Origin of the sequence: Leptospira andrefontaineae, from assembly GCF_004770105.1 — a bacterium.
Taxonomy (GTDB): domain Bacteria; phylum Spirochaetota; class Leptospiria; order Leptospirales; family Leptospiraceae; genus Leptospira_B; species Leptospira_B andrefontaineae.
The window spans coordinates 1-57,671 of record NZ_RQEY01000005.1 but is presented as its reverse complement, the minus strand read 5'-3'; the positions used below and the strand labels follow the sequence as shown (position 1 = coordinate 57,671).

General features: G+C 40.8%; 46 protein-coding genes and 1 pseudogene (1 of these 47 running past the window's edge). 25 read left to right on the top strand and 22 right to left on the bottom strand.

The window, feature by feature from the left end; all coding sequences use genetic code 11:
* Positions 1-1,125, bottom strand: partial view of a C45 family autoproteolytic acyltransferase/hydrolase gene (locus EHO65_RS02090; RefSeq protein WP_135772562.1) — the 5' portion only. Its footprint begins 627 nt before the window's first position; 1,125 of the gene's 1,752 nt are visible here — the first part of the coding sequence; its start codon is at positions 1,123-1,125; the stop codon falls past the left edge of the window.
* A 648-nt stretch (positions 1,126-1,773) separates the two neighbouring features.
* Here EHO65_RS02090 and EHO65_RS02085 point away from each other — a divergent pair.
* The 3 genes from EHO65_RS02085 to EHO65_RS02075 all read left to right on the top strand — a co-directional run bounded on the left by EHO65_RS02085 (position 1,774) and on the right by EHO65_RS02075 (position 4,675).
* The gene (locus EHO65_RS02085; protein ID WP_135772968.1) at positions 1,774-2,871 is read left to right on the top strand and encodes an AraC family transcriptional regulator; all 1,098 of its coding nucleotides are present in this window, start codon (positions 1,774-1,776) and stop codon (positions 2,869-2,871) included.
* 153 nt (positions 2,872-3,024) lie between these two features.
* Positions 3,025-4,026, top strand: a complete 1,002-nt coding sequence (locus EHO65_RS02080) for an NAD-dependent epimerase/dehydratase family protein (RefSeq protein ID WP_135772561.1) — start codon at positions 3,025-3,027, stop codon at positions 4,024-4,026.
* Positions 4,027-4,036: 10 nt separating this feature from the next.
* Entirely contained in the window at positions 4,037-4,675 is a 639-nt protein-coding gene (locus EHO65_RS02075) for a TetR/AcrR family transcriptional regulator (protein WP_135772560.1), read from the top strand.
* A 321-nt stretch (positions 4,676-4,996) separates the two neighbouring features.
* Here EHO65_RS02075 and EHO65_RS02070 read toward each other — a convergent pair whose 3' ends face one another.
* The 12 genes from EHO65_RS02070 to pyrB form a co-directional block, all read right to left on the bottom strand.
* Positions 4,997-6,937 carry an esterase/lipase family protein gene (locus EHO65_RS02070; protein WP_425269316.1) on the bottom strand — a complete coding sequence of 647 codons (1,941 nt, stop codon included), beginning with the start codon at positions 6,935-6,937 and terminating at the stop codon, positions 4,997-4,999.
* Positions 6,938-6,986: 49 nt separating this feature from the next.
* Entirely contained in the window at positions 6,987-7,307 is a 321-nt protein-coding gene (locus tag EHO65_RS02065) for a hypothetical protein (RefSeq protein WP_135772559.1), read from the bottom strand.
* 90 nt (positions 7,308-7,397) lie between these two features.
* Positions 7,398-7,589, bottom strand: coding sequence for a hypothetical protein (locus EHO65_RS02060; protein ID WP_135772558.1), 192 nt, complete (start codon positions 7,587-7,589; stop codon positions 7,398-7,400).
* On the bottom strand, positions 7,576-8,370 hold the full coding sequence (locus EHO65_RS02055; protein ID WP_135772557.1) for a pentapeptide repeat-containing protein: 795 nt from the start codon (positions 8,368-8,370) through the stop codon (positions 7,576-7,578). The genes EHO65_RS02060 and EHO65_RS02055 overlap by 14 nt, the downstream gene beginning before the upstream one ends.
* A 194-nt stretch (positions 8,371-8,564) precedes the next feature.
* Positions 8,565-8,765 (bottom strand): 50S ribosomal protein L31, encoded by a 201-nt coding sequence (rpmE, locus tag EHO65_RS02050; protein WP_008592280.1) that lies wholly within the window; start codon positions 8,763-8,765, stop codon positions 8,565-8,567.
* A gap of 24 nt (positions 8,766-8,789) precedes the next feature.
* Complete coding sequence (rho, locus tag EHO65_RS02045; RefSeq protein WP_100709345.1) at positions 8,790-10,214, bottom strand: transcription termination factor Rho; 1,425 nt, start codon at positions 10,212-10,214, stop codon at positions 8,790-8,792.
* Between the two features lie 209 nt (positions 10,215-10,423).
* Positions 10,424-11,545, bottom strand: a complete 1,122-nt coding sequence (locus EHO65_RS02040) for a helix-turn-helix domain-containing protein (protein ID WP_135772556.1) — start codon at positions 11,543-11,545, stop codon at positions 10,424-10,426.
* 84 nt (positions 11,546-11,629) lie between these two features.
* Entirely contained in the window at positions 11,630-12,289 is a 660-nt protein-coding gene (locus tag EHO65_RS02035; protein ID WP_135772555.1) for a PROCN domain protein, read from the bottom strand.
* Entirely contained in the window at positions 12,289-13,308 is a 1,020-nt protein-coding gene (locus EHO65_RS02030; RefSeq protein ID WP_135772554.1) for an adhesin OmpL37 family surface protein, read from the bottom strand. Before EHO65_RS02030 ends, EHO65_RS02035 begins: the two co-directional genes overlap by 1 nt.
* Before the next feature lie 76 nt (positions 13,309-13,384).
* A complete protein-coding gene (locus tag EHO65_RS02025) occupies positions 13,385-14,611 on the bottom strand; it encodes an LL-diaminopimelate aminotransferase (protein ID WP_135772553.1) in 1,227 nt (408 codons plus the stop codon).
* Between the two features lie 4 nt (positions 14,612-14,615).
* On the bottom strand, positions 14,616-14,975 hold the full coding sequence (locus EHO65_RS02020) for a DUF2203 domain-containing protein (RefSeq protein WP_020770201.1): 360 nt from the start codon (positions 14,973-14,975) through the stop codon (positions 14,616-14,618).
* A 10-nt stretch (positions 14,976-14,985) separates the two neighbouring features.
* The gene (gene pyrB, locus EHO65_RS02015; RefSeq protein WP_135615599.1) at positions 14,986-15,912 is read right to left on the bottom strand and encodes an aspartate carbamoyltransferase; all 927 of its coding nucleotides are present in this window, start codon (positions 15,910-15,912) and stop codon (positions 14,986-14,988) included.
* Positions 15,913-16,009: 97 nt separating this feature from the next.
* On the opposite strand from pyrB, the gene EHO65_RS02010 reads away from it, so the two are divergent.
* Positions 16,010-16,192 carry a hypothetical protein gene (locus EHO65_RS02010; protein ID WP_135772552.1) on the top strand — a complete coding sequence of 61 codons (183 nt, stop codon included), beginning with the start codon at positions 16,010-16,012 and terminating at the stop codon, positions 16,190-16,192.
* Positions 16,189-16,341 carry a hypothetical protein gene (locus tag EHO65_RS19860; RefSeq protein WP_167481996.1) on the top strand — a complete coding sequence of 51 codons (153 nt, stop codon included), beginning with the start codon at positions 16,189-16,191 and terminating at the stop codon, positions 16,339-16,341. The genes EHO65_RS02010 and EHO65_RS19860 overlap by 4 nt, the downstream gene beginning before the upstream one ends.
* Positions 16,342-16,479: 138 nt before the next feature.
* On the opposite strand, the gene EHO65_RS02005 is transcribed toward EHO65_RS19860, so the two are convergent.
* Together EHO65_RS02005 and EHO65_RS02000 are read right to left on the bottom strand one after the other, a co-directional pair.
* Positions 16,480-19,605 (bottom strand): efflux RND transporter permease subunit, encoded by a 3,126-nt coding sequence (locus EHO65_RS02005; RefSeq protein ID WP_135772551.1) that lies wholly within the window; start codon positions 19,603-19,605, stop codon positions 16,480-16,482.
* An 11-nt stretch (positions 19,606-19,616) separates the two neighbouring features.
* Positions 19,617-20,558, bottom strand: coding sequence for a fatty acid desaturase family protein (locus EHO65_RS02000; protein WP_135772550.1), 942 nt, complete (start codon positions 20,556-20,558; stop codon positions 19,617-19,619).
* A 166-nt stretch (positions 20,559-20,724) separates the two neighbouring features.
* Here EHO65_RS02000 and EHO65_RS01995 point away from each other — a divergent pair, with 166 nt between their 5' ends.
* The 3 genes from EHO65_RS01995 (at position 20,725) to ruvA (ending at position 23,578) form a co-directional block, all read left to right on the top strand.
* Positions 20,725-21,858 carry an MBL fold metallo-hydrolase gene (locus tag EHO65_RS01995; RefSeq protein WP_135772549.1) on the top strand — a complete coding sequence of 378 codons (1,134 nt, stop codon included), beginning with the start codon at positions 20,725-20,727 and terminating at the stop codon, positions 21,856-21,858.
* A 92-nt stretch (positions 21,859-21,950) separates the two neighbouring features.
* Positions 21,951-22,931, top strand: a complete 981-nt coding sequence (locus tag EHO65_RS01990) for a hypothetical protein (RefSeq protein ID WP_135772548.1) — start codon at positions 21,951-21,953, stop codon at positions 22,929-22,931.
* 11 nt (positions 22,932-22,942) lie between these two features.
* Positions 22,943-23,578: a Holliday junction branch migration protein RuvA gene (gene ruvA, locus EHO65_RS01985; protein WP_135772547.1), complete on the top strand. Its 636-nt coding sequence runs from the start codon at positions 22,943-22,945 to the stop codon at positions 23,576-23,578.
* A 46-nt stretch (positions 23,579-23,624) separates the two neighbouring features.
* Here ruvA and EHO65_RS01980 read toward each other — a convergent pair whose 3' ends face one another.
* The gene (locus tag EHO65_RS01980; RefSeq protein WP_135772546.1) at positions 23,625-24,992 is read right to left on the bottom strand and encodes an adenylate/guanylate cyclase domain-containing protein; all 1,368 of its coding nucleotides are present in this window, start codon (positions 24,990-24,992) and stop codon (positions 23,625-23,627) included.
* 46 nt (positions 24,993-25,038) lie between these two features.
* Positions 25,039-26,178 (bottom strand): DUF819 family protein, encoded by a 1,140-nt coding sequence (locus tag EHO65_RS01975; protein ID WP_135772545.1) that lies wholly within the window; start codon positions 26,176-26,178, stop codon positions 25,039-25,041.
* Between the two features lie 358 nt (positions 26,179-26,536).
* On the opposite strand from EHO65_RS01975, the gene EHO65_RS01970 reads away from it, so the two are divergent.
* The gene (locus EHO65_RS01970; protein ID WP_135772544.1) at positions 26,537-26,983 is read left to right on the top strand and encodes a DoxX family protein; all 447 of its coding nucleotides are present in this window, start codon (positions 26,537-26,539) and stop codon (positions 26,981-26,983) included.
* 95 nt (positions 26,984-27,078) lie between these two features.
* Here EHO65_RS01970 and EHO65_RS01965 read toward each other — a convergent pair whose 3' ends face one another.
* Positions 27,079-28,563, bottom strand: a complete 1,485-nt coding sequence (locus EHO65_RS01965; protein ID WP_135772543.1) for a sulfurtransferase — start codon at positions 28,561-28,563, stop codon at positions 27,079-27,081.
* A gap of 528 nt (positions 28,564-29,091) precedes the next feature.
* Here EHO65_RS01965 and sucC point away from each other — a divergent pair.
* Genes sucC through lpxB form a run of 7 tightly spaced genes read left to right on the top strand, consistent with a single transcriptional unit; the run spans position 29,092 to position 36,605 of the window.
* Positions 29,092-30,264 (top strand): ADP-forming succinate--CoA ligase subunit beta, encoded by a 1,173-nt coding sequence (gene sucC / locus EHO65_RS01955; protein WP_135758173.1) that lies wholly within the window; start codon positions 29,092-29,094, stop codon positions 30,262-30,264.
* Positions 30,265-30,290: 26 nt separating this feature from the next.
* A complete protein-coding gene (gene sucD, locus EHO65_RS01950) occupies positions 30,291-31,175 on the top strand; it encodes a succinate--CoA ligase subunit alpha (protein WP_100724292.1) in 885 nt (294 codons plus the stop codon).
* A 29-nt stretch (positions 31,176-31,204) separates the two neighbouring features.
* Positions 31,205-32,806 (top strand): TolC family protein, encoded by a 1,602-nt coding sequence (locus EHO65_RS01945; RefSeq protein ID WP_135772542.1) that lies wholly within the window; start codon positions 31,205-31,207, stop codon positions 32,804-32,806.
* 18 nt (positions 32,807-32,824) lie between these two features.
* Positions 32,825-34,255, top strand: coding sequence for an SH3 domain-containing protein (locus tag EHO65_RS01940; protein WP_135772541.1), 1,431 nt, complete (start codon positions 32,825-32,827; stop codon positions 34,253-34,255).
* A gap of 25 nt (positions 34,256-34,280) precedes the next feature.
* Complete coding sequence (locus tag EHO65_RS01935; protein WP_135772966.1) at positions 34,281-34,520, top strand: FmdB family zinc ribbon protein; 240 nt, start codon at positions 34,281-34,283, stop codon at positions 34,518-34,520.
* A 2-nt stretch (positions 34,521-34,522) separates the two neighbouring features.
* A complete protein-coding gene (locus EHO65_RS01930) occupies positions 34,523-35,377 on the top strand; it encodes an LpxI family protein (protein WP_135772540.1) in 855 nt (284 codons plus the stop codon).
* Positions 35,325-36,605, top strand: a complete 1,281-nt coding sequence (gene lpxB / locus EHO65_RS01925; protein ID WP_135772539.1) for a lipid-A-disaccharide synthase — start codon at positions 35,325-35,327, stop codon at positions 36,603-36,605. The genes EHO65_RS01930 and lpxB overlap by 53 nt, the downstream gene beginning before the upstream one ends.
* On the opposite strand, the gene EHO65_RS01920 is transcribed toward lpxB, so the two are convergent.
* The 3 genes from EHO65_RS01920 to EHO65_RS01910 are packed head-to-tail and all read right to left on the bottom strand — an operon-like array spanning position 36,595 to position 41,997.
* Positions 36,595-38,955, bottom strand: a complete 2,361-nt coding sequence (locus tag EHO65_RS01920) for an LIC_12586 family protein (protein WP_244243403.1) — start codon at positions 38,953-38,955, stop codon at positions 36,595-36,597. The genes lpxB and EHO65_RS01920 overlap by 11 nt on opposite strands.
* On the bottom strand, positions 38,859-39,503 hold the full coding sequence (locus tag EHO65_RS01915) for a tetratricopeptide repeat protein (RefSeq protein WP_100707928.1): 645 nt from the start codon (positions 39,501-39,503) through the stop codon (positions 38,859-38,861). Before EHO65_RS01915 ends, EHO65_RS01920 begins: the two co-directional genes overlap by 97 nt.
* A gap of 4 nt (positions 39,504-39,507) precedes the next feature.
* Complete coding sequence (locus EHO65_RS01910) at positions 39,508-41,997, bottom strand: ATP-dependent helicase (protein WP_135772538.1); 2,490 nt, start codon at positions 41,995-41,997, stop codon at positions 39,508-39,510.
* Positions 41,998-42,160: 163 nt separating this feature from the next.
* Here EHO65_RS01910 and EHO65_RS01905 point away from each other — a divergent pair, with 163 nt between their 5' ends.
* Genes EHO65_RS01905 through pepN form a run of 3 tightly spaced genes read left to right on the top strand, consistent with a single transcriptional unit; the run spans position 42,161 to position 46,538 of the window.
* The gene (locus EHO65_RS01905; protein ID WP_135772537.1) at positions 42,161-42,745 is read left to right on the top strand and encodes an NUDIX hydrolase; all 585 of its coding nucleotides are present in this window, start codon (positions 42,161-42,163) and stop codon (positions 42,743-42,745) included.
* 9 nt (positions 42,746-42,754) lie between these two features.
* Positions 42,755-44,014 (top strand): MFS transporter, encoded by a 1,260-nt coding sequence (locus EHO65_RS01900; RefSeq protein ID WP_135772536.1) that lies wholly within the window; start codon positions 42,755-42,757, stop codon positions 44,012-44,014.
* A gap of 1 nt (position 44,015) precedes the next feature.
* Positions 44,016-46,538, top strand: coding sequence for an aminopeptidase N (gene pepN / locus EHO65_RS01895; protein ID WP_135772535.1), 2,523 nt, complete (start codon positions 44,016-44,018; stop codon positions 46,536-46,538).
* A gap of 88 nt (positions 46,539-46,626) precedes the next feature.
* Here pepN and EHO65_RS01890 read toward each other — a convergent pair whose 3' ends face one another.
* Positions 46,627-47,748, bottom strand: a complete 1,122-nt coding sequence (locus tag EHO65_RS01890) for an alkane 1-monooxygenase (RefSeq protein WP_135772534.1) — start codon at positions 47,746-47,748, stop codon at positions 46,627-46,629.
* Between the two features lie 551 nt (positions 47,749-48,299).
* Here EHO65_RS01890 and EHO65_RS01885 point away from each other — a divergent pair.
* From EHO65_RS01885 to EHO65_RS01860, 6 genes and pseudogenes are all read left to right on the top strand, one after another.
* Complete coding sequence (locus tag EHO65_RS01885) at positions 48,300-49,988, top strand: putative bifunctional diguanylate cyclase/phosphodiesterase (RefSeq protein WP_135772533.1); 1,689 nt, start codon at positions 48,300-48,302, stop codon at positions 49,986-49,988.
* A 169-nt stretch (positions 49,989-50,157) separates the two neighbouring features.
* Complete coding sequence (locus tag EHO65_RS01880; RefSeq protein WP_135772532.1) at positions 50,158-50,466, top strand: LIMLP_04285 family protein; 309 nt, start codon at positions 50,158-50,160, stop codon at positions 50,464-50,466.
* Between the two features lie 114 nt (positions 50,467-50,580).
* On the top strand, positions 50,581-52,590 hold the full coding sequence (locus EHO65_RS01875; RefSeq protein ID WP_135772531.1) for a hypothetical protein: 2,010 nt from the start codon (positions 50,581-50,583) through the stop codon (positions 52,588-52,590).
* 88 nt (positions 52,591-52,678) lie between these two features.
* The gene (locus EHO65_RS01870; protein WP_135772530.1) at positions 52,679-53,269 is read left to right on the top strand and encodes a hypothetical protein; all 591 of its coding nucleotides are present in this window, start codon (positions 52,679-52,681) and stop codon (positions 53,267-53,269) included.
* A 39-nt stretch (positions 53,270-53,308) separates the two neighbouring features.
* Positions 53,309-56,254 carry a TonB-dependent receptor domain-containing protein gene (locus tag EHO65_RS01865; RefSeq protein ID WP_135772529.1) on the top strand — a complete coding sequence of 982 codons (2,946 nt, stop codon included), beginning with the start codon at positions 53,309-53,311 and terminating at the stop codon, positions 56,252-56,254.
* A 463-nt stretch (positions 56,255-56,717) separates the two neighbouring features.
* A pseudogene (locus EHO65_RS01860) lies at positions 56,718-57,671 on the top strand (LIC12048 family lipoprotein); the annotation flags it as partial.

Here is a 57,671-nt window from a genome sequence, read left to right as displayed (position 1 = left end):
TTTAACGGAAGTGATCTGACGTATCGTAGAGCCCATTGTGCGAACTTCTCCGCTGGAACAATCGATCGTATCATCCAAAAGATTCTGAAGATCTACAACACTTGTCCCCTTCTTCTTCTTTTGGGAAGAAAGAAGCTGCTCTGCTCGGTCGAAACGGCTGATACAATGATGATAGAAAACAGGGGCTGCCATGATCTCCCCTTCCTGCAATTTTTCACTTTGGTAATGATTTGTATTAACAATATGATCTTTTCCTAAATTAGGATAGACCACATCCACATTACCGTAGTTGGTCTCTATAATCGCTGCCTTCGGTCCCTTCTCCTTATGATTTGTAACGATCAAACCCCAGGTAGAATTAATCTTATGTTTTTTAGCGATACTCACCGCTTCTTCAATCGATCTTGCTTCTGAAATAATCTTATGACCGAAATCGATTACACCTAAACCATTAAATCCTATTTTTTTATGAAAGCGAGTATGGAAAGCAATTGTGAGGCCTGCCTCATTGAACGCAGTGATCCCAGGAACATCGGCGCCTCTACATGCAATATAACCGTAACGTAAACCTTTTTCAGGAGTACAGAAAACAACGATCGGACGTTTATCCCAAACTTCTACACCGGGAAAATCAAAATTGCGTGCATGATATAATTTACCGTCTTGACTTTGGTCTCCCCAAACAGCAACACTTGTGCAAGCAGGGATCATCTGTGGACTTCTACCTGGACTCATATGTGCGAGCTCCGGAAGAAGTTGGATCATTCCCAAAAACCCAACAGAGTTCTGAAAAGAATCCATAGTAAAAAGTTCCTTTTCCAGTTTCGCAGAACGACCTGCGGAAGTTAGAGCTGCAATCGTCCTCGCCGAAAATTCTTCCGGCCGATGTTTCATCATCCTCTTGGACATCCAATTCACCAGAAGAGAAGTCACACCCTTCGCCAAAAAATTCCGATTGCTACGAGGTAAACTCCCCAACAGAAGATTACGGGCCATCACAGGATAAAAATCGAAGATCGGCTCAAACTGCCCGATCTCATTCATGATCTCGCCAAATTGTCTTCCCATCTCTTCTTGGGAACCCTTGAGTTGTATTACTGCTAGAGGATATGTTTCCGAATTCATGGACCAATCTTACCAGATATTCGTTCAGGTATCGACCGCCTCCATAGGTTCGGATAGCCGAACTTATCGGATCGGACATTTGTAGAAGGAATTTTACCGATGTTGGAACTCCTACAGGCGATTTGCTCCCCACCCTCTTTGGGTGGGGGCCGGTTCGGTGGTACCCGGTAACGACACTTTCTGACCTAGCGGTCACCGACTTCCTTCGGAGTCGTTTCCTCGCTCCTATTGTCACTGCGGAAGGGGCCGGTTCGGTGGTATCCATTTCGGCTCTTGTTAAATTGCCTTATCAGAAAATTTCCTTTTTTACAAGAACCTTTTTGACCTAAAAATTTGTAGGAGTTCCTACAAACCGTTCCGAAAAGGATTTTGGGCGGCTTCCTCACTATCGTTCGGAACCGAGCTACTTCGGGTTCGCGCATTCGCGCTCATCCGGGCTTCACCCGGACTAACGCCCTTCGTATCCCTTCCGCAACTCCCCATAGGGAGAGAGGAAACGACCAAGCCTGCTTGAGTCGGTGATTGAAGTATAGCAAAGTCAAATCTACAACGGACATATTGCAATAGAACAGACAAGACCCCGCAGAGACCCAAATCTGTTTGGCAGAAAACGGGATACGAAATCAAATAGCTTTCAGCCCAACACCTATGGAATACCTACATATATTTTTTCTGAAATTCCTACAGTTCGGCGCCGGAGCTGCTTTTATATACGCCTATCTGGAAATCATTCGCCCAGGCTCCGGAAATCGGATTTTGGTTCTTATTATGACCCTAACCGGAACCATCCTGCTCAGGTATTCCTGGTATCTGCAGGATGATTTATTAGAATTTCCTTATCTATTTATATTTTTACATACCAGCGTGATATCAGTCGGGCCATTGATTTACACCTACATCCGTTCCTTCTTAGAAACAGAAGAAGAAAGCCCGAGAGAAAAACTCATTCGCTACGGACTCCATTTTTCACCAGTGTTATTATTCACCGTTTTCGAATGTGTCTTCTTCTCCCAAGACAGCTCAGAACTAAAGGCCCAAGTAATACAAGGAGCCAAAGAATTCAGATTGGATTGGGCTCATTTAGGAAGTTTTGTCGCAAGCATCCAGGTTTCCGTATATTCCCTGTTCTGCCTGTATCTCTATCACAAAGTCAGCAGAAGATACGAAATGTATGAATTAAAATTAGTATGGTTAGTGTTACTTCTACCGGTATTTGCTAACGGACTTATAGGAACCGCTTACTTCCTAAAGAACAAATATTTATTCGATCTAGGAGCTTCTCTAATCTGCATTATGGTGCTTCTGCTATTCTTAGTTCGAGAAAGGCATCCAAGTTTTTTCAGCGAGATCACCCAAGTCATCCAAAATGAGAAATACCAAAACACTCCACTTCTCTCCAAAGAAGTCGAAGCAGCGAATTTCAAACTTAAAGAATTGTTGGAGGTCAAGTTTTTATACAGAGATAGTGAATTAAGATTGGTAGATTTGGCCGCAGAACTTGGATTGAATCTGCACCAAACTTCCAGATACTTAAACGAAGTTCATAAAATGAATTTTTACGAACTCATTAATCGCTATAGAGTGGAAGAAGCATGCAAACGTTTAAAGGAAGAACCAGACAGTTCGGTATTAGATATCGCATTCGCTGTTGGTTTTAATTCGAAGTCTACTTTTCATTCCCAGTTCGTGAAGTTTATGGGGATGTCGCCTGCATTGTACAGGAAGCAAAAGGGAAATTCTAAATAGCAAACCTTCCTCACCACCCCACGCAATCATGCTAAAATGGCACCATTTAACCCTTCTCAAAACTTTCCCTAAGCCTGCTTTTTACAAAAAATAATTGACTAATAGTATATTATTTATAGTCCAATGGTATATTAATTAGTGAGGTAGGAACTCATGCAAAAAGTATTGGTAACTGGTGCGAGCGGGCACTTGGGTTTTTCTTTAGTAAAACTTCTTCAAGAAAGAGGTTATGAGGTAACGGCTGCAGTCCGGGATGCAAATGATGATAAGAAAACTTCTAACCTAAAAAAGTTAGGAGTTAAATTGGTTTCTGCGGATTTAGGCGACAGAGAATCCCTTCGTAAAGCTCTTCAAGGTCAGGATGGGCTCTTCCAAGTGGCGGCAGCATTCAATCTGACTGCGAAAGATCCTCAGAAGGAAGTGGTGGAACCGAATATCAACGGAACCAGGAACATTTTGGAAGAAGCGTATAAGGCAGGGATCAAAAAAGTAGTATATACTTCGAGCATTGCCGCTGTAGGAACAATTGCAGAAGGGGAATCTCCTTTGAATGAATCCACTTGGAACGATTCCGCGAAAGAACCTTATGCAATTTCCAAAACTCAGTCTGAAAAATTGGCTTGGGAGATTTCGAAAAAATTAGGTTTGAATCTGGTAACTGTTCTTCCCGGAACCATTTTAGGTCCTCAGTTCACTCAACCTACTTCTTCCCTAAAATTGATCCAAGATATTCTAAAAGGCCAACTTCCATTCGCACCCAAGATGACTTTTTCTTATGTGGATGTGAGAGATGTTGCGATGGCGCATATCCTGGCTTACGAAAACCCGAAAGCTCAAGGAAGATATATCGCAACCGGAGAAACTCTTTCAGTTTCCCAAGTGTGTAAGTTAGTGAAAGAGATACATCCTAAGGCAAAAACAACCGGCAAGGAACTTCCTTCCTTTATAGTTAGGGTCATGCCGTATTTGGATGCTTTCAAACATGCAGTCACAGGTCTGGATAGACAGATCAACTCTGAGATAGTGCAAGATTATCTACAAAGAAAACAAGAGTACAACTCGGATCGATTGGCGAAAGAATTCCAATGGAAACCTATGTCTGTGAAAAAATCTCTTCAAGAGACGGTTGACTGGATGTTGTCCGCTGCCGTATAGTTTCCTAAGAGTGGATAAAAAAAGAGCCAGAAGACCGGAAGAAAAGGAAATCCGCAAGCAGTCAATCGTGGCTGCTTTGCGGGAGCTTCTGGTAAAACAAAAACACCCTCTGCCAAGCACTCAAGAGATTGCGGAAGCAGCAGGTGTTACCAAGGGAGTGATCTACTTCTATTTCAAAACCAGGGAAGAAATTTTTCTCACACTTCATTTGCAAGAAACTGAATCTTTTTTTAAGGAAATGGCCGAACTACTGCAAGGTCCTGAATATTCTTTAGCCAAACTAAAAGAAAAGATCATTCGTCAATTTTCCCAAAATGAAATTTTCATGTTCGTAGGATTAATCATTCCGGGAATTCTAGAAAGTAATGTGGACCAGGACTTTTTATACGAATTCAAAAAGAATACTTCGGATGGAATGGACGAACTGGCAAGGATCTGGCTCTCCAGAGAGACCGGACTTACGATCGCAAATGCCAGAAAATTTATATTACGTTTTTATTTTTTAGGACTAATGCTTTGGCAGCATCATAATCCTCCCAAAGAAGTAAAAGAAGCATTCTTGAATAAAAATCTTTGGCTTTTAGAAGGGGAATTGGACCAAACACTTTCAGAATCCTTTGATTGGCTTTGGAAAGGGATGAATTCTTAAAAGAAAAGACCGACAACGTGCTGACCAAGGAATTTACATCACGCCGTCGATCCGAGTAGATTTGCTTTCTATTTTGCGCAAGCTCCGCTTGGAACTTCACTCTTCTGACAACACTAACGTTCGGCGTTGGCAATACAGACATAAAAATTTTAAATATAGAAAAATGTTCTTATCCCAAATTATATACAAAAGGCCCCTCATATTCCATATTGGATATCCTTTTTCAGAATAGAGAAATAATGATATTATGAAAAATTAATATACTATTTAGAAATAAAATATTGATTTAACGGAGAAATGAGAGGTGCCCTCATGTAATAATTACTTTTTAGAAATCCCGGAATGTTCCCAGAGAATCCTTTTTATTTCAAGGATTGTGGGCATATGATCTTGGACAGAATGATCCGAATCTATCAGAAGTTCAGATTCTGCCCCATCTATATGAGAACTATCATATGAGACCACTGAATCATTGATCCATTCCAGATCTCTAAACTTAGAATTTCCTATTATCGAATGAAATGGAACTTCGGGTTTCAATTCTCCCGTAACCTTCATGAATAGACTATTGGGAGAAAGCCCGTCCACTCCATACGTTTCCGGAAGAATGGATTCCTCTTCTGAGTCGGATATTAAAAACTTATAGGCCTTTCCTATATTATGAAGAGCGCCCTTAGGAAGTACAAATAAGATCCTTGCGATAGATGCCAAAAATCCTTCTGCAAGATTGGAACCTCTATGTGGTGTCGCTATAAACACTACCCTTTTCACGAACGGCAAAGGTTTAAAATCGAATACTCGTTTAACTTCTTCTTTGGAGTCGGAGTTAAGAAGATCGAATTTTTCGGGGGAAACATTTGCAACTTTCATCCAATCTTCTTTTTTACTTTTGGTTACCATCAGTTTTGAAAGAAGCCCACCCATACTATGACCTACGAGCATCATCTTATCGAAGGAAGAATCTTCTCCTTTTGGATCATAGGTTTTTCGAAGATCTCGGAGTGTATCCCTAAAGTCTGCTGCGGAAATAGTGATCGGATTTCCTGTTGGATACCAGTATACCCAAAACTGATAATTATCTTTAATCTTAGGATCAGCCAAGAGTTCGTTAATCATCGGAAACCAAATAAAAGGAGAAGAAGCAAGACCATGCACGAATACTACCGGGATCTTTCCTTTTTTGTATGGATAAATTAGGTATAACCCTTTTCTTTCTAGCCCGACCTCTCCGTCGAACTTAGCAAAAAATCCGTCTCTCTTTTCCGCCCCCGATAACATATAAGCTAGCGGAGTGGTTGTATCACTTTCCATAGGCAGATCCAATCCGGAAAACTGTATTCGGTCCCTATGAACTGGATCGTATAAATGGATAACTGCCTTTAAAGTTAGATTACGATTTTCTAAATAAGATTCTTCCAATGTTACGAGTGCCGTTCCGGGATATGCCTGACCTACTCCGGCTACAAATTCATATTTTCTTCTTTCTATCGGTTCTTTTTCAGGATGTTTTCTGATCAAAATCAGCGGAGTCCCTATCCCGAACTTACTGATTTGATTCGAGAATCCTGCATTTTTATAATCGTAGGCGACTTCTACTTCTAAAAAGTTTTTCGGGGTCCAGGCTGTTTCTACCTCTGCCCTGGTCATGGAGAGCGCGCCTCTTATGAGAGGAAGATTTAGATCCGTTAGATTGGCGAGTTTTCTATTCCTTTTGGCAAATCGAACTAATTGTGCGAGTGATCTATTGTAAGTTTCGAGTGCAAATCTAAACTCCATAGAGAACGGATCCGCAGCCGGCGTTGCTTTTTTATCAAATAAATACGTATACGAGTATACTAAGGAAGAAGCAAACATCCTTGCGAACATTGGATCTTCAAGATCCAGCTCAGATCCTACTTGATAGCATAACTCTGCTAAATAGTAGGCAAGTTCTCTTGTTTTTAATGCTACTAACCTATTGTCCAGATCATAGATGACTACTCTGGGTGCTTCTTGGTATCTTTTGTATAGATCGTTACTTTTTAGAAATCTGGTGGTGATCAGACTTAAATTTTCAGAAGATATCGCGTTTTCACGAACTGTTCGAATTTGTTCGTATTTTGAATAGGAAATTGTGGAATAAGTGGCTGCACTGCATTCGAACAAGAATACGGTCGATAAAATCGTATAAATTATCTTTCGGTTGCAGAAGGGAAAATTCACAGAAGATCTTTGTGTATTGAAGAATCTTCTCAACTTAGCCGCTTCGCGTGAAAATTGCATCTCTATTTTTTTCTCACGCGAAGACGCCCAAGATCACAAAATAGATCCGTTAAGGATTTAAACAATACTCCTTAAACTGGGAAGGATCCTGAGTTTGCAATAAAGAGCAGAATATCGCCCGGTTGGGATTTGACAAAGAAGAAATCTTTGTTTTTACTTCCAGACTTTGCACGGTTAGATTTCCGTTATGACCGTTATTTGATAAGATCGCGATCAATACTAGTAGATCGTGAAATTCTTTTCTTTCCTCTTCGTCATCGTCTTCTACGAACCAAGTCAGGATCGGAACATCGTCCATCCAAGAACAGGATATCCCTGGCATAATTGTAACCACAGCCAATAACAAAATAATGAGTGTTCTATATATCATCTCTCTAATTTCTCCGCGAAGAAGTTAAAACCTTCCTGGAGAATTTGTAAAGCAGATTTAGAACTCGGTTAGTGCGAGGCCTAGAGTTAATTAATCGATAGGAGCAAGATCTGCAAGGGTGAGATCTTCGATTGTATGCGGGTATCCTTCTCTATCATTATACAAAACGGAAACCTTATCCCCATTTATCTCTTGGATCTCCACTTGAGCGCCGGTGAGTACGATCACTCCCTTTAAAAGAAAACTTCTTTTGGTCAGTTTGGCTTTATCACCCGGCTTCATGTTTCTCCATATAGATATCTTTTCCTTCCTTCTTCATGGAAGAGAAAATATGTATTTGTCTTTGATCAACTCTAGTGCCTATATCGTAGACTGCGTCGGTAAAGTCCGCACCTTCTATCTTGGCTCCCGCGAGTTTTGCCCAACGTAAGTCCGCACCTTTTAGGTTGGCTCCAGTTAAGTCTGCTCCGTTTAAGAAGGCACCGCGCAAGCGTGCGCCTTCGAAATTGGCTCCTGCAAAATTACAGTTGGTTAAGAATGCGTTGTTTAGATTTGCTCCGGAGAAATCCACTCCATGTAGATCTTCTTTTTCTAATATGATAGAAGATAAGTCCTGACCTTTTAGGCTTCCGGTTTCCGCAAGAATCTCTTTTGCTTTTGCAGCTGTGATCCTTCTTTCTTTTGGAACCCCTGCTCCGGTTTCGTAATCATGGATTGCTTGTTGTAGCGCTGCTACTGCTGATTCAGGATAATTTTTTCTGCGTTCAGGGAACTCGAATTGTTTTTCAACGTCGTCAGTGGTGACGTTTTTGAGCTCATCAATGGTCTTTCCCTTAGCGATCTCTGTGGCCATTGCAAGTGCAACGATCCCGAATCCACAACCAGTGGTAGTAAAACTTGCGTCTGTGACTTTTCTATTCTCGTCTATCTTAAGATAAATACGATATCCGTCTCCACAACCTACGTTTCTATAGTTGGAAACAACGGTTGCGTCTTCCATTTCTCTATAGTTTAGTCTTTGGTCATTGATCTCTTTATATCGATTAAAATCCATTACTGACATGATGATTGCCTTTCTTAGATTAGACTTTGTTGATGAAGGAGGAAAGCACTTTTAACTGGGGAGATTTCTTTTTTGGATGCGTTAGGGATCCGGAGAGTGCGGAGCAGTCGCGAAGCGACCGGAGCGCAGGCGCAGCTCGGAGGAGCCCGACCTTTGCGAAAGCAAAGGGGACGCCCCCAAACCTAAAACCTCGATTAGGAGATTTTGTATTTTTTCTTGAACTTGTCTACTCGACCAGTTGTATCCAGAATTTTGGATTTTCCGGTGAAGTATGGGTGGCAGTTGGAGCAAATTTCTACGTGGATGTCTCCGACCGTAGTGCGAGTCTCGTAAACCGCCCCGCAAGCGCAGCGAATTTTGGCGTCAGCGTATTTAGGATGGATGTCTGTTTTCATGTTGTCCCCTTTTCCAAAATCTTATTAGGCGTTCATACTGCCCAAGAAGCTCTCGTTAGTCTTAGACTGTCTCATCTTCTCGAGTAATAATTCCATGCTTTCTGTGATGCTCATGGGAGAAAGCACTTTTCGGAGCACAAAGACCTTCTGGAGGGTTTCCTTAGGTAGTAGGAGCTCCTCTTTTCTGGTTCCGGACTTATTGATATCGATCGCTGGGAAAATCCTCTTATCGGAAAGTTTTCTGTCCAAATGGATCTCCATATTACCGGTACCTTTGAACTCTTCGAAGATCACCTCGTCCATTTTGGATCCGGTATCCACAAGTGCGGTCGCGATGATAGTAAGTGATCCGCCCTCTTCGATATTTCGAGCGGCACCGAAAAATCTTTTCGGTTTGTGAAGTGCGTTTGAATCCACACCACCGGAGAGTATTTTTCCGGAAGTCGGGATGACCTGGTTATAAGCGCGGGCAAGACGGGTGATTGAGTCGAGCAGAATGACCACATCTCTTCCGTGTTCTACCAGTCTTTTTGCCTTTTCGATGACCATCTCGGCAACTTGTACGTGGCGGGTAGCAGGTTCGTCGAAAGTAGAAGATACTACTTCTCCCCTTACGTTACGGGCCATGTCTGTTACTTCTTCCGGACGCTCATCGATGAGCAGTACGATTAAAGTAACTTCCGGGTGATTGCTGGTAATCGCGTTTGCCACATTCTGCATCAGGATTGTTTTACCTGTTCTAGGCGGCGCAACGATAAGTGCTCTTTGTCCTTTTCCGATCGGACACATTAGATCTACGATCCTTGTATCTAACTGAGAAGGATCATGTTCCATTCTTAATCTTTCGTTCGGATAAAGTGGGGTTAAGTTGTCGAATAACGCACGTTTGCTTGCTACATCTGGTGTGTATCCGTTTACGGTTTCCACACGAAGCATTGCGAAGAATCTTTCGGATTCCTTTGGCGGACGGATCTGTCCTTCGACCGTATCTCCAGTTCTTAGTCCAAATAATTTGATCTGGGAAGGAGATACATAAATATCGTCCGGACCTGGAACATAGTTATAATCCGGAGATCGGAGGAAACCGTATCCATCAGGCAATCTTTCCATTACGCCTGCAGCATGGACCTGACCTTCTCTTTCAGCTTGGGCTTGTAGGATGGCGAATATTAAGTTTTGCTTTTTTAGTCCGCCTGTATTCTCTACGCCAAGATTTTTAGCGACTTCGATCAGTTCTGCGATGGATGTCTTTTTAAGTGCTACTAGATCTATAGGAGCAGGTGTAGGTCCCTCGTAGGAACCACGACGTCTTTTTCTGGAACGAATCTCTGCCGTTTCCGGATCATCTTCCGGTAAATTCGGTTCTTCTTCGTTATTATCGTTTTGTGCGTCGTTATTGTTGTTTTGATAGTTGTTTCGGGGCTTGGAGTCTCGTCTTGGGTTAGCCATGGAATACCGTGTATTGGATTTGGAAGGAGGACCTTCCTGTATTCATTTTTTATTCGATTAAGAGCGGGTTTTGAAGGATCCGGGTAGTCGGTTCTTTATTAAGCGACCGGGGAATCCCTTATTTTTTCAAACGAGCGTATGCTCGGAAGAGAGGAAAGGGTCGGCTCTTAATGTGGACTATTTCCAGATTACAAACTCTGTCAAGGCTTTTATTTTTGCTTTGTCCTTTTTTTAGACGTGGATTTTTTCTTAGAACTTACCTGCTTTTTTTTAGAACTTGGTTTTGGTTTGGTTTCCGCAATCGCAGGTTTGTTTGTTTGAGGAACAGTCTTTTTAATAGGACTTTGTTTGCCTGTTTTCTTTCTAGGGATCGGCTGGTCCTTATTCAATTTGAACTTACTGGTTAAATCCAAAAACTTAATTCTATTTTGTAGAGTCGTTCTTGGCACTCCTAAGTCCAAGGCGGCATGGGAAACATTCTCTTGGTTTCTTTTGAGTGTGTGATAAATATAACTTCCTTCCACTTCTTTTAACATCGTTTCGAGTGGAAGTTTTTGGTTGAAAGCTTCTGTTACTGAAGGGAACGCAAATCCTTCTCCATCTTGGCTATTTAGTTTTGCGGAAGCTGGGGAGAAGTGATACAGATAACCTAGAGGCTTTCCTTTTTGTTTCAGGATAGATACTCTTACGATACAATCCAGATCCGGAATAAATGTCTGAACAGAAAGTCTTCCTTCTTCTAATCTTAATTCATGCGTTTTAAGATAATTTCCAAGTAGGTCCTTGGACATTTCTTTCAGTAGTTTTTCTGCCTGAAGAATGCTGTCTCTAAACCATTTTTTGATAAGTATTTCCTTCTCGAATGTCTCGTTATAAAATACCGTATGTCCATCCAAGTCAGTGGCAAGCAATCCATCCGGAAAGTTCTGGAGAAGTACTTCCATAAACCATTGGCTTTGTTTTGCCTTTTCTTCTTCCGTCTTTTGTGGAGAAACTTTCGGTTTTTCTGTCTCCTTAGCCATCCAGGAGGATCTACTAAGCTCTGCGAGAAACCTAGGTTTGTCCCAGTCTTCTAATTTTTCTCCTAAGGGACCGAGAACGGGAATAGCTCTTTGTTTTTGGAAAAATGCTAGAACGGTTTCTGGAATTTCTCGGATTAAAAATTCTTCCGGGATCCTTTCAAATTCTCTTTCGGAGGCACTTAAGTCTGCGAGTTCCATTAGAACTCTTTCTTTGGGGAGTAATCCGAGTAAGCCTGTTCCTTCTTCCCATACTGGTAAATGACTGGCAGGACTATAGAGAAAAAATTTATATAAAACTTCGATTCTCATTGGGAGAAGGAGGATAATTTCCTCCGGAATGACTTCTTTTGAAGCCTAAGCGAGAAAATTCCTCTACTTTTTTATGTGCTGAGACTAGTTTTTTATGAGGCGGTTTGCAGCGTTTCTGTATTCTTCCGGATAAGGAAGTTTCGATACTTTTAAGCTAGATAGAGAGTATTTTAAGGATCTTTTATATAATACTAATGCGTAAAGATGATTTCCGTCTCTCCGGAATTTATTTCCGGAAAGCCATTCTTCCCTTGCCATTCTGAAATAATCATTGGCCCTTTCTTCTTCTTTTACAGTAAGAGGATGATGATCTTCCGATTCCATTTTTAAAAAACGGGATTCTTTTGCTACATGTTGCAAAAGTTTATCCGAAGAAGTTTCTGCAAATTCGGACCAACGTTTCATAGATTCAGGAAGTGCCCTTTCGAGTAACGCTAAGCTATCCGTTTTTTCCTGTACACTTCCTACTTTGGAAGCAGAGTTCAAGTCTGCGGAATAATTTTCTATTTTTTGAAGATCTTTTTTGAGTTCTGAGGATTCGAATGAATTTCCGATCTCTCTTAGTATCCTAACTTTAGAATCTACCGATTTTTTTCTTTCTCTGAATCCTTGAGTGGACTGAGAAGAATAGATCCTTCCGGCCAGTATTGTCACTGCGATCAGTGAAAATACTACCAGCCATTTCCAAAATCGTCCCCCTTTTACTCTAAGAGAAATGATTTCGGCTGGAGTAGGAAGATCCATTACTTGTTTCCTCCCTGAGCAGGGACAGGAGGTAACGCTTCTATTTTATTGATATCGTCTACGCGGATCTCTTCATTACTTTTTTCTAAAAAAGAAACCCTTCCGTTGGTGATAAAGCTGTAATTGTCATCATGGACTTCTAATAGATCTACCGGATTATCTTTTCCTTCTCCAGGAGGAGCGATCTTAGGAGAAAGTAATTCGTTGTCTATATAATCAATAAGTGTGTTTCGGATACGGTCATAGTCGGAAATATTTTCCTTCTCTGCAATATTTCTGACTTCGTCCAAATTCACGAATTGGAATTCGCGCTTGTCGTCGTTCGGAGTTTTCGCTGCGATCATTGCGAGAAGTGCAAATCTTCTGGCCCTTCTTGCGATCTTGATACCTTCTCCAAAAAGTACAAGTTTCACTCTGAATTGGTAAGGAGAAGAATTATATGCAGTGGTAAAATTATCTTCGGAGGATTTTAGATCTCTAAATCCAAGCTTCAATAAATGTTGCGCGATCTTATCATTAGAACGAATGATCATTGGAGAAGCGGCTTCTAAAAGTATACGAGCAGTTTTGATATAATTTTCGTGAACTACTTGGAAGATGTCCTTCATCTCTCCTTGCGCGGACTTTAGGTTTTTATAAGATAAACTGTAGTTACTTTGGAAATACCACATATTCCCATTGAAGTCAGCTTGGTTTGCCTTCTTGAACGATCTATAATTGTCTATAGTATTCAGTTTTTTGAAAAGTTCAGTTTGTCCACTTGCGGTTGCAGTTTGACCAGATTGCGCATTCTCCGCTGCAGTTGCCACTCCGGCCTGGGATTTAGGCCCTGCACCTTCTTCCAAAGGTGGCGCAAGATTACTCACGCAGATATTGATGAACTTTATGTTTATCTTATTCTCATCAATCAGGATCGCGAGATTCGTTTGATCGGGAGAAACTGCATAAGTCCTATCCGTGAAAAAAATCGGCGCCGCAGCGAATATAAAAAGAAGAATGCGTGTATATTTCGAACCCATAGCTTTCCCTACTAGTAGTCTATCGGCAGGGTCTCGAAATGTATATTCTCTTTTTTTTGAGGAAAAAGCGCCCTGATTACAGAGCGCTAATTCGACGGATTGCTTCGATCACGTCGTCTTTTTTCCCGAAGGCGGAAAGTCTGAAATAACCTTCTCCCGCAGGTCCGAAACCGGAGCCTGGAGTTCCTACCACCTGAGCCTTGTCTAATAATTGGTCGAAGAAGTCCCAAGAGCTAAGATTATTAGGAGTTTTGAGCCAGATATAAGGAGCATTCACCCCACCGAATACTTCGTATCCTGCTTTGATGAGTCCCTCTCGGATCAATTTGGCATTAGCCATATAAGTATCGATGCTTGCTCGGATCTCTTTTTTTCCCTGAGGAGAATAGATCGCCTCGGCCGCTTTTTGGGTCACGTAAGAAACGCCGTTGAATTTAGTGGTATGTCTTCTGCTCCAAAGTTGACCTATAGAAACTTCCTGGCCGTCCTTTGTTTTTCCTTTTAATTCTTTAGGAATTACTATATAAGCACAACGAAGTCCTGTAAATCCTGCGGTTTTGGAGAAGGAGCGGAATTCTATTGCGACCTCTCTTGCTCCTTCTACCTCGTAAATAGATCTTGGAACTCCCGGTTCAGAGATAAATGCCTCATATGCAGAATCATAAAGAATGATACTATTATTCTTTTTAGCGTATTCCACCCAAGCTTTTAGGGATTCTTTCGAAGCCACAGTTCCGGTTGGATTATTAGGAAAACATAAATAGATTAGGTCCGGCCTTTCTTTAGGGAAATCCGGTTGGAATCCATTCTCTTTTGTAGAAGGCATATAGATCAGGTTGGCGTATCTTCCGTCCGGTCCTGCTTCCCCAGTTCTTCCTGCCATTACGTTCGTGTCCACATATACTGGATATACAGGATCTCCGATCGCGATCTTTGCATCTGTAGAGAATATTTCTTGGATATTTCCGCAGTCACATTTGGATCCGTCGGATACGAAAATTTCGCTCTCATCCAGTTTTACACCAAGAGGAGCATAATCATTATCTGCGATCGCCTTGAGTAGGAAAGAATATCCTTGTTCAGGCCCATATCCATGGAATCCTTCCGGAGTTCCCATTTCTTTTGAAGAAGAAACAAGTGCATCCACGACGGATGGAGCCAAAGGAAGAGTAACGTCTCCAATTCCTAGTCGGATAATCTTTGCGTTTGGATGTTTTTCAGAATAAACTTTTACTCTTCTTGCGATCTCCGGGAAAAGATATCCCGCTTTTAATTTCAGATAATTTTCGTTTATATTCGCCATTGAATTATTCGTAATCCTCGTCTATGTTTTGGATCGGTTTGCGTCCTGCAAAACCCTCGTCGTATCCGTGTTCGAAAAGAAGATCCTCTTCTCCCAGATGCCAACAATAATAACCTTTTCCGTTGTCGAAGTCTACAAGCCAAAGCCCTTTGACTTCTATACCAAGTTCCCGGATCTTTCCGGACCATTCTACCAATAGTTCTTCAACTTTGGTTTCTCTGGCTTCTTGTTCATTCTCTTGGTATAAACCGTTTTTCAGTTCTTGGTGAACCTTTCCAACGGTTTCGTAAAATTCTTCCGTGATGGACCGGACATAGGGTAGAATTTTACGTGCTTCTTCGTATGTCCAGATCTTACGTTCCATTCTACTCCGTTTAAAAACGAACGCCCAGGGAAAGACAGAGTAACGTCATTCTGCTTACTACTCCATACTTTGCCTGACGAAAGTACGCTGCGTTCGGAAGATCATCCACATCTGTAGAGAGTTCATTCACTCTTGGAAGAGGATGAAGTACTGTAGTTTCTTTTTTAGATGCGAGTATCAATTCTTTGTTCAACTTGAAGGATTCTTTTAATCTTTCGTATTCTTTATGGTCCGGAAATCTTTCTTCTTGGATGCGAGTCACATAAGCAATATCGCATTCCCAAACTTTTTTGATATCGTCAGATTCTTCGAAAGTGATAGGAAATCCTGCAAGCCCCTTCTTATAAGACTCAGGAAGAGAAAGTTCCGGAGGAGAAATCAAGTAAAGATGAACTTTATAATGGCGTAGAAGATTGATCAAACTATGGATCGTTCTTCCATATTTCAGATCGCCAATGAATGCAAGAGTGAGCCCGTCCAATTTTCCTTTTTCGGAAATGATCGTATATAGATCCAGAAGCGCTTGGGTGGGATGTTGACCTGCTCCATCTCCCGCGTTGATGACTGGGATTTTGACCGCACCGGCTGCAATTCTGGAGGAACCTTCCACAGGATGTCGGATCACCGCGATGTCTGCATAAGCTTCTACCATTTTCATGGTATCGTATAAGGTCTCGCCCTTTGAGATGGAAGAAAATTGGAAACCTACAGTGGAGATTACCCTTCCACCCAATCTTTCCATGGCAGCTTCGAATGAAAGTCTGGTCCTTGTAGAAGCTTCGAAAAAAAGAGAAGCCAGAAGTTTGCCTTCTAAAATTCCAAAGGCCTTATTTTGCTCCACCAGCCTTTCCATCTCTCGAGTTCTCTCGACTAAAAAGTCCAGATCCTCTTTGGAGAACTGGTCCGTATCCAGGATATTCTTATGCTCGTACGCCATTTTCTGGACAGATTGATCCGACCGGACACGGAGGCAAGAGAATTAAAAAAGGCTTTTCCAGTCTATATCCTAAGGTATCTTAAGGATAAAGTTTCCTATGTCCGAGAAAGATTCCATCCAAGAAATTATAAATCTGTATAAGAAAGATATAGATAGAACCTTAATCCGAGAGAATCTAAAGTTAACCCCGACTGAACGTATTCGGAAATTAGAGGAACTCCAACTAGTTGCCGAAGAAGTGAAACGAGCCGGAAAGAAATGGATGCAATCTCATAAATGACAAAATTTGAGAAGATCCTTGAGTTACTCGAAAACGCTGGTATCGGATTGAAAAAATTGATTGAGCTTAAAAAAGCAAGCGGTCGTCCGAAAGACTTTGAAGCGATCGCAGAACTCGAAGCAATTTTTGAAGAACAGAATAAACTTTAAGTCTAAAAGTTTCATACAGAGAACACGGAGGCAAGGCTCACGCAAAGCCGCAAAGTTTAGAAGAGGTTTTTGTAATTTGGCAAACTATATCTTCTTTTCTTAGCGCCTTAGCGTGAAAAAACTCTGTGCTCCTTTTTATTAATGATGCTTAGGCTCAGGCTTTGTTTTAAATCCTAACTTTGCTCTCAAATTTGAAAACACCGAAAGTGTTACAGGAACATAGAGTAAACTTCCCAGAGTTCCGAAGCCAAGTCCCCAACCTAATGCTAATGTCATAGGGATCAATACCGGATCCGATCCACCCACACTATACGCTGTAGGAAGAAGTCCCGCAACGGTAGTCAATGTAGTCAGCAAGATTGGGCGGAACCTTCTGCGGCTCGCTTCGAGTAAGATCTCATCCAAAGGTGCATTGGAAGATTTGCGTATAGAATCTATACAATCCACAAGCACGATGGATGCGTTTACCAAAACTCCGGCGAGTCCAATGATACCGATCATAGCTAAGAAGCTGAATGCTTTTCCGGATAATACAAAACCCGCTACGATCCCCACAAATCCAAGAGGTATTGTGCTCAAGATCAGTATAGGCCTTACAACATTCTGCAAAGTTAATGCAAGAATGATAAAGATCCCGAGTAACGCAATGAGTCCTGCTTTTCCGAGAGAGGCCATAGATCTTTGCGTGTCTTTCTCCTCTCCTCCGAATACGATGGAAACTCCAGGATATTGTCTTTCGATCAAAGGTTTGAACTCGTCGATTACCTTTTGGTTTGCTTCTCTCGAAGTCATACCTGTTTCGATCTTGATATCAGCATTCACAGTGACAGCTCTTTCAAAATCCCTATGAGAAAGTAATTCAGGGGAATCTTTTAGATCCATTCTGGAAATTTTTGCCAGGTTGGTAATATTTCCAGCCTTGTTCCTAAGAGGAATACTTTTGACTTCTTCCGGATTTTTACGGAAGTTCTTATCATACATTACTCTCAGATAAATTTTGGTTTTACCTTGGCGAACATTACCTGCTCTTTCTCCATCGTATGCTGTTCTAAGCATATTTGCGGCGGAGAAGGTAGACACTCCAGTAAAACTTTCCAGTCCCTCGTCGAGCTGGATGTACATCTGTTTTCGTCCATTACGATAATCATCTCGAACAGAATGAACACCTTTAATTCCTTTTAAGAAGGATTGCAGATCAGCGGAAACTTTCTTAAGGACTTCATAATCTTTTCCTAATACACCGATCGTGATAGGTGCTCCGATCGGAGGTGCCATCGCCATTTCTTCCAAATATACATCTGAAAGTCCCGGAGTTTTCCGGATATCATCCTCGATGGAGGCTAATATTTCGGAGGCTTTTCTCACCCTTTTAGATTCTGGAGTGAGATATACCATGATCACTCCCAAGTTCTCTCCGAATCTGGAAAGCGGATCATCCGGATCCGTTTGTTGTACACCAATCTTAGTGGAATAACTCACCAATTCTTCTTTTGGAATCTTCTTCAAGATCTCTTCCATATACTTCATCTTATCTCTAGTTTGGAAGATACGAGAAGAAGGAGGAAACTCTGCTTTGATCAGGAAGATCTCGATATCCTCTTTCGGGAAAAGTATAAAGTCCATCTGGGACATTACTCCACAGGAGCCCATCACTATCAGTATGATCGCAAAGAAGGACTTGTTTCGATTTCGGATCGTAAAAGCCACAAAGTCTGCAAACCTTTCCTCCATTCTTGCAAAGAATGCATCCAAGGATTTTCTGAACTTGGAAGTCCTCTTCAATTCATCCGGAGTTTTTGCAAATGCTGCAATTCTCGCCGGAAGAAATAAGAAAGACTCAATCAAACTCGCAGTCAATGCGATGATTACCACGAGCGGGATCTGCCAAATAAATTTTCCCATGATCCCCGCCATGAATAACATAGGGAGGAATGCGGCCACGGTAGTGAGATAAGATCCGAAGATCGGGACCAACATCTCAGTGGTTCCTTTCAAGGCAGCGGATGTTTTGTCCATTTTCTCGCCTAGATAGGTATAGATATTTTCCGAAATTACGATGGAGTTATCCACGAGCATCCCGAGGGAAATGATAAGTCCCATCATAGAGATCATATTGAAGGAAACATCAAAGAAAGGAAGTGCTGCGAATGTCATTAACATCGAAAGAGGCAATGACATAGAGGTCAGAGTTGCAGTTCTGAAATCTAAGAATAAAAACAAGATCCCGAAAACGATCAAGAACCCGATGAGAGCATTGGAAGAAACCACGTTCAATCTATTCTTGGTTCTTTTTGCTTCATCGTTTAATTTGAATGTTTTAATACTTTCAGGATAAATTTTTTCAAGTTCCTTTAATCGAGCCTGGACATTATCTGCAACTTCAATTGCATCCGCTCTTTCCTTTTTAATAACGGAAAGAACCAAACCCTGCTGCCCATTTGCAATCGCAAGGAACCTAGGATATTCGAATGTATCTTCAACCCTTGCCAGATTACCGATACGAACAGTGGAAAATATATCATTGGTTCGAACCGGGATTTTTCCGATCTCGGAAGGATTTTTAAATTCTCCGTCTATCCTAAGATCAAATGCATTCTCAGAATCCACGGAACCGGCAGGAAGATTGATGTTACGAGTGCGGATCGTTCTTGTGATATCGGAAAGATCCAATTGGTATTGTTTCAATCTGTCTGCATTTACAAGTATATGCCATTCTCTATCACGTTTTCCGAATACATCTACTCTAGCGATTCCCGGGATCTTTTCCAATTCCAGTTCTATAAATTCAGCGATTGTATGAAGTTCAATCTCGTCCTTACCGCCATAAACGGAGAAGTCCATGATCGGGAATGAACCTGATTTTCTTTCCGTAATTTTAGGTTTTTCAGTTACCTGAGGAGGAAAATCGGAGATAGCATTGTCTACCGCTCTTCGGATCTCATCCAAAACTTTTTCAGGATTTTTCTCCTCTAAGCTTACACGAACATCTATATCGGAAACGGAGTTACGGGAGAAGGAACGGATCTCATCTATACCGTCTATCTCCTTGATCTTTTCCTCGATCGGATACGTTACCCGTAATTCCACGTCCGCAGGAGAAGCTCCCGGGAATTTTGTGGTAATCACGAGCTGCTTCATATCCACATTCGGGAAAGCATCTCTGCGCAAACCGCAAAGTGACATTCCCCCCGCGGCAACAATGAATATGACTCCCAAATACATGAAGAGTCTATTGTGAATGAAAGATTGTATTATCGTTCTCATATGTTTTCTTTTTATTTAGAAATTTTTCCATCCAAAGGTTCTAAGAGCCCGCCCCATTGGCTCCATGCTTGTTTAATAAAACTTTTGTCCCAGGTTTCTCCGCAAACCTCCATTTGTTTCGGTAATCGATCCCAAGAACAACCCGGGAATCTATGATGAATCCTATGATAATTAAAATGTAAAAAAAACGCACTTACCGTTTTCGGTAGAGTTAAATTAAAGGCCGAATTTTTATCATTAATTTCTTTCCCGTAATGATACGCATTATCGAAAAATGATATAAAAAAGGACCTGCTTAAAAGTAGGAATACCAACAAAGGCCAATTACTTCCGAACAACCAAAAAGAAGGAATATAGAAGATCAAAATCCATAATATATCCTTTCTTAATTCTTCCAAAATTTCAGGACGATAGATCCATTTAAAAAAACCTTCCTCAATAGGATACTCGATGAATCGATCCACTGTCTGCCTTGTCCAACGAGAAGGCAGAGAAAGTAAAAGCCCTGAACCTACTTCAAAAATGTAAGTCGCCACAGTAATTCTGAAATAATAATTCAAACTCTGAAACCATCTAGGCTTTCGAGAATTTGGATCATAAAATTCGATCCGATCACCAGGTTCTCTGTTGAACTTATGATGCATCAGATGACTACATTTCAGAACCGAATATGGAGCCCCGAACACGATACAAAGAAATCTTCCCCAAAAATGATTCTGCTTTCTTTCGTTCGAAAAGTTCCCATGAATACTTTCATGGATCAAATTCCAAAAAGTATAAGACACCGGCCCCAAAGCTGCGGCAAAAACCCAAGCTGCCCAATTGGGAAAACTACTTAATAATAGACCCACTGGTAACAAAAAATGGAAGCTGATAAATAAAAATAGGACCGTAAGCGAAAGTATTCTATTTTTCGCAAATGGTAGGTCCCTGATCTGTATAGAAGCTTCCATTTAGGATAGAACGGATTAGAGCCGAATTTTCTGCAAGCAACCTGCTGAACTGAGGCCTGGCGACATCGGTCGGTTTGAAAAAAAAATGGTTCGATCTTATGCGGTTCCGAAGAATAGAAATAAATTGAATAGGTTCTATTCTTTTAGAAAAAATTCGGCTCCAAAAATGTTACAAGAGGTCCAAAACAACAATATGAGTTTAATATTCCATTCCGCGACTCTCTTACTCGCAATTTCATTTTTCTATTGTTTTCCATTGGATCCAGAGAGGGTAAAGTCCCCCAGTTATAAAGAAGGTAGATATCATAATTTAGATCCGGATGAAGAATTACAGGGAAAGTCCCCCTTGGCCATATTACGTTGGAAGCTCTGGGGACCTAAAGATCCGCCTGCAGTAGAAGGTCTCACCGAAGAACTTCCTACAGTATTGGAAAGAAACTCTAAAGACCTAGTCGCTCCGGAGGGAAAAGTAAGAGTGGTATGGTTCGGACATGCCACAGTTTGGATCTCTTCTACAAAAAATGGAAAAACGGTAAACGTTCTAACAGATCCTATCTTTGAGGCTCCTATTCTGGTCACAAGACTAGTCAAACTTCCAATTCCAAAAGAGGATCTTCCTCCGGTGGACTTTGTAGTAGTAAGTCATGCTCATAGAGACCATTTGGACCGAGATACATTACGCTACTTGAGAAGTAAAAATCCGAACTTGCAGATACTTCTTCCCTCCGGAATGAAATCATTTTCGGAAGAAGAAAATTTAGGATCTACAGTTTCCCAAGAGTTGGACCAAGTTACCACTAAAGAATCCGTAAAGATCACATTCCTTCCTGCGCATCATTGGAGCAGAATGGGAATCTCAGATACGAACCAATACTTCTGGGGAAGTTATTCCTTAGAAGCTCAGGGAAAGATCATCTACTTTGCGGGGGATACCGGATATTCTTCACATTTCAAAAATATCTCGGAACGTTTAGGAAAACCTGTCGATCTTGCACTTCTTCCTATCGGAGCTTATAAGCCTAGATGGTTTATGAAATATGCGCATATCGGACCCGAGGAAGCTTTGATGGCGACTAAGGACCTAAATGCAAAATCATTCGCTCCTATCCATTGGGGGACATTCCCTTTAGGAGATGATCTACCTAAGGAACCTGTGTTGGACCTCAAACAAAGATTATCCTTCCCTAATTCTCCAGATACAAAAGGGATCAATCCTCCATCCGACGGAATTTCCTGGGGAACTAAGGATGGGGTCAAAATTGTACCGTGGACTATCGGAAGCGGGATAGACTTGGAATGATTTGGAAATTTCTATCTTAAGAAAAAAAGGTGCCTCCCGGAACTATTCCTGAATTCTGGCATAGAACTGTGTCCTGGAGGCTTCCGTCCAAAATGAGATCCGAAACTAAATCGTCATCTTTCGTCCATTATATTATCTTAATACTACTGACCTTCTCCACTTCCCTATTTGCCGTAGGAGGAGAAGAAAAACTTACTCCATTACAACTTGCACAGGCAAAAGGGACTGCTCAGCCTGAACAGGTTAAAAAAGAAGAAAGGAGAGTTGACCAAAGAAAAGGTCGCTGGTCCTTCCAATGGGGATATAATAGAGATTCTTATACCCAAAGTGATATCAACTTCAAAGGGCCTGGATATTCTTTTACATTAAAGGATGTGGTTGCTAGGGACAAACCGGAAAGATTCTCTACGGATGTATATTTGAATCCTTCTCTCTGGGAAATCCCTCAGTATAATTTCAAACTTACATACTATCTCACTGACAATCTGTTCATCGCATTTGGGCAAGATCATATGAAATATGTAATGTCCAGAGGGCAGGCAGCAAGCATCAGCGGATATATAGATCCTAATGCGATAGAATGGGCAAGGCTTCATACTTCTTTCGAGTCTGCTCCTTATGCATTATTATTTCCGAATAATATAAATCAATTCGCGGGATATCATGGAGGAGAGACGGTCAATATTTCTCCGGATTTCTTGAAATTCGAACATACTGACGGACTCAATTATCTATTTGTTGATCTCGGTTACGTAGCGCCCCTCTGGGTTTCTCCAAATGGAGAGAATGCATTTAGTTTAGTAGGTTCCGTCGGAGCTGGACCTGTTGTTTGCAGAAGTGATGTGAGACTTTTCGGAGAAGGCCATAATAATAGATTCCACCTTTCTGGATACGGAGTCTCCGGATATTCAGCAGTTAGGATCGATTTATTCAAATCCTTCTTCTTTGAATTCGGAGCAAAAGGTGGATATATAGATCTAACAAGCATCTATACAAACGGTAAATCTAAAGATAGAGCCACTCAAAACTTCGGATTTGTGGAAATGATTGCCTCCGCAGGCATCACTTTTTAAACTTTCCCGACATGATCTCCGGACTACAAGGTTCCATCCGAAAACTGGAAGTAGGTACCGTGAACTTAGATGTTCACGGAGTAACTTACGAAATCGTAATCTCATTCAAGACCTATTGGGAATTGAAAGAATTCCAAACTTCTGCAAAAGAAGTAAGGCTACATATCCATCATTCCATTACTGAAAGAGGCCAAAAACTTTTTGGATTCCTACACGAAAGAGATAAAGAATTTTTCAAAGTAATGAAGGGCCTACATGGGATAGGAGAAATGACTGCACTCAAAGTACTTTCTTTCTTCAGTCCCTGGGAATTACATAAGATCGCTTCTTCGGGAGAAGCAAAAGACTTGGAAAAAATTCCCAAAGTCAGAGCCAAAACATCTGAAAAAATATTTTTCGAAGTAAAACAAAATCTTAAAAAACTGGAATTGTTTTTAGAAGCAGGCTCGGAGGATCCATCGATCCCGGAAACTTCCAAAGAAAGACTTCCTTCACCAGAAGATCGTTTCAAAGAAACTGCAGTCCAAGCGCTTGTTCAATTAGGATTTGAAGATAAATCAGCTCTCAAAGAAGTGGAGAAGGTCCTAAAAAAACAAAGTTTTACGGATACAGGAGAACTGATCCGAGAAATATTAAAAAATCTTTAAATAAATCCTGCTTGTTGAAATTCCAACAAATTGAACCAAATTCCCATTAGCCGGCATTTCCGACTTCAGCCTTTTCTGCGCCCGATAGCAAAGCCGCGTAACGTTTTTCGAATTCGGAGTTTGGGACCCTTGGCTCCCCTGCCCTATGCAATTCAGGCAAGAGTCCTTGAACAAAATACATATCAATATTACCCTTATGCTTTGCAGCAATTTGGCCACGATACTCGCAATCAAAGAAATCTTTGACGAGCGCATAAGTTGCACCTGAAATATTGATTTTACCTGTGGCACCCGAAGATTCACATCTGCTCGCCGTATTTACAGTATCACTCCAAACATCATAAGCAAACTTCTTCTCGCCTATGACTCCTGCCACCAAGTCTCCTGAATGAATTCCCAATCGAAGCTGCCAGTATGGAAGATTCTGAGATGTTTTAATTTCCTTCATTTGATTCATAAATGCTTGGATCTCGAGAGCTGCAAGAACACAGTCCACAGCATGAGTAGAGCTGCTATTTGGAATTCCTCCCACAAACATATAACTATCTCCGATGGTCTTGAGTTTCTCGAGCTTGTATCGATCCATTAAACTATCGAAATAGGAAAAGCATCGATCTAACTCCGCGACCAGTTCGCTAGGCCCTAGGGATTCGGAAATTTTCGTAAATCCTTCAAAATCAGTGAAACAAACCGTAGCGGAGGGAAAATGACGAGGTTTACTGATCCCATTCTGCTTCAATTCATCTGCAACTTCTCTCGGCAAAATATTAAGCAGAAGTTTCTCAGACTGAGCGTGTTCTTGAGACAGTTTGTCCTCAGCTTTGTTGACCGCCTTTACGAACTGATAAATAATAGAAATCATAGCTATTACCAAAAGAACAAGAGGAGGCATCAGATAATCTGCAGGCACAATCCATCTAGGAGGACCGAATATCGCCGACCCGCCAAATACCCTATAATAATATTGAGAGGCTAAGAAAAAAAAGACCGGAAGAATTACAAGGCTCCAAAGAGTTTTCGTCCGAGTTCGCAAAATCATCAGGAACGGCAAAATAGAACTGACCAAAAATCCCAGCGGTGCTGGGTCATCCGCTTGTGCTACTGTGAGAACTGTAAATTCGAAATTCAGAGCAACAAGTGTCATAACTGCTGCAGCTGTTTGTCTCCGCTTAGTAAGTAAGTACCGCGCAACTCCAAGAGCAATCAGGAAGATGGTGAGCATGGAATAGGAATATAAATGTGTTTCAGGGGGCTCAGTGAAATAAATTGGTATCGCTAGAAAAGCTGGGATTATAAATATTATGAACTGTGTGGATCCAGTGGTACGAATGGCGCGTATCTCTTGGTCATTGAGACCTTGAGTGATTCCGATTAATTGTACCCAATCTATGAACCTGTTGAAACGTGAAATCATCCGGAAAGAGAATCATGAAAATTATCCAACGCAAGCTTTCTTTTTCCTATCTCGCCAAGAACCAATACACTGCCAAACCTAAATAATTCCCGACAGCATAACCGACGAGCCCAGTTAAAATTCCCAAGATCAACACACCTCTATTCCCTATTGCGGCCGCAACAGAGGGCACAAACGCAGGGCCATAAATACTGGAAACAGAAGTGATAATCCAAGTATCCACAGGGATTCTAAATAAGATCCCAAAAAGTAAATGAAGAAGGATCGCAATCGACATGGTTGCAAGCACGATTAAAAGAACACCGGAAGCACCCTTAACTAAACTTCCAAAATCTGCCAGGAAACCTATGGCTACAGAGAATATTAGAATAAAATAATACCCAACCGGATAAGTATTCAATCTTCTTACTTTTTTAGAAAATGAGATCCCGATTCCCCAGGTAGTGATGCCGAGTAAGATCAAAGGTGCAGAAGAAGTTCCTAAAATCACTTGGGAAACTCCAAGAGAAGCAGCAAGTCCCAAAATGGAAAGAAAAACTCCTATCAATAAGCGTATAACAGGATTTTTTGGAGAAACTTGGACTTCCGAAATAACTTCTCCTTCTTCTCCGCTTGCTATCTCCGGCTTTAGAAAAATCGAATATACTTTTTTGGAAAAACTTAGTAGAAATAAAAGATAAGTTCCACCAATTAAAAGATCTACAGTGTTTACGAGTGCAATTGTTGCCTTTCCAGTATCCAAAGCCAAGCCGATTGCATTTGAATTCGGAGTTCCTCCCGTATACAAACCTGCAAGCATTCCACCTATTTTAGAAGATTCTGGATGCAAGGAACTTAAGAAAAATCCAACGGAAACAGATGAGATAGCTACAGCAATACAGGATAGAAAGAAGGAAAACAATGCAAGCCTTGCCTCTTTGATACCTCGTCCAAAATCAGAAGAAGCCAGTAATAAAGGGATCGCTATCGGAATAGAAATTTCGGAAATTGTTTCTGCGATTTTCTTAGGTAAAAACTCAGTTGGGATCAAGTTCCCCAAAATGATCCCCGAAGCGTAGCATAGAACGACAGGACCTAAAAACCCAAGCCACTTATGCTTCTTAGAAAGACTTCCTGCAAGCCATGGAAATCCGAGAATAAATCCTAAAAATAATACAGAGATTATCCAATGGAATACTTCCGACATCTTCTCTCCTGATCTTTTTTTGAATTCGCTAAAAGATCTTTAGGACCATCCCGAATCAAACTCTCACAAATAACAGATTTAATTCTGTTATATTGAATTTTACCGAAAATTTAGGTGAATAAACTGGGCCATTGAATCATATATTGATCCTATCTAAAAGTCGAAAATTTTGTGCTAAATTGGCGATTTCTGACCGCTTATTGGAGGCAAATTCGGGAGCGGGAGTTCCTACCTGAAAAATTTTCCGATTTTTGGCCGACCCTGGTGAAAAAAACTTGTAAGAAATACTTCATATTCAAAGTAATATACTTTAATAATAAACTATTAATTCCTAAATTAATAGAAGGAAGTATTCAAAATGTTAGAAACTCTATTAGCAACCAGCAACGATATCGTTCCTCTGGTCTTAAGATTGACCCTAGGGATCGTAATCTTCCCACATGGTGCTCAAAAATTACTGGGTTGGTTCGGCGGTTACGGATTCAAAGGAACCTACGGTTATTTTACTCAAACTGCCGGACTTCCCGGGATCATCGCATTCTTAGTTATCATTGGTGAATCATTCGGTTCAGTGGCTTTAGTTCTCGGATTACTTACCCGCTTCTCCGCAATTTCAATCGGACTCATTATGCTTGGAGCGGCCCTACTCGTTCATAGAGAGCACGGATTTTTCATGAACTGGTTCGGAGCTCAAAAAGGAGAAGGTTACGAATTCCAAGTATTGGCAATCGGACTTGCAATTGCATTAGCAATCGTAGGCGGAGGAGCTTACTCTTTGGATCTAGCGATCCTTTCTTCACTATAAGATAAATCTTCTTAATTTAAATATTATTAATATTTAAATCGCAAAAAGGCTCCATATTGGAGCCTTTTCTTTTCTCGAAGCCAAAATTTTTAAGATTAATACTTATAAGCCTTATCTTGTAATTGAGCCTTACGAGTCGTGGTCGAAGTAGGATCGATATCCGCTTGAGCCACAGTGACATATGGGCTTCCAGTTCCACCGGAGGAATGTGAATTATAGTTAATGATCCCTGCAGGAGCATAACTTAGATCAGCAGTATCCGTTCTGAAAGGAGAAGTTAAAGAAAGTTTATTAAAACTAGTTCCTTCCGTAGAATCCGGATATTCCGCAACAAGAGAAGTCCATTCCACTAAAGAACCATCATAGAATACAGTAGGATATCCTAATATATTCTGAGAAACAAATCCATTCACCTGTGCTTCAAAATTTGTTCTACATTGAGAAACAATCGTAGATCCCGCAGTATAACCGGCTCCACCTGTTCCCGTATTCGCAAAAATGCCGGCAAGAGTTACCTTATCCTTGAATCTATAACCGGTAGCGGAAGTATCCAATAAAGAAGCCCAAGGAAATGTTTTTGCTCCTTTGATCCTAGTTTCAAACAGAACGTACTTTTTAGGAGTCCCGCTCACACCTGCAGCTGGCGCACCTGAATCATTCCAGGCAGTTGTGATATGATTTGCTCCTGAGTTTGTAATTCCAACTGTTTGGTCAAACTGCGCCGTAGGTCTTGCATCCACTATGATCTGAGTTCCTGTGAGCCCGCTGATAGAAGCAGTACCGTTATTTTTCACGATCTTAATGATGTCTTCGAGTGTTAAAGTGATGATGGTATTATCAACCTTCAATTGTTTCACACTAAAACCACCGTTTGTATTCGGAGCTGTATCTTTCGTTGCAGAAAGATAAGTGGCATTCGTAAAATTGGTCCTGATATCTCCGTTTAAGATCGCAAGATGTTTGATATCAGCTCCCCAATATCTTAACCAGTAAATTCCTCTGGTAACATCTTGGGTTTGGCTTCCGTTCGTATAAGCAGTACCGTTATTATTTGCGGATCCGACTGCGAAAACTACTAGGTCCGTATTTAAATTGATCCCATAAACCTGTAACCATTGGTCAACGGTTGCGCCATCCGCTTGATAACGGACAGAGTTCTTAATTAAACCTGTGTTTCTTTGCTGATTAAAACGAAATCCGGCCTGGAAATCATCCAGATGATACACATACACTCCATTCGCATTGTCGGACTTGATATAAGATCTTCCACTTGTATCCCCGGAAAAATTATTCGCTAGGCTACTCTGCAAGATCACAAGCTTTCCGCTGATATGAGATGGCTTTTGGTTTTGCCAATCGCTTACCCAAGATTCCAAACGAGAAGCAGTTACAAGACCCCATTCATTATCATCATAAGAAGCCGCAGACTCATTTGTTAAATCCGCCGCAGAACTGACTGGAATCGAATTTTCAAAACCGGCCAATACCGCTAGAGCAGAATTAGAATCTCCACCCCCTGAATCACAGGAGACAAACGCCCCCAAAACAAGGCTTACCAGCCCAATATAGATCACCTTCATTTATATTTCTCCTAACGTGCAAACCACGAGTTAGCCTTTTCTGCTTAGAACCTTTCCAAAAATCAGTCCAAATATACAATATAACAGAAAATATAACGTAATAACGGAAAATATATTGGTTCAGTTTCCAAAGTATTGTCACGGAAATGTCTCGACCCTTTTCTCTTCCGGGTGAAGGAACTCCTCAAGAGAAACCCAGGACCTTCTACTCTTTGCGACTTCGCGTGAAATAAAAACTAGATAGATTTCGGCTCAAAGACAAAGGCATGAAGTTACCGAAGATTTCACCGCTAGGGATGCGAAGGGCTTTAGTCACGAAGTGACGAGGGCGAATGCCCGAGCCCGTAGCAGCCCGGTCCCGCCCAAGCGGGAAGCGGCCAAATTCATAATTGAACTAAGGTTTATCCATGCATTTAAAGACTCTTGTTGGAACTCCTACCGAAAGGGGATGGACAGGATTCTTCCAGGTAAAATCCTTAGAAAAAGCATTCCAAACTGAACTCACATCCAAAAAAACAAGGTTGATTCATGAAAATTCACGAGTACCAGGCCAAGGAAATCCTGAGACGCCATAACGCCAAAGTTCCTTTCGGCGTAGTAATTGATAAAAAAGAAGACGGTGCAAAAGCCCACGAAGAAGTTTCTTCCAAAACGGGAGCATCTGTTGTAGTCGTAAAAGCCCAAATCCACGCTGGCGGTAGAGGAAAAGGCGGCGGAGTTAAAGTTACCAAAACTAAAGAAGACGCATTAGCCGCTATCGATAAGATCCTAGGCATGCAACTTATCACTCCTCAAACTGGACCTGAAGGTAAAAAAGTTCTAAAAGTTTATCTCGAGCAAGGGATCAATATCGCGAAGGAATTTTATTTAAGCGTATTATTAGATCGCGCGATCCGCAAAACAATCATCATGGCTTCCACTGAAGGTGGTATGGAGATTGAAGAAGTTGCGGAAACTCATCCTGAAAAAATCCTGAAGATCGCTGTAGATCCAGGTATCGGATTACAACCAAACCAAGCTTCTCAACTTGCTTTTGATCTTGGACTTCCTGCAGAATCCCATAAATCTTTCAAAGCTCTTCTAACTTCCGTTTACAATGCTTATATCAAAGAAGATGCATCTTTGTTAGAGATCAATCCTTTGATCCTTACTAAAGAAAACGAGATCATTGCAGGCGACTGTAAGATCGACTTAGATGAAAACGCTCTGTATCGTCATCCTGAGAACGCTGCCTTCAGAGATATTTCCGAAGAAGATCCTTTGGAAGTCCAAGCCAGCGAATACAATATCAACTATGTTAAGTTAGATGGTAACATCGGATGTATGGTTAACGGTGCAGGTCTTGCAATGGCAACCATGGACATCGTTAAACTTGCCGGTGCTGAACCTGCAAACTTCCTAGATGTGGGCGGTGGAGCGAATGTTACCACTGTTACAAACGGATTCAAACTTATTCTAGGAGATCCGAACGTTAAAGGGATCTTCATCAATATCTTCGGAGGGATCGTTCGTTGTGACCGAGTTGCTCTGGGGATCATCGAAGCTGCTAAGGCTGTGAACATCAATGTTCCATTAGTAGTTCGTTTGAAAGGAACCAACGCGGAAGAGGGTAAAAAAATCCTGAACGAATCCGGTCTAAACATCATCGGAGAAGAGGATCTTCGCACCGCGGCTAAAAAAGTGGCAGATGCCATTAAATAAATCACATAAGGTTAACTTAATATAACATGGCAGTATTAGTAGATAGCAATACAAGAGTCGTAGTACAAGGGATCACCGGTAAAGAAGGTTCTTTCCACGCGACTCAAATGATAGAATACGGAACTAGCGTTGTTGGAGGAGTAACTCCTGGAAAAGGTGGGCAGAATGTTGAGCTCGCCGGTAAAAATGTTCCTGTATTCAATAGCTTAAAAGATGCGATCGTTAAAGAAGGAGCAAATGCTTCTATCATTTTCGTTCCACCTCCATTCGCAGCGGATGCGATCTTAGAAGGTATCTTCAATGAAATTCCTCTTGTGGTTTGTATCACTGAAGGAATTCCAACACACGATATGCTCAAGGTTTATAGCGCACTTCGTAATTCCAAAACCAGATTGGTTGGACCAAACTGCCCTGGCGTGATCTCTCCTAAATACAAAGTGAAAATGGGGATTATGCCTGGTTTTATCCACCAAGCAGGAAATGTAGGGATCGTTTCTCGTTCTGGAACCTTAACTTACGAATCAGTTGCGCAGTTAACACAACATGGTTTGGGTCAATCCACTGTGATCGGAATCGGTGGAGATCCGGTTCCGGGAATGAATCATACGGAAGCGGTTAGACTTCTGAATGAAGATCCTGAAACGAAAGGTATCGTAATGATCGGAGAGATCGGCGGAACTTCCGAAGAAGAAGCGGCTGCTTATATCAAAGCTCATGTTAAAAAACCTGTAGTAGGATTTATCGCAGGCCAAACTGCACCTCCTGGAAAAAGGATGGGACACGCAGGTGCTATCATCAGCGGAGGAATGGGAACAGCTTCGTCTAAGATGAAAGCAATGCAGGATGCAGGTATTTCGGTTTGCCAATCTATCGCCGAAGTCGGCGAAAAAATGAAAAAAGCATTAGGTTAATCTAATACTTTAGATCGGGAGGAAAGGTTATGAAATTAGAAAATGGAAATTTTTGGACCAAAACAATAAGCGGGAAGACGATCTCCGTATGTCTAGCTTCGAGCCTCATCCTCCTTTCGGGATTTTCCGGAGTATTCTCCCAAGAGAATAAATCATCCGGAAAGGTCCTGAAGTTAACTACCGAAGAGACAGTTAAAAGAGCTTTAGATAGTAACTTCAAACTACAGAACCTGAGATACGAATTGGCAAAAACCGATTCGAGCTACTTGAAAGCAGAGTCCCAATATTCTTGGAGATTAGTAGCTGACGGAAGTTTTAGACAAACAGTTCTTCCTTTGAACCAGAACAACGTATTTACTGGAACAAAAACTTCCGATGATACGATCAAAGGGGGGATTGAAAAAACGATCCGTACGACTGGAACCTACTTCAAGTTAGAAGCAGGAAATAGAAGATTCGACTCAAACGCTTTCGAGGATAAGAGTAACCCTCTTACTGCAAGTTTCGCAGGACTCGCACTTCCTCCTCTTTATACCGGATTTATCACTGCAACGGTTTCCCAAGATTTATTAAAGAACTCATTCGGTTACAAGGGAAGAAACCAGGAGAAGATCCTGGACAACCAAAAAGAAATGGCGAAAAGCCAAGTTTCTCTTCAGATCTCGGAAGCGATCGTAGGATCACTTGTGGATTTCTGGGACTATTCGGTTAAACTACAGTCCTTAAAAACGTTCCGTAGATTAAAAGAGAACGTAAGTAATATTAGAAATCTTACGGTACGTAAACAAGGTTTGGGACTTTCGGAAGGATTCGAAGTCAACCAATGGAACGCTCTACTCGCACAAGCAGATAGCCAATTGGAAACTGCAGTTGTTCAAAAAGACGAAGCAAAAAGGAAATTAGCTCGTACTTTAAAATTAGAGAATGATTCCGACCTTTCTGAAGAAACGGACCTAATGGAAGAAATTCCCGAGAAGCCCGACTATAACAAAGACCTAGAGATCGCTTACAAAAAGAGAGCGGATTATCTAAACGCAGTCAGAGAAAAAGAAATCGCCGAGCTTATGCTAAAGAATGCAAAAAGTGATCAGTTACCTTCTCTTACACTTTCAGGTTCAGCTTCTTCTCAAGCTCAAACAATAACGAGCCCTGATAAAAATTATACAGACGCGACTGACGGTGTTCAATCTGCGCGTTATAAAGACTTCAACGGAAAAGTAAGTTTCTCTTATCCATTATTCGATAAGGGAGTTGCTGCAGGAAGAAGAGACTCCGAGATCGGAGTTCGCCAAGCTACTCTAAAAGAAACCGAAGTTAAGAATGAAGTAAGGGACGATCTAAGAGGAAGGATCGATTCTTTAGAAGCCAGTTATAAAATTTATAAGAACTCAATAGTCACCGAAAAAGAGACCCAAAACTATTATAACGGTGTGGTCCGAAGCTTCCAACAAGGAAGAGCGGATGCAGTCGCGGTTAAAAATGCTTTGGATACTTTGGTGAGAGACCAGCTTAGCCTTACTCAAGCAAAAGTGAATTTTAATATAGATCTAATGAGATACTATATAGCGAAGAACATGCTTTTGGAAAGATTCGATCTGGATGCTGAAAAACTTATTCCGCATTTGGATTAATAGGTTTCGTAGTTCTCATTGAAACGCGGATTTTTCCTTTCTATATTCGGGATCGTATTATTAGGGCTAATCGTTTGGCTTACCATTCGCTTTTGGCCCAAACCATCCGACACTATTTACGAATATTATAAAAAGGAAAAATGGGAGAAGGTTATCTCCTTAGTAAAAAAATCAACCGCCCCAACTCCTGAAGATCTTTTTTACGGCTCTCAATCTCTTCTTAGATTGAATGCAGAATTGATCACCAAGGATCCGGAAGATAGAGCTAAAATTTCCGGAAGACTCCAAAAAGAAAACGGGATCGGCTCAGGAAAATCTTTAGAATCTAAAGGTGAATTTCCGGTATTCGAAGATCCATTTATTTTACAACTCAGACCAGGCGGTTACTGGAGACAAAAAGCAATTCTATCCAGAGTAGAGATCGCAGGAGAATGGGAAGATGATATTCTATTCTTACGAGATCTAAAAGAACTGATCCGAAGTAATCCAGTCACATTAGGAATTTCTTCTTATTCTTCTGTTCTGAAAAAAGTTTTGAAAAGAGAAACTAAACTTTCTGACGGAGATCAGAACAAACTTTCTGAACTATTAGGTTTTCTTTCCGTAAGAGACGATTCTACATTACTCGGATCCAGATTTAAGAACACTGGAGAGAATACAAATCTAAGGACCGGCCCGGGTACTGAAAATCCCGGCAAAGCACGTTTAAAAAAAGGACTCTTACTTTACGCATTAGATAAAGACCCTCGTTCCGAAACTGTCCAAGGAAGAAAAGGAAACTGGGTCCAAGTATATATTCCTGAGTTACAGATCTCAGGTTGGATCTTCTCTCACTTTTTAGAGGAAGATCCGTATCCTTCTGCAAAAGCCGAAGAAACATTTGTAGAATTTTCCCAATCAGAAAAAAGCCAAGCCTGGGACTTTGCATTTTGGACGGAAGATAAGATCCCTCCAGGATTTCACGGCGAATATATCCCTACTGAAAAGTTAGCCTTGGATGGGGATTACGGAATCGTAATACATAGATCTAAAACCGGAAAATATAAAGAGATCTGCAGGATCGTAGAAGAACCTTTTAGATCCTTAGAATTTCTTACAGCAAGTTTAAGCGGAGAAGAAACTGTTCCGATTTTTAAACTATACTCAGGAAGACCCGGTGAGTGGAAGTCTGCTTACCAAATCGATCTTGACAGAGAGAGTATTTCCATCAATAGGAACAAGTATATACTTGGATCAGGTGGAAAGAAACGATTCCAGCTTGGAATTTTTTCTGCAAACGGGACAATATCAGCGTCTCTATTAGTAGGAGAAAAAACCGTATTACAAGGTGTCTCTCCTGAAGAAGAACTAACCTCAACTGAGGGAGTTCTATTCAAACTCTGCCTACAACAAGCGGATAAGAAGTCCGATTCGAATGCGGCAGCGTTCCAATTTAAGTTTTTATTTTGATCATAAGATCGAGCGAGGAAAATCAGTGCCTACTTACGATTATAGATGCAAGGCTTGCGGGCAAACTTTCGAACATTTTCAATCCATGAAGGACGATCCTATCACGACTTGTCTTCTTTGCGGCAAAACTGGAGAAGTAGATAGATTGATCTCCAGCGTAGGAGGGATCATCTTTAAAGGATCCGGATTCTATGTAACAGATAATAAATCTTCTTCCAAAAGTTCCGAATCATCCACCGGCTCTTCCGGTTCTTTTTCCAACTAAGTTTGGGACGTTTAGGAATATTAGCGGGAGGAGGAAATCTCCCACAGATAGGAATGAAAGAAGCTCTGGCAGCAGGGGAAGATCCATTCTTTCTTTCCATAGCAGAGTCTGATTTTACTCCTGGAAATTATCCTGATAGAGTAATACCGATCCGGATCGTAAAGATTGGCGGACTATTAAAAGCCTGCAAAACAAATCGGATAGATAGACTTCTTCTATTAGGAAAAGTTAAAAAAGAGATTATATTTAAAAGCCTGAACTTCGACTTAAAGGCTCTCGCGCTACTTGCAAGAATGGTGAATCGTCACGATTATTCTATCTTCAAAACGGTAGCTGAAGATTTCGAAAAACAAGGTATTCATATCATTTCCCAAAAAACATATCTGAAGTCATTGCTACTTCCAGAAGGACGTTATACCAAAAGAGCCTTGGATAAAAAACAGGTGGAAGACGTGATCTTCGGAATGGAATACGCTGAGAAGATCGCCCACCTGGATATAGGCCAAGCAGTAGTAGTAGTAGATAAATCGGTATTGGCGGTGGAAGCCGTAGAAGGAACAGACCAAACAATCCGAAGAGGCGGAAGTTTCGCCAAAAAAAGAAAGGCAGTAGTTTGCAAAAGTTCCAAACCAAGCCAAGATCCTCGCTTCGATCTACCTACAGTCGGAATAGAAACCTTAAAAGTAATGAGCGAGAACAACTGCGATATACTCGCCTTTCGAGAAGGAGAGACGATAATTGTAAATCCTTCCGAATTTATTAACCTTGCAGAAAAATTGAAAATCCATATCTTGAGCATCGGCCGTGGCAACGTCTCGAAAATTAACTCTACCCAAAAAAAGCTCCCTAAAGCCTAAGAAGGCCGGAGACAAAATTAGGACGGAAAATCTTTCCGTACCTTCTTCTCCCGTATTTATGATATTAGCTGGAGAACATTCCGGCGATTTACTCGGCGCTGAAGTATTAAAAGAACTCAAAAAACATGATCCGGATCTTACTTTTTTTGGGATAGGCGGCCCCAGAATGTTGGAAGAAGGTTTCGAATCTATAGAAGATATGGAAGAACTTTCTGTAATCGGTTTCACAGCAGTCTTATTCAAATACAAATTCCTAAAAGCCTTAATGGATAGATTGGTAGAAGAAGCAGTGGCACGTTCTTGCACACACGCGATCTTAGTCGATTATCCCGGTTTCAATCTTAGGCTTGCAGCCAGACTCAAAGAATTAGGGATCAAAGTGATTTTCTATGTTTCTCCCCAGCTTTGGGCCTGGAATTTCGGTAGGATCTATAAGATTAAAGAAACTATAAATCTGATGTTGGTATTATTTCCATTCGAGAAGAAGATTTACGATGATTATGGAGTTCGTTCCGTATTTGTAGGACATCCAATCGCGCAAAGGATTAAAGAAAAGATCCGAAAAGAAGCTCCAATCCCAGTGGATGAAAAACAGCTGGCTCATTTACAAACAATCACTCTAATGCCAGGCTCTCGATCCGGAGAGATCCATAGAATATTGGATACATTACTCCGATCTGCAGCGCTTATCCATGGAGAAGCCGAAGCAGAAAAAAAACATGTACGTTTTCTTATTCCAAACATCAACTTAAAAGAAGAAGAGTTTATCCAAACTAAAATTAAAGAAACGGAAGGATCCAATCCTGGTATCAAGATCGAATATTTATTCGACCGTTCTTTAAGATGTATCGAAGCCTCGGATATTGTCCTAGTAACTTCCGGAACCGCTACTTTAGAAGTTGTATATTTCGAAAAACCAATGGTGATCTTATACAAGGTCAGCTTACTCAGTTATTTTATCTCAGCACTTCTGATCCGCACACCTTTTATAGGACTTGTTAATATTTTAAGCGGAAGAGAAACGGTGAAGGAACTCATTCAGGCAGAATGTACTCCGGAAGAAACCTTAAGAGAAACAATGGCAATCCTAAAGAATAAAAAATACAGAAACCAGATGATAGAAGAGATCCGATCTGTAAAAGAATCCTTAGGCGAAGAACATAGTTCTAAAAATGCAAGTAGAGCGATCCTTCAGTTCTTAAAAGAAAAGCCTGTTTCTACTCCTTAACACAACCTGCACTATTTTCTTTTATCTTAAACGCGAAAGCCGAGATCGGCACTGCAGAATTAGATTCGCTGGAAAGTGAGTAAGTGTTTCCGGTTACAAAATATTTTATTGAATCGGAATCTATATAAGAGTTCGCGGATGCATTTACGTTCCCGCCCTTCCAATAAACATTTCTTTTGGGAGGACTGCCCGGATTCCAATAATCGAATCCCATCTCGAACTTAGGAGGAACAGGCATAGGGAATTCCCCCTTCCCTTTCCAGATCGTATTCGAAAGTTTCACCTTATCGATGGTGATGTACATCCTATCGTGAATGTCTAAGAAATTATTTCCGTTAAATCGTATATTCCCGTCTGAATCCAAACTTTCCGGGATCAAATCCCCACCGCAAAAAGAAAAACTTGGAACTCCCCAAGCAAGATTGATCGTCTCGAAATCTATTCCGAAATAAGGATTATCAGTTCCATAAGTAAAATAAGAATTTAATTTAGCAGTTCCGGTTCCAGTAATGTTTGCATCCAATCTAGATTGAGAAGGTGCAAATTTCAAACCCACATCCAACTTGCCCATAGCAGGAAGCCCAAGATCCCATTTCACTTCCTTGGCTGTAAGTTTGAGACTACCCGTAGGATTTTCTAAGAAATATTTATAGATAGGAGTTCTGGTGAAATTAATTTCAGGGATCAGCTTTTCCATTCTGGTATGGATATCTTCTCTAATCCATTGGCGAACGGAACTATACAAAGGAAAAAAGTTAGAAAGAACGATTGAGTCGGTCTCTAACTCCAGATTATATTCTCCTTGCAAAGGAAAGTAAGCAGTCCCATCTCCCTTTACACCTTTTCGATATCCTGTTTTGCCCTTTAGATTTGCAGACCAAGGAAGGCCGAATTGTTTTCCTTTAAGTTTTGCCTCTAAAATTCCTGCAAGATTCCAACCCAGATCTGCATCTTTAATCTCCAGATCCAAATAAGGATCCTTCCATCTGAAATCTTGGAGAGAAAATTTCGCTTCTGACTTCATCCAGTCTCCGTAACTCCCAGTCTCAGTCCCTTTCCAATGTAAGTCCAGACTTCCAGCAAGGGTTTCAAGATCAGAAGAAACAGGCAGAAAATTGCGGATATCATCCAAGTCTTGGACAGTCAGACTCAGGTCCCAGGACTTCAGCCCCTTCTCATTTTTAGATTTTAGAAGAGTGAGTTTATCTTCTCCAGAGAATACTTTATGCTCTTCAGAAAAGACATCTCCCTTTTGAGTGCGGGTCCACTCATGTTCCAGATCTATATCTTTCCATTCCCAAACTTCGCTTTGTAATGGAAGCTCTTGTAAAACAATCCCGTTTACATTAGAAAATTCTGTTTTACCTTGGACTTTCAAATTGGTCCCGTCCGACTCTAAAATAGCACGACCTGAAATTTTTCCTTTTTTAGGATAGAATTGAGAAAACTCCGAATATAAACCTCCGGAAGATTCTGCCTTTGCATTCTTAAACAGAATTTCCAGATTCATATTATTACTTCCGATATCCGTACTAAACTTTCCGTTCACATATCTAAATCCAGGGATAGGAAATAAAGAATCAGAAATTTGGACATTGATCTTAGTATCCTCCTTTCGGATATTAAAATCGATTCCCTTCATATTCTCTAAAAGGACCTTGCCGCCCTTATAAACAGTGACCGTAGTATCTTCCAATCTGATCTCAGGAATATTGATCTTATGGATATAAGATAGAATTTCTCCGGAGATCTTATCTTCCAGATCGATACTCAATTGTGCATTACGCACTCGGATCGCTTTTACAGAAGGTTGTCCTTTCCAAAGCCCTCGTAATAATAGTTCAATCTTGTTTGCCTTGAAGATCATTCGCTGAGAGGCAAAATCCTCGTCGCTGGAAATTTTTAGATCTTCTATAAATACATGATTCGGGAATTCGTATTCTACGACTCCCAAGGTCACTGCCCTGTCCAATTCTTCATTGATGAATCCGCGTGTGAGTTCCTTCACTCCACGCAAATCCAAAACTCTTCTAACGAAGTACCATTCCGCAGTTTCTTTTGCTGCCGCGAGCAATAGGAAAGTCACTATCAGAGCAATTGATATCTTTCTAAAGGAAGGTTTTTCAGTGATAGATTGTATCTTTTGAAATGTAGAAGATACAAGTCGATACAGTTTTGGTGGGACAGCGATCTGGAATGTAACGCTGTCCTTTTTAAAAAATGGATTTTTAGGGAGAGGTATTGAGAAAAAAATTACCGTTGGAGAACCTGGCTGATTTTCTCCGAGGTTTCCTTCAGTACTAGGCTTTCCGGAAATTTCTGTAATCCCTCTTCCAGAACCAACTGACATCTTTTGTATTCCTTAATTCTGTAGAAGCTGACTACTACGGTCTCATAGTAGAATAGATCTTTTTCGAAATTTTTCTCTCTGGAAGCTCTGCCTAAAATTCCAAGAGCCTGGCCATATTTCTCATCTTCGAAATATGCTTTTGCCCACATTTTTTTGCGGGTAACAGACTCAAAATCGCGATCCACATTGTCCGACTTACGGAAATGAACGATAGCATTATCATAGTCGTTGATCCCAAGATATGCTGAACCTAAATAATGGTCCAAATGTTGAAGATTACGACCGTCTTTGGAATTTTGAACTTCTCTCAATACGAGGGAAGCTTCTTTGAAAGATTCGATTTTTAGTAAAAGTTTGGATTTTTGGAGGAGTAGCTCGGAACGTCTTTTGTCTTCAGGGTGTAGATCGCTTAATTGCTGGTCTATTCCCTTGATTTCCGCTCGGACCTGGGTCTCTAAATTGGCGGAAACCGCCCCTTCTTTTTGTGTACTTGCACAGTAGAGGAGGAATTGAGCTCCGATAAACAATATTGTCAGATATTTACTCATTTTCTCATCCGATTTTCAATTTTTCGAGTTCTTGCAGGAAATCATTAGTCTCCTGTTGTCTGGTTTCCTCGTTAGAAAGCCAGTCCAAAGTCTCCGGATCTATCTCCTTAAGGAAGCGAGAAGGCTCGGAGGCCAATTGCTCCCCAAATTTGCGGCGATTAGCGGCACCTGTCAAGCATAAATGCCTCTTCGCCCGAGTCATCGCTACATACATCAAACGTCGCTCTTCGTCCACAGATTGGTCTTCTACGGTAGCTCTTCCGGAAGGCAAGATCCCTTCTTCTAGTCCTACGACATAAACAGACTCGAATTCCAATCCTTTGGATTGATGAATGGTGAGTAACTGTACTCGATTATCTTCTTTCTCGTCATTCGGCTCATCTTCCATAAGCATCGCCAAACGGTTGATAAAGTCGAATAATGTGGGTTTTTCGCCCGAGTCATTATTTTCTTCGAAGAACGCCAACATGTTCACAAGCTCGGACATATTATAGATACGAGCCTTTGCGACCTTCTCCTCTTTCTCTTCCAATATGATCTCTTTTTCCAAACCCAGATCTGCGATTAACTCTCGTAATGCGAAGAATAGTCTTGGAGAAGAAGAGAACTTCTTCTTTGCCTTTTCGATCAAATTTACGAAATTATAGATCTCGGAAGAAATTTTACGGTTCAGATCCGGGATAAAATCAGGAGATTCGCAGACTCTGAATAATGTCTCATAAAGGGATTCTTTGTTCTGAGCCGCTTTTTCATGAACAAGAGAAATGGACCCTGCACCGATCCCACGTTTTGGATAATTAATAATTCTTAATAAAGACGCGTCGTCCTTTTGGTTTGCTATGAGACGGATATAAGAGATCAGATCTCGAACTTCTTTTCGATCGAAGAAGTTATAACCGCCCACAACCTTATAAGGCATTTCCCTCGCTCTGAACGCTTCTTCAAATGGTCTGGATTGGAAATTCGTACGGAATAAGATCGCGATCTGGCTTCCTTTCCTAGCTTCTTTAATGATCTCTTCTCGGATCTTGTCTGCGACCCATTCTGCCTCGTCTTTCTCATCCCCTCTTTCCACATACTTAACCTTCAGGGCACCAGGCACCTTCGAGAAAAGTTCCTTGGATCTTCTGGAAAGATTATGACGAATTAGAGAGTTCGCAGCAGAAACAATGATATCTGTGGATCTATAATTCTCTAGGAGGCGGATAACGTTCGCACCCTGAAAATCGTTTTCGAACCCTAAGATCAAACTTACATCTGATCCTCTAAATGCATAGATGGACTGGTCGTCGTCACCTACCACACATAGATTGTCCGATTCTCCCATAAGTGCTCTTAAAAATTCGTATTGGATCGGGTTTGTATCTTGGAACTCATCCACCATAAAGTATTGGAACTTTTTATGGTATTCATCTCTTACTTCTTCGAACTGTCTTAAAAGTTTAGAAGGGAGAAGGATCAAATCATCGAAATCTATAGAGTTCTGTTCTTTTAAAGTATCTTGGTATTGATGAAAAAGAGAAGCAGCTAAAAGGTCTCCCTCATTCATAGAGGTTCTCATATCCGCTAAATAATCTTCACCTGAGTTTTTGATCCTGGAAATTTTAGAAAGTACTTCCATGATCTGAGGGCGTTTAGGTTCCAATTTCTGGGCAACAAGCATTCCTGTCACAAGACCTTCTTGGTCTGCTTGGTTCAGAAGAAGGAAAGGTTGTTTATACTCGAGCTTCTCAATATGTTTTTTTAATATTCCCAGTCCTAAGGAGTGGAATGTGGAAAGAGTGATCCCTTTTAATAAATTTCTAGGGATAAGTTTACGAACTCTTTCTCCCATTTCCTTTGCACTTTTATTAGTGAAGGATAATGCAACGATCTTCCCAGCAGGGATATGATGGTCCTGGATCATATGAGCGATACGATTAGAGATCACTCTTGTTTTCCCGGAACCTGCACCAGCAAAAATCAAAAGAGGGCCATGGATAGTCTGAACGGCGCGAGCCTGCTCCGGAGATAAGCTTAGAAAAATAGCAGCGGAATCCCGAGGCTCCTTCGGCCTTTCTTCTCTTTTTCTTTTAGGAGCAGAAGGTTTTTCTTCGGAGTCGGAAGTTCCGGAAGTTACAGAAACCTCTGTCGTTTCTGATTGGACCTCGGTTGAAATTGTAATTTCGACCTGGTCTGGAGTTCCTACCACTGACTCAGGTTCAATTTCTTTCGGTTCTTCTGAAACTTCTACCGGAGTGGAAACGAATTCTGGAGTCTCGTTTTCTGAAAAATCGTCTTCTTCATAAAAAGAAGAACCGTAGGATTCCTCTTGTACTTCTTCTTGGGTAGAAGTAGCGGGAGTTCCTACCACCTGCGGACCTTCTTCTTTTGGAACTGAAATAGTTTCCGAAAAGCTGAGTAATGGCAGATCCTGTGCAGGCTCCTCCTGCTTTTGTTCAGGAATTTCCAGATGGGAAAATAGGTCCAGGCTATGATTTGTTTCTTCTTTCATCCAACTTTATGAGGGCAAAATAATCTTAAGGATCCGAAAAATCCGATTTTTCGAACCCCATCTATAAGCGACATAATCCTGATTTTTCTCTTCTTGTCAACCGCGTACAGGCAAAGGTTTGCGAATCTGAAAGGATTTCAAAAAACTGGAAGAAACGGCAGATATGCAAGAATTCCGCCCAGAAAAATACCTCCCCGACTCCAATCTTTGGGAAGAAGGAAAAAAAACTTCCGCATTTAAAACTCCGATTTTTGAGTTAGTCTCCATTCCGAAAGTTTCGCCAGACAAAACGATCTCAGGCAATTTTTTCAAAGTAGAATCTAAAGATTGGGTGAATGTTATCGCGCTCACTCAGGATGAAAATGTGATCCTAATCGATCAATACAGACATGGTATACATTCTTATTGTTTGGAAATCCCAGGTGGTATCGCAGAAAAAAATTCACTCTTAGAATCTGCACAGGCAGAACTAAGAGAAGAGACAGGATTTGTTTCGGACGACTGGGAATATTTGGGAAAGGTTTCCGCAAATCCAGCCTTCATGAATAATTGGTGTCATACTTATATCGCCAGGAATGTTTATCCTCACCCGGGTGGACAGGAACTGGATGAAAGCGAACAAATAGAAGTGTATCAATATCCCTTAAACAAAATTCCCGAAATTTTAGAGAAGAATATCTTACACCACGCGATGGTCGTGGCGGCTTTCGGATTATTCTTTTTAAAATCCGGAGAAAAGAAGAAGTAGAACTATCTCATGACAAAATCCGCAAACACGAGCCCATTCGTTTCTTTACAAGTCCCTGAGTTCAGGAACTTCTTGGCCGGAAAATTTTTGGTCACACTTTCATTCGTTATGCAATCCACCGTGGTCTTCTGGCAGATAGACCATATCACTCACGATGCATTTTTCGTTGGTCTGATCGGATTTGCAGAGCTTATGCCTAATGTAGCAGTTTCTCTTTTTTCAGGATTGGTTGTGGATAGTTTCCCGAGGAAAAAGATTATCTCTCTTTCCTTAGCCGGTTTGACTTTTAGTTCCTTCTTACTTTTATTATTCACTCTTCCAGGTTTTGAATGGGTGATCGAAAAATATTGGGTGTATCCAATCTATTCCGTGATCTTCTTCTCTGGAATTTGTAGAGGGTTTTTATCTCCAAGTATCGCTGCCTTCCAAACTCAGTTAGTCTCTAAGGAAATTTTTCCGAACGCAGCCACATGGAGTGGTGTTGCATGGCAGGGTTCTGCAGTTTTAGGTCCGATGCTTGGCGGACTTCTGACAGGATTTAATGGAGTGCAGACTGCATATCTCGCTGACTTTTGTATCATGGTGTTCTCTTTATTCCTACTATTACTTGTTCCTTCGAAACCTGTTCCTGAAAAACAAGGAGAGAAGGAATCCATCTGGAAAAGTTTAGGAACCGGTTGGAAGTTTGTGTTCGGTCACCAGTTGATCTTGGGGGCGATCAGTTTGGATCTATTTGCAGTATTATTCGGTGGAGCTGTAGCACTTATTCCTACATTCTCGAGAGAAGTTTTAGGAATGGGTCCTGAATATTACGGAATTTTAAGATCAGCTCCTGCAATCGGCGCAGTTCTTTGTGCGTTGTTTATCGCAGTAAAACCTCCTAAAACAAATTCAGGGATCATATTATTGAGTAGTGTATTCGGTTTTGGGATTTGTATGATCGTATTCGCTCTTTCCAGAAACTTCTACTTATCTTGTGCGGCATTGATCGTAAGCGGCTCCTTTGATATGGTAAGTGTTGTGATCCGCCATACAATCGTTCAGATGTATACCCCAGAACATATGAGAGGAAGGGTTTCCGCAGTGAACAATATATTCATTGGTTCTTCTAATGAACTAGGGGCATTTGAATCAGGGGCAACCGCAAAAGCATTCGGCCTGGTCCCTTCCGTGGTTATAGGTGGATCACTCACTCTCTTAACTGTAGGGATTGTTACCGCGATCTCACCTCGTCTTCGAAAAATGGATCTAAAGGATATAACGGTTTAATATGGATAATATTCTTACCCAACAAGAAGCAATGCTCCGCTCCGGACAGATCTCCGAAGTGGACTATACCTTAAAATTAAAACTGGAAAAAGGATCCCAAGAATACGAGGGAGAAACTACAGTTAGATTCGTTTACAGCGGCGGCAAAAAAGGAAAACTCAAAGTAGATTTTGTATCCAAGAAGATTGAGATCCTTTGGATAAACGGAAAAGAAGAAACGAATTACGAAAAAAAAGAATCTGCACTATTCTTGCCTGGAGAATTATTAGCGGAAGGTAAAAACGAGCTCAAGATCAAATACAAAAATACTTTTGATCATAGCGGTTCAGGCTTTCATAAATTTACGGATCCTTCTGACAAAGCGGAATATATGCATACGGACTTCGAACCATTCGAAGCTCATAGGCTATTCCCTTCTTTCGACCAACCGGATCTAAAAGCAATATACGAACTGGAGATCACAGGACCTTCTGAATGGACCTATATCCATAATACAGTCCCGAAATCGGAAGAGATCCAGGGAAATTATAAAAACATAAAGTTCAATAAGACTAAAAAATTCTCCACTTACCTATTTTCTCTGATCGTAGGGCCTTATGCGGTCTGGGAAGATAAGGCGGGAGAAATCCCTCTTAGAATATTCTGCAGAAAGTCCCTTTCCAAATACATGGATGCTGAGAATTTATTTGCAATCACCAAAGAAGCATTCGGATTTTTACAGGAATATTTTGGAGTCCCCTATCCTTATGGAAAATACGACCAAATATTCGTACCTGAATTCAATATGGGAGCCATGGAAAATGTGGGAGCAGTCACATTCTCCGAAAGTTATATTTTCCGCGGACCTAGGATCTATTCTGAATACTTAAACAGAGCAAACACTGTGTATCATGAAATGGTCCATATGTGGTTCGGAAACCTAGTCACGATGAAATGGTGGAACGATCTTTGGTTGAATGAAAGTTTTGCGGATTATCTTTCTTATTATTCCATGTCTAATGGGAAAATTTTCCCCGACGCATTAGAACATTTTTATGTAAGGGAAGAATGGGCTTATAGAGAAGACCAACTTTCAACCACCCACCCTATCGCCGGAAAAGCGGAAAATACATTAGAAGCGATCAGCAATTTCGACGGGATCTCTTATTCAAAAGGTGCCTCAGTTCTTCGCCAATTGATGTATTACGTGGGAGAAGAAAAATTCAGAGATGCGATGAGGCTTTATTTCAAAAGACATGCGGAGAAGAACACAGTCTTAAACGATTTTCTTTCCTGTATGTCGGAAACCAGCGGGATCGATATCAGAGGTTGGAGTAAAGAATGGTTGGAAACAACAGGAGTCAACACTCTAAGCCCAATCCGGCAAAACGGTAGATTATTTTTACACCAAGGACCTTCTGCAACGAATGGGCTTCTGCGCACACATGCACTCCAAGCTTCTTTATTCAGAGAAAAGAACGGGATCTTAGAAGAAGTCTGGAAAAAAAGAGTACTCGTAAAAGGAAAAGAAACCCTATTAGAGGAAAATTATACGGGAGAAGCGGACCTTCTACTCTTAAATACGGAAGACTTTGCTTATGCTAAAACCTATTTAAGCAAAGAATCACTTCCTATCTTAAAAAGAAGTCTTCACACTCTGAAAGATCGTTTTTCCAGAAGAGTTGTATGGGGAAGTTTATGGCAGATGGTAAGAGACGCAGAACTTGCCCCTAAGGAATTCCTGGAGTTAGCCTTGGACCAAGGCTTAAAAGAACCGGATCTTTCTGTTAGAAACAGCCATATATTAACCAAAGCTTTAACAGTAATCGATAATTATATCCCGGAAGCTGAGAAGAGAACCTGGTCAGACAAGCTCAACAGTATCGCTAAAGAAAAATCCCTCTTATCACAGAACTCCGAACAAGAACAGATACTATGGTTTAGAATATTAGAAAATACTTCTAAATCATCAGAACAGCTATCTTATCTGAAAGAATTACTGGATCAGAAAAAAAGTATTCCGGGAATCGCAATGGACCAAGAAAGACGTTGGGTAATTCTCTCCAGATTAAGCGCTTACGGTGATCCTGAATCTTCCAAACGGATCGAAGAAGAAGTCACTAAGGACAATACGGATCTGGGAGCAAAAAAAGCTTTCTTAGCTAGAGTTTCCTTCCCGGATACCAAAACCAAAAAAGAGTCCTGGGAAAGATTCCTGAAACCTAAAGAAGGAGATTCAACGGACTTCTTAAGATACGGAATGAGAGGATTTCAGTGGAATCACCAAAAGCAATTATTGGTTTCTTATACTGATCTTTATTTTAATTCCGTGATCTCAGTGTATGAAACAAGAGATCCACATTTTGCTTCTGCATTCGGGCATATGATGTTTCCTTCTTTCGAACCGGATCCGAATTTGTTAAAGAGAACTCAGGAATTTTTGGATCAAAATAAAAAACTTCCGGAACTATTGAAGAAGGATCTCCAACAACAAAGAGACGATATGCAAAGAACGTTAAAGGTTCTAGAAAAATACAAAAACTAAAAGGCAATCTTTTAGTTCTTAAGTAAAAAAGAAGAGTTAGAGGGCAGCCTCTAACTCTTTACCAAAAAGATCTATTTTTTAGACAGGATTATGCAGTAGCAGGTTCCCTTTTTCCGGAAGAGCCTATCGAAGATTCTCCATGTTGGCTTTTCCATTCTTCCAATTTTTTATCCATCACCTTAAACCAAAGCGGAGGAAATAACGCCAGAAGTATCATCAATTCATATCCATAAGGAAGTTGGGGACTTTCTTCAAAATGCCTCAAGGATTGGTATCTTCTTCCTGCGTTCGCATGATGATCGGAATGTCTTTGTAGCTGGAACAAGAACGCATTAGATAGACTGAAGTTTTGGTTCCAAGAATGGATCGGAAGAACCTTCTCGAATTTTCCTGGAGACAATTCCTTACGAGCCAAACCGTAATGTTCTATATAATTCACAAGTTCCAATAAAGAGAATGCAATCCAACTTTGAACGAAGAAGAATGCGGGTACCTGCCAGCTTAAGTTACCGGTGATCGCGTAAAAAATCCCAGTCACTGCAGAGATAAATAAAACCGGAATGATCATAGATGTGATCATCTCATTATCAAATGTCCAAGCAGACTTGCCGAGTTTGCCCAATCTTTTTTTCTCTAAGTTCCAAGCGCTGGTCAAACTTCCCACAACAGTTCTTGGATAAAATGCAAAGAAAGATTCTCCCTTTCTGCTGGAAGCAGGGTCCTCATGAGTAGAAACATTCACATGATGGCCGCGGTTATGTTCTATAAAGAAGTGCATGTAACAAACAGTCATAAGAATGAATTTTGAATACCATTGTTCAATCTTAGTGTTCTTATGCCCGAGTTCGTGTGCAACAGTGATCCCGATCCCACCGGTGTTTACACCAATCGCTATAACAAAAGCTCCCCATTCTAATGTGGAAAGAGTTTGAGTTTGGACTTCCCATAAAGCCCAAATCACCAATGCAAATTGGATCCAAGCCCAGCCATAGGTAAGGAATCTAAAATAGAATTCCTTTTGAAGTTCCGGTACATCTTCTTCCTTAGGATTGCTCGCATCCGGACCAATCCAAAGGTCCATGATTGGAAGAATTCCGAATACTACCGCCAATGTTAAAAAATTAAAACCGCCTCCCAAATAGTAACCGGCCACGGCCAAACCCGGAATCAGGTATGCGATCAAGAAGGATAATCTTTTCCCTACACTCATCTCTCTCTCCTATCCCGCATTTCTTCGGGAAAATCAATCGATTTAATTTATTTCGAACGTTTGGTATTATAACATAAGTTCACTTTGGGGCAAGAAAAAAATCTCAAAGCGGACATATTTTCTAACGATTGTTTTAAAATGAATAGAATTGTCGTTTCGGGCAAAGGAAAGAATTGGGCGACTCTTCGCTTCGCTCAGATCGCGCTGCTTCGGGCTCGGGCGGCGCCCTCGTCACTTCGTGACTAAAGCCCTGCGCATCACTGTCGCGGAATAATCACGCGAAGAGTAGAAGATCTTGGAAATATAAGGGGAGGATCTTTTCTACTTAGCGACTTTGCGTGAGAACTTCCTTAGAGGTGATGCAGGGATCCATATAAACAGAAATAAATTATCAACTAAACACTTCGATCTAGGCCTTTAATTTTTTGTCCTTGTTTAGGGAAGCCCCTTCAAAAGCATGGTTTATAAGTAGAAAAATTCTTCCCTCCTTAAGACGAAAAGCACAACGCCCACGCTAAAACGTATAACGTTCCATTCAAAAGGAAACTTTGATGAGTCTTAACGGATTAAATTTCTATTCCTATCTTAGCAAGATCCGAATTCTTAAAACCTATTCCAGCAAAATTATGCTGGTGGCGTTTCTTGGGACCCATGTTCCGCTGATCACACTTTTATTATTTTTCGTGATATCTACTGTTCAAGATATGCAGACTGCCCTAAAAATTTTAGGTATCGCACTCGTGGCGACTCTTGCAGGAACTGCTGCTACACTTCTTGCATTACATAAACTATTAGCTCCGGTAATGCTCACCTCTAAGTCCTTAAATAGATATCTGAGCGAAAAAGAGATCCCAAATCTGCCAACTGTATTCCATGACGAAGCAGGTTCTTTAATGGCGGATACAGTCACCACTGTGCGCAAACTGGATGAACTCATCCATTATATGACAAACTATGATGGTCTATCCGGACTACCGAATCGGGATCTATTCTTAGAAAGATTAAGCAATTCTCTTCATGAACTTTCTATGAGAGAAGAAATATTAAGTTTTCCAGTTCTTTCTTTGGAAGCGACCCATTTAAAACAGATCAGATCCAATTTCGGCGTCCATATGGGAGATCTATATCTCAGATCACTAGTCCAAAAATTGGAAACAATGCTTGGACCGGAAACTGTTCTTGCAAGAACTGGAGATGGAGAATTCTCCTTCTTCCCATTACCTTCTTCTTCTCAAATTTTAGAAACTGATTCGGAGGTCTGGGCTGCAAAGATCCAAAACAGCACATCTTCTCCCTTACACGTTGTTGACCAACAGATCTCTTCCGAAATACGAATTGGAATATCAGTTTTTCCTTATGATGGAAAATCTTCCGATCAACTTTTATGGAAATCGGAAACCGCATTAAACCAAACGAAACTTTCCGGAAATTCTAAGATCCAAACTTATTCTTCCGAATGGAAAGAAAGAATGAAGGAAAAATATCTTTTAGAAAAAGATCTAAGACTTGCCATCTCGAAAAACCAACTCTTCATACAATACCAGCCAAGAATAGAAGTACAAACAGGCAAAAAAATCTCCGCAGAAGCATTACTCAGATGGAATCATCCTGAATACGGAGTCATCTCCCCTACAATTTTCATACCAATCGCAGAAGAAAGCGGGATCATTGGAGAGATGGGAGAATGGGTTCTTTCAAAATCCATGGAAGACTTAGGAAATTGGAAAAAGAGAGGACTTCCTCCAATCCGTATCTCTGTAAACTTATCAGCAAAACAATTAGAAGATAAGAATATCACAAAAAAGGTCCTAGATATCTTAGAAAAAAACAATCTTAGTGTGGAAGATCTAGAGCTTGAAATCACCGAATCCAGCCTGATTACCAATATACAATCCGCTTTGGAAATCTTAGGAGAACTACATTCTTGGGGAATTTCACTCGCTTTAGACGATTTCGGAACAGGATATTCCAGTCTTTCTTATTTAAGCAAGATCCCTCTCAAAACCTTAAAAGTGGATCAATCCTTTGTGCGTAAAATTCTAACAGATCCAAATTCACTAGCGATTTCCAAAACAATCGTCGCATTGGGAAAAAGTTTAGGACTCCGCATCACCGCAGAAGGTGTAGAAACAGAAGTGCAAATGCGTAAGATCAAAGATCTAGGTTGCGACGAAGCACAGGGATATTTTTTAAGCAAGCCTATCCTTTTAGAAGAATTGGAGAAATTTGTCCAAACCTAAAAGACCTTCTTCGTAACTTCACAACTAATCAAAGTCAATTAGTCCCTACTCTTTCCTTCCTTCTACTTTATTACATTTAATCTGTTTGTAACAGTTCTCGGCTTAATCGAATTGCACGAGTATCCATACTTTCCATAAGGAGGATACAGTGAATCGGAAGTATTACATTATGATTACGAGAACTATTATTACAATTTCAATTTTTCTAATATGTTTGGGAACTCTTTCTGCAGACACAGTCACGAATACAAAAACCAAAGAAGTGATCGAGAACGTAAAAACTACTCAGACAGAACAAGGTGTGATCGTTGAGTTCGAAGACGGCTCTCGCAGAGGTTTTGATAGAACAGTCGTTACTGTTGAAGCCAAACCTGTTGAATGGAAACAAAAGGAACAGGAAAGCTATCCTGATAAGGAAAGATACAAGGATTACGGTATTTTTGGCGCGATCTTCTTGGTAGTACTACTTTTACCCTAAAGAACCAAAACCTTAACAGGTACGTAATCAAGTCGTAAAGTAATTTATCTAACATAATCCACGAGGTCGATCGGATTTCGGCCTCTTTCAGAATGAATAGGAGAAATTCGATCCATGAAATCGTTAAATAAAAAAGTCTCGAAAGCAGTTAGCGCTCTCGCAGTTGCCATTGCTCTTGTAGGCTGTGATTCCGGCGGGGGCGGTGATCTTAGTGGTCTAGCTTTAGCTGGCTTAGGTGGGGACACAACCTACGCAAAAGCATCTATCCTTGCAAAAGTTCAAAAAACTGGTCCAGCAGCATTAGGAGTTGGATCGGCAGCTACAACTGTTCGCCCAGAAGTAGCAAGAGAAGCGGTCTTTGTTAAAATTAGCACTTCCCATGACTTTACAACTACTTCTTCAGCAGCGGGAACTGCCGCTGGAGCGGATAATGGAGACTTTGCAGTTGTAGTTAGTGTTCCTTCTCAGACTGCTACATTAAAAGCAACTGTTTACACTCTGCGTGAGTTAACTTGTGAAGAGTTGGACAAATCAAGATCCGCTGCTGGCAACGTCGCAGCTGCTTGGGATGTTGACACTACTGGTGGTCGATGCGGTCTTTATAATAGTGGTGTGGCAGCTTCCGATGAGAGAAGAGCGGATTATGATGCAATTCTAGATAAGTCTTCCAACTATACAACAGTATTAGGAACTTTTGAATTACAGTTTAATATCGATCCTTCTGATACAACGCTTCCAGGCACAGTTACAGTTATAAATGAATCCGGAGTAGATATTACTCCGGCGAACGGACAAACCGATACCCCATATGCAGTAGTTGCAATCGTTGGAGAATACTCCAATCCTAACGCAACTGTTGGTGAAAACAAATGTGATTCCATCGGAAACCCAACCATTCTGAGCGGAACCATCACAAGCAACAGAACTCTTGGAGCATTTACTTTACTAAGAGGAACTGTCTTCGTGAAAAACGGAGCTACAGTAACCGTACCTGCAGGAGCAGTCGTTTATGGTGAAAGAGGCTCATCCCTATTCTTTGTAGGTGGAAGTTTAGTAACAAACGGAACTGCTGCGAATCCAGTGTGTTTCACTTCTGCACAAGCAAGAGGATCCAGATTTCCTGGAGACTGGGGTGGAATCACAATCGTAGGAAGCGGTAATAATACCCGAGCTGCAAAAGCAACTACCGAAGGAACTACTCCTCAAGCGTATCCACTATCTTCCGGAACTGGAAGCGCAACTTTGAATTACACAATTGTTGAGTTTGCTGGAACCGAGGTTGCAGTTGGAGACGAGTTAAACGGTATCTCTCAATATGCAGTAAACAGCGGTAACTATAACTTCGTGCAAGTTCACCGCGGTTTGGACGACTCTTACGAATGGTGGGGTGGTGGAAACGGATCATCTTCTCCGGACAACGACACCTTAGCAAACGTAGCAACTCGTAGCTTCAGAGGTAAGTTCATGATCGGCTCCGGTTCAATGGACGACGATTTCGATATGGATGAGGGTTTCTCCGGAGCTCTAAAATATATCGTTTCCGTAAAATACCCTAAAGTTTGTGGAGGTTCTCCTTCAACAGATCCAGGCGCAATGGAAATGGACGGAAACGATAACTCAACGACCGGTAAACTGAGAACACTAGCTAGCTATCCAAACAACTCTTCTAACCCTTACGTAGATTATTATACTCTATTAGGAGTTAATGAGAACGGAAGTTACGCGGAAAGACATAGAGAAGGTATGTTAGGAAAATTCCAACATGGTTTGGCTTACGGTTTTAAACAAAACATTAAGTGTGAAAACACTGCTGGTTTTAGCGCATCTTCTTCCGTAATCGATACTCTGGTAAGTGATACTGCTCCAACCGCTGATAGTGCAGGAAGCTGTACATCTCCAGGACGGGATCAAACTCTTGTAGCTGCTCCAGTTGTATCAATTGCCGACACACAAGCTAATTGCGGATTTTTAGGTTTCAAACCTGATCTACAATCAGTAGCAGCTCAGAACACTAGAGGTGGAGTTCCAGCAGGAACCTTGTCTGATTTCGACGGAACTACAACACTTACTCCAACCGGTGGAAACACTTGGTATTCCGGATGGACTGTCTGGAGAGCTCGTTAATCGAAAATTAAAAGAACTACTAAAAGCCTCCTCAGCAATGGGGAGGCTTTTTTATAAAAAAATAAAAATTATCCGGGAAAAACAAATCATGAATCGAAGAAGGATCAGTTTAACTCTATCCATCTTATTTATATTATTTTCGTTATTAACATCAATCGATTGTAAGCGAGAAGATAAAGGAGACGATCCGGATTATTTCCGAAGAGTCGAAGAGTCGAAGGCTTATTTAAAAGCTCATATACAAGATAAATATGAAATTTCCGAAACCAGCAAAACCAAAGAAGAAGCTGTAATTCGGTTTATAGAATCTATCCAGAAAGGAGAGACAGAACATTATATATTCACTAAAGATGAATATCTTAATATCTTTCTTCCTAATACTTTAGAAGAGAACACTTTATCCACCACCATGCCTTTGGATGAGGCTTGGAAAATTGCAGATCTGCGCCGTTATATCGCCATTGAAAAAATACAAAACTCTCTAAAACGATTCAAAGGAAAAAGTTTCAAAATCGAAACTTTGACCTGGAGACCTGAAGTACGGCAACTAAATGTACTAAAAGGACATAGGGTCGGAAATCTTGTTCTAAAATTCGGAAATGAGACAGTCGAGTTAGATCAAGTCCGATTAGTTATAGAACATCTAGGCAAATTCAAAGTCTGCGTTATTGGATCTTAATTTTAAGAATATATAATATAAACTAAGTAAAATCGAATCATGAAAAAAAAATACCTATCAATCACCCTACTCATTTTTTTTCTATCTCCCTCCGTTTTCGGTCAAGCGACCGGGAAAATACGCGGGAAAATCGTGGATGGAGATAATGGAGAAGCCGTCTTTGGTGCAACTATTGTAGTTCGTTCCATTAAAAAATTCGCTAAATCAGATTTTGATGGCGCATACGATCTAGAGCTTCCAGCCGGAGCACATGAAATTGAATTTCAAATGATGGGATTTGCTCCTCAAAAACGCTCTGTAACCGTAACACCTGGAAAATCTCAGGTAATCAATGTAACTTTCGGTCTTCAGACTTTAGAAACTGTTGATGTTAAAGGAAGAGCGTTGAATGATGCGGAAGCTGCCCTACTCGCTCTTCAGAAAAAATCCTCCTCGGTTTCCGACGGTATTTCCAAAGAAGCAATCAAGAAAAGCCCTGACTCCTCCGCTGGTGAAGTCGTTCGAAGAGTAACCGGTATTACTCTTGTCGGCGGTAAATTCGTATTCGTTCGAGGACTGGGAGAACGTTATTCCAATACGGAATTGAATGATACTTTAGTTCCATCTACTGAACCGGATAAACGAGTTGTTGCATTGGATATTTTTCCTTCAGGCGTTTTAAAGAACGTGAGAATTATTAAAACATTCTTACCTGAACTACCAGGAGAATTCTCAGGAGGATTAGTAAAAATTGAGACCCAAGAATATCCTGAAGAGAAACAATTCAGTGTAGCTGTTGGAGCAGGTGGGAACTATAATACTACAGGTCATAAATTCTTGAATATGAACCAAGGGAATATGCTCGGCGGTGTAAACGATAACCAAAAAAATCCATTCCGTAATGCTCCGGAATCTCTTCCCATTGAACCGGGTAGTATTTTTGGCGGGATCGATCCTAAACTAACTCAAGCAGGCGCTACAACATTTAATCAAAAATGGACCCCAGATTCTGGACCGGCCCCATTCGATAAGAATTTTTCCATCAATTATGGAGATACATTCAAGGTCGGAGCTACGTCTAGAATCGGAATTTTAGTAGGTTCAACGTACAACCGTAACTTTAGATTCAGGCAGGAAGAATCTTATAGATATCTTGCAGCAGCCCCTTTTAATCTCACAACCGCCGGTTCTACTCTCTTAAAACAACAAGAACAAAGAGCTGACCTTTATACAGAAGAACGTAACTGGGGAAACAATATGAACTTGGCCTATGAAATAACTAAAGGCCAACAAATTTTCCTTAAATCTTTATATACTCAACAAGGTGAAGGCGTAGTTCGAGATGCAAGAGGAACAGATTATATCGACTTATATAATTTTAAGGCACTGACTAGCCAGTATACAAGCAGTTTGATACAACACCATACTTTGGGTGGAGATCATGCACTAAACTGGTTTGGAGAAAGAGCTCACAAATTTGACTGGCGAGTAAACTATGCGATAGCAAATCGTGACCAACCAAATCTACAACAACAGGTATGGAGACAAACTGTTGGAGATCCAAATCCTTATGATTTGACTAGATTAGGAAACAACCCGGACGGTTCTAGATTCTTCTCGGATTCTAAAGATACTACGAAAGCTGTTAAATTAAATTATGAAATCCCATTCGATCAGTGGTCTGGTCTAAAAGCCCTTTTCAAATTCGGAACTTATACAATGTCTCGAGAAAAGGATTTCCGATTCAGGGAATTTGGACAAAAGCCAAATACAACTTTAGGTGGTTTAGAAAGATATCCTGTTCCAGGAGAATTCTATTCCAATCCATATCTTTTCTTGAATGATTTGGTAACATTCTCGGAAAGACAGGTGGAATCGAATGCGTATAATGCATTCCAAAAATTGCAAGCGTATTATAGCCAGGTAGATTTACCTATCCTTCCTAAATTAAAAACCCTATTCGGGGTCCGCTATGAAGATAGTTATCAGAAGGTAAAAACATTCGTTCTTCGTGATTCGTATAGTTCATATAACCTAGACTATGGTTGTAAGATAGATAACGAATTTGCTAGGATTGCATTAGTCAGAAATGATATCTGCGATGCAAATAATAATGGTGTCGGAGAATTAAGAACAAGAGACTACCTTCCTTCTGTAAACTTGAATTGGGAATTTGCGGATAATCAAATTTTAAGACTATCTGCAACTCAGACTCTTACACGTCCCGATTTAAGAGAACTTTCTCCATTCGGGTTTACTCCATACTTCGGAGCAAACCGTATCTTCGGTAATTCCGATTTAAGAAGATCCTATATCCATAACTATGATGTTCGTTACGAATATTATTTGAACGCTACCGATTACGTTGGAGTAGGAGCATTCTTAAAACAAATTTCCGATCCGATCGAAATGGTAGGACAACCAGTAGCCGGAAGTATTTCCCAACGATTTACCTACTTAAATGCAGAACAAGCAACGATCAAAGGGGTTGAATTTGATTTTCGTAAAGAACTCACAGATAGGATTAGATTCGAAGCAAACATGTTCATAATTCAATCCAGAGTGGATGTTCTTTCTTGGCAGCAATACATAATGGTTCAAAGCGGATTGGTTGATTCACTTTCGAGAGCTGCAGCGTATAACCCTACAAATCTATCACGTCCTTTACAAGGACAATCCCCATTGGTTTTTAACGTCAAATTTGACTTTCACCTGAATGAGAAAAAAAATAAGACCATCGGTGTTTATTATAACTACTTTGGAGACAGGTTATATGCAGTGGGTGCAAACGGACTTCCGGATGCATATGAAAGAGCAGTTGGTTTGACCGACGTTGTTTATACTGCTAAGATGGGAGACCATTTAGAATTTAAAGCTTCCGCTCAAAACATTTTCGATACAAGATATAGAGTGTATCAAAAGAACGAGCTAACCGGAGAGAAAGATCTATTCCTTTCTTACAGAACAGGGGTGAGTTACTCCTTCCAAGCTACTTATAAGCTTTAAGAAAATTTATATTCTAATTTAAAGTGAGGCCTCTGGTTCTTAAATAAGAACCAGAGGCTTTTTTATTTAAAGAAGTTTCTCTCTGAAAATATTCCGTATTAAGATAATCTAAACTATCCGTTATGGGATACGTTCTAATTTTTCTGAGTTATCCTTATTGGGGTAAAAATTTCTAAACATCCTTCTATTAATTTCATTTTCACCCGATCATTACCTGTTTTCTTAACGTTTCCTGTATTTTTTTTAAAGTTCTTACAAAAAATTGGACAAAAGTGGGAACTTTTTCGAAACGTCCATTCAAACGCCAAAGTTATGTTCTGATTCGGAGACGAATCTGGCAAAACTGTGAGTAAAAATTTGAACTCGGTCAAAAAAGTCAGGCATTGCCTGAAAGATTTGTCCGGTGCGTTTTGTATTCTTGGATTTGGTTCTTTTAAGTGATAGGAAACCGGAGGTTCGTTCGATGTTCGATGTGATCGCTAGGATTGTTGTTAGGAAAGTTATTATAGCATCTGCTTTGCTTTTCTTTGTAAGTTGTTTAAGCGACTGGGGCTTTAGCAATGGGAATGTGGATCTGAAAAAGGCCACTTGGCTAGTTGCGGAAAAAGTTCCTCTTGTGGTGGATAAAGGAGGAGTTCCTGTCGGAGGTGGTGGTAATACACCTGTGAATGGTTTGTTCAACTTAAAGCCAGGAACTAAAGTAAACGCTCAAGCATTAGGTGGAGCGATCGATCCAACTGGAACAACCATCGTGAACGATTTCGATGGTGACGGTATATTAAATATCAATGAAACTACTACAAACGTTTGGGTAGCGGATTATCCTGAGATAGACACTGTTGTTGCTCCTCCAATCACTATGAAGATTGCAATTTTGAAAAGTAGTACCGGTGAAAGCGACGAGATTGTTAGTGAGATCAATTCGGATGATTTAGCATCTACAAAGAGCGAAGGTTCCGAGTCGATGCATCAGAATGAAATAAACCTTCGAACTGTACAATTCCAAGATCAGTACAAAAAAGAATACGAGCAATCACAGGAAAACTCAGCCACATATAGCTTAAAGGCTAGTGCTACTGTTCCAGTTCTTGCCCAAACAAGTTTAGAATATACTCAATCTACAACAAACAAATGGTCGAAACGAGCCTTGGATGAAGCAACAACGACTAAATGGGCTGATAAACCTTTTAAAAACGATATTGATAAAGAAGCAAAATCCGTTAAGTCAGACTCCGCTAGCCAAAAAGCTAGAAAGTTTAGATCCGAAAAGACATCGAAAATTAATCAAACCTCCAAAGTCGATGCAAACGCAGGTTATGTAAGAGCTGCTCTTTATATTAAGAATAGATCTGTAAATATGCCGGTGAAACTCAGCAATATCTTATGCACTCTTATGTTCGAAGATGCTCGAGGGAAT

Excerpts from the sequence above, each read along its gene's own strand:
- EHO65_RS01900 (WP_135772536.1), top strand. The coding sequence starts at position 42,755 with ATGACAAAATCCGCAAACACGAGCCCATTCGTTTCTTTACAAGTCCCT.
- ruvA (WP_135772547.1), top strand. The coding sequence starts at position 22,943 with ATGATCTCCGGACTACAAGGTTCCATCCGAAAACTGGAAGTAGGTACC.
- EHO65_RS02085 (WP_135772968.1), top strand. The coding sequence starts at position 1,774 with ATGGAATACCTACATATATTTTTTCTGAAATTCCTACAGTTCGGCGCC.
- EHO65_RS01990 (WP_135772548.1), top strand. The coding sequence starts at position 21,951 with ATGAGATCCGAAACTAAATCGTCATCTTTCGTCCATTATATTATCTTA.
- EHO65_RS01865 (WP_135772529.1), top strand. The coding sequence starts at position 53,309 with ATGAAAAAAAAATACCTATCAATCACCCTACTCATTTTTTTTCTATCT.
- sucD (WP_100724292.1), top strand. The coding sequence starts at position 30,291 with ATGGCAGTATTAGTAGATAGCAATACAAGAGTCGTAGTACAAGGGATC.
- pyrB (WP_135615599.1), bottom strand. The coding sequence starts at position 15,912 with ATGGCGTACGAGCATAAGAATATCCTGGATACGGACCAGTTCTCCAAA.
- rpmE (WP_008592280.1), bottom strand. The coding sequence starts at position 8,765 with ATGAAAACAGACATCCATCCTAAATACGCTGACGCCAAAATTCGCTGC.
- EHO65_RS01920 (WP_244243403.1), bottom strand. The coding sequence starts at position 38,955 with ATGTCAGTTGGTTCTGGAAGAGGGATTACAGAAATTTCCGGAAAGCCT.
- EHO65_RS01980 (WP_135772546.1), bottom strand. The coding sequence starts at position 24,992 with ATGATTTCACGTTTCAACAGGTTCATAGATTGGGTACAATTAATCGGA.
- EHO65_RS01890 (WP_135772534.1), bottom strand. The coding sequence starts at position 47,748 with ATGAGTGTAGGGAAAAGATTATCCTTCTTGATCGCATACCTGATTCCG.
- EHO65_RS02005 (WP_135772551.1), bottom strand. The coding sequence starts at position 19,605 with ATGAGAACGATAATACAATCTTTCATTCACAATAGACTCTTCATGTAT.
- EHO65_RS01905 (WP_135772537.1), top strand. The coding sequence starts at position 42,161 with ATGCAAGAATTCCGCCCAGAAAAATACCTCCCCGACTCCAATCTTTGG.
- EHO65_RS02080 (WP_135772561.1), top strand. The coding sequence starts at position 3,025 with ATGCAAAAAGTATTGGTAACTGGTGCGAGCGGGCACTTGGGTTTTTCT.
- EHO65_RS19860 (WP_167481996.1), top strand. The coding sequence starts at position 16,189 with ATGACAAAATTTGAGAAGATCCTTGAGTTACTCGAAAACGCTGGTATC.
- EHO65_RS01915 (WP_100707928.1), bottom strand. The coding sequence starts at position 39,503 with ATGAGTAAATATCTGACAATATTGTTTATCGGAGCTCAATTCCTCCTC.
- EHO65_RS02060 (WP_135772558.1), bottom strand. The coding sequence starts at position 7,589 with ATGAAGCCGGGTGATAAAGCCAAACTGACCAAAAGAAGTTTTCTTTTA.
- EHO65_RS02020 (WP_020770201.1), bottom strand. The coding sequence starts at position 14,975 with ATGGAACGTAAGATCTGGACATACGAAGAAGCACGTAAAATTCTACCC.
- EHO65_RS01875 (WP_135772531.1), top strand. The coding sequence starts at position 50,581 with ATGAAATCGTTAAATAAAAAAGTCTCGAAAGCAGTTAGCGCTCTCGCA.
- sucC (WP_135758173.1), top strand. The coding sequence starts at position 29,092 with ATGAAAATTCACGAGTACCAGGCCAAGGAAATCCTGAGACGCCATAAC.
- rho (WP_100709345.1), bottom strand. The coding sequence starts at position 10,214 with ATGGCTAACCCAAGACGAGACTCCAAGCCCCGAAACAACTATCAAAAC.
- EHO65_RS02035 (WP_135772555.1), bottom strand. The coding sequence starts at position 12,289 with ATGGATCTTCCTACTCCAGCCGAAATCATTTCTCTTAGAGTAAAAGGG.
- EHO65_RS01995 (WP_135772549.1), top strand. The coding sequence starts at position 20,725 with ATGTTACAAGAGGTCCAAAACAACAATATGAGTTTAATATTCCATTCC.
- EHO65_RS02025 (WP_135772553.1), bottom strand. The coding sequence starts at position 14,611 with ATGGCGAATATAAACGAAAATTATCTGAAATTAAAAGCGGGATATCTT.
- EHO65_RS01965 (WP_135772543.1), bottom strand. The coding sequence starts at position 28,563 with ATGAAGGTGATCTATATTGGGCTGGTAAGCCTTGTTTTGGGGGCGTTT.
- EHO65_RS01910 (WP_135772538.1), bottom strand. The coding sequence starts at position 41,997 with ATGAAAGAAGAAACAAATCATAGCCTGGACCTATTTTCCCATCTGGAA.
- EHO65_RS02065 (WP_135772559.1), bottom strand. The coding sequence starts at position 7,307 with ATGATATATAGAACACTCATTATTTTGTTATTGGCTGTGGTTACAATT.
- EHO65_RS02070 (WP_425269316.1), bottom strand. The coding sequence starts at position 6,937 with ATGCAATTTTCACGCGAAGCGGCTAAGTTGAGAAGATTCTTCAATACA.
- EHO65_RS02000 (WP_135772550.1), bottom strand. The coding sequence starts at position 20,558 with ATGGAAGCTTCTATACAGATCAGGGACCTACCATTTGCGAAAAATAGA.
- pepN (WP_135772535.1), top strand. The coding sequence starts at position 44,016 with ATGGATAATATTCTTACCCAACAAGAAGCAATGCTCCGCTCCGGACAG.
- EHO65_RS01975 (WP_135772545.1), bottom strand. The coding sequence starts at position 26,178 with ATGTCGGAAGTATTCCATTGGATAATCTCTGTATTATTTTTAGGATTT.
- EHO65_RS02055 (WP_135772557.1), bottom strand. The coding sequence starts at position 8,370 with ATGTCAGTAATGGATTTTAATCGATATAAAGAGATCAATGACCAAAGA.
- EHO65_RS01885 (WP_135772533.1), top strand. The coding sequence starts at position 48,300 with ATGAGTCTTAACGGATTAAATTTCTATTCCTATCTTAGCAAGATCCGA.
- EHO65_RS01945 (WP_135772542.1), top strand. The coding sequence starts at position 31,205 with ATGAAATTAGAAAATGGAAATTTTTGGACCAAAACAATAAGCGGGAAG.
- EHO65_RS01880 (WP_135772532.1), top strand. The coding sequence starts at position 50,158 with ATGATTACGAGAACTATTATTACAATTTCAATTTTTCTAATATGTTTG.
- EHO65_RS01870 (WP_135772530.1), top strand. The coding sequence starts at position 52,679 with ATGAATCGAAGAAGGATCAGTTTAACTCTATCCATCTTATTTATATTA.
- EHO65_RS02030 (WP_135772554.1), bottom strand. The coding sequence starts at position 13,308 with ATGGGTTCGAAATATACACGCATTCTTCTTTTTATATTCGCTGCGGCG.
- EHO65_RS01970 (WP_135772544.1), top strand. The coding sequence starts at position 26,537 with ATGTTAGAAACTCTATTAGCAACCAGCAACGATATCGTTCCTCTGGTC.
- EHO65_RS02010 (WP_135772552.1), top strand. The coding sequence starts at position 16,010 with ATGTCCGAGAAAGATTCCATCCAAGAAATTATAAATCTGTATAAGAAA.
- EHO65_RS02040 (WP_135772556.1), bottom strand. The coding sequence starts at position 11,545 with ATGAGAATCGAAGTTTTATATAAATTTTTTCTCTATAGTCCTGCCAGT.